The following is a 55,414-nucleotide window of genomic DNA, read 5'->3' on the forward strand; positions in this document are numbered from 1 at the left end:
GCCCCCCCCCCCCGGGGGGGGGGGGGGGGCCGGGGGGGGGGGGGGGGCCCCCCCCCCCCCCCCCCCACCCCTCGGGCGGTGCCCCGGACTACTCGACGGTGACGGACTTGGCCAGGTTGCGGGGCTTGTCGACGTCGCGGCCGAGAGCGACGGCGGCGTGGTAGGCCAGCAGCTGGAGGGGGATGTTGAGGAGCAGCGGGTCGAGTTCGGGCTCGCTCTTGGGGACGACGATGCAGTGGTCGGCGAGCTTGGTCTCGGGGGCGCGGTGGGCGATGGCGAGGACGCGGCCGGAGCGGGCCTTGATCTCGCCGAGGGTGGTGAGGTTCTTGTCGAGGAGCTCGTCGTCGGGGACGAGGGCGACGGTGGGGAGTTCGGGGCTGATCAGCGCGAGCGGGCCGTGCTTGAGCTCGCTGGCGGGGTACGCCTCGGCGTGGACGTAGCTGATCTCCTTGAGCTTCTGGGCGCCCTCGCGGGCGACCGGGTACCCGCGGACGCGGCCGATGAACATCATTCCGGAGTTGTCGGCGTACTCGGCGGCGAGCTTGGCGATCTCGTCCTGCTGGTCGAGGATCTGCCGGATGTGGTCGGGCAGGGCCTTGAGGGCGGCGACGATGCGGCGGCCGTCGGCGGGCGACAGGTCGTGGATGCGGCCGAAGTGCAGGGCGAGCAGGGCGAAGGCGATCACCGTGGAGGTGAAGGCCTTGGTGGAGGCGACCGAGATCTCCGGGCCGGCGTGCAGGTAGATGCCGCCGTCGCACTCGCGGGCGATGGCGCTGCCGACGGTGTTGACCACGCCGAGGACGCGGCCACCCTTGCGCTTGATCTCCTGGACGGCGGCGAGGGTGTCGTAGGTCTCGCCGGACTGGCTGACCGCGACGTAGAGGGTGTCGGCCTCGATGACGGGGTTGCGGTAGCGGAACTCGGAGGCGGGCTCGCTGTGAGCGGGGATGCGGGCGAGTTCCTCGATGAGCTGGGCGCCCATCTCGCCGGCGTAGTAGGCGGAACCGCAGCCGAGGATCTTGACCCGGCGGATCTCGCGGAGTTCGCGGGCGTCGAGGTTGAGGCCGCCGAGGTGGGCGGTGGCGAAGCGCTCGTCGAGGCGGCCGGAGAGGGTGCGCTCGACGGCGGCGGGCTGCTCGTGGATCTCCTTGAGCAGGTAGTGCTCGTAGCCGCCGGTGTCGTAGGAGGCGACCTCCCAGTCGACAGTGGACGGCTGGCGGGTAACGGTGCGGGCGTCCTCGGTGAAGGTGCGGAAGCCGTCGGCGCGCAGGACGGCGAGTTCGCCGTCCTCGAGGTGGACGACCTGGCGGGTGTAGCGGACGAGGGCGGCGACGTCGGAGGCGGCGAACATCTCCTTCTCGCCGAGGCCGAGGACGATCGGGCTGCCGTTGCGGGCCACGACGATGCGGTCGGGCTGGCGGGCGTCGACGACGGCGATGCCGTAGGTGCCGACGACGTGCTTGAGGGCGGCGCGGACGGCGTCCTCGAGCTCGGTGCCCTCGATGCGGTGGGCGGCGATCAGGTGGGCGAGGACCTCGGTGTCGGTCTCGGAGGAGAAGACGGCACCCTCGGCGGTGAGCTTGGCGCGCAGTTCGTCGGCGTTCTCGATGATGCCGTTGTGGACGACGGCGATGTTCTCGGCGTTGTCGACGTGCGGGTGGGCGTTGGCGTCGCTGGGCTCGCCGTGGGTGGCCCAGCGGGTGTGGCCGATGCCGGTGGTGCCCTTGAAGCGGGCGGGGACGGCGGCGGCGAGGTCGGCGACGCGGCCCTTCGCCTTGCAGACCTTCAGTGCGCCCTGCTTGCCGGTGACGGCGACGCCGGCCGAGTCGTAGCCGCGGTACTCCAGTCGCTGCAGGCCTTCCAGCAGGAAGGCGGTCGCGTCCTTGGGGCCGATGTAGGCCACGATTCCGCACATGGGTGGGACTCCTTCGGTTTCACAGCGGTCGGCGGCTCATCCGTACACCATGCGGCGCAGCTGCCGGGTGGACAGCTCGGGCGCCGCGACACGCCGGGACGCCAGTTCGGCGCCGAGGCGGGCGAAGATCCGCTCGTTGGTCAGGCCACGTGCCTGCAGCTCACCGTGGCGGCGGCGGACGTACTCCTCGGTGGTCTCGGAGAAGTACGCCAGCACTTCCGCCACGACTCGCGCGGCCTCTCCCGGCCCCAGCGGGCTGGTGCGGGTGAGGTGGGCGAGGAGGTCTTCGTGAGGGTGCGGTGAGGCGGGCACGGGCCAGGAGCCTATGCACCCGATCGCCGAATACCCAAGAATCCTGCCCGAAATCGGGCAGGCATTCCGACGTTCGACCCTGCCGAACACTCTTGCGGGCATCGAGCGCGACATCGTAGCGTAGTGGTCCGTATACGCAACGGCATCGGCGGAGGCGGGCATGTGCGGGATCGCGGGGTGGGTGGCGTTCGACCGGGACCTCACCGGGGAGCGGCCGGTGCTGGAGGCGATGGCGGCCACCATGGCCTGCCGCGGCCCGGACGGCGCCGGGCTGTACCTCGCCCGGCACGCCGCGCTCGGCCACCGCAGACTCGCCGTGATCGACCCGCCGGGCGGCGCCCAGCCGATGGCCGCCGAGGAGGACGGGCACATCCCGGCCGTCCTCACCTACGGCGGCGAGGTCTACAACCACCGCGAGCTCCGCGCCGAGCTGGAGCTGGCCGGCCACCGCTTCCGCACCCGCAGCGACACCGAGGTGGTGCTCCGCGCCTACCTGCAGTGGGGCCCGGCCTTCACCGACCGGCTGAACGGCATGTACGCCTTCGCCCTGTGGGACGCCCGCAGCGAGGAGCTGCTGCTGGTGCGCGACCGGATGGGCGTCAAGCCGCTGTACTACCACCGCACCGCCGACGGCGTGGTCTTCGGCTCCGAACCCAAGGCGCTCTTCGCCCACCCTGCGATCCGCCCGCAGACCGACCTGGCCGGGCTGCGCGAACTGCTGGGCGCCACCCGCACCCCGGGGCACACCGTCTACCGGGGGATCGCCGAGGTCGAGCCGGGCCAGCTGGTCACCGTCCGCCGGGCCGGCACGGTCGCCCGCCGCTACTGGGCGCTGGAGGCCCGCGAGCACACCGACGACCTGCCGGCCACCGTGGCGACCGTCCGCGGCCTGCTGGAGGACACCGTCCGCCGCCAGCTGATCTCCGACGTACCGCTGTGCGCGCTGCTCTCCGGCGGCCTCGACTCCAGCGCCGTCACCGCACTCGCCGCCCGGTCGCTGGACGCCGACGGCCGCGGCCCGATCCGCACCTTCGACGTCGACTTCACCGGGCAGAGCGAGGGATTCCGGCCCGACACCATGCGCGGCACCCCCGACGGCCCGTACGCACGGCTGCTCGCCGCCCACGTCGGCGCCGAGCACCGCACCGTCGAACTGGACAGCGCCGCGCTCAGCGACCCCGCCCACCGGGCCGCCGCGCTGCGCGCCCGCGACCTGCCCTTCGACTTCGGGGACATGGACACCTCGCTGCTGCTGCTCTTCCGCGAGGTGCGGCGGGAGTCCACGGTCGCCCTGTCCGGCGAGTCGGCGGACGAGCTGTTCGGCGGCTACCCGTGGTTCCACGACCCGGCGCTGATCGCCTCCGCGACCTTCCCCTGGGCCGCCCTGCTGGCCCGCACCGCCGGCCTCGGCGCCGGCCCCCGGGAGGGCCTGCTCGGCCCCGGCCTGCTCGCGGAGCTCGACCTGGAGGCCTACCGGGCCGACCGGTACCGGGAGGCGGTCGCCGCCGTCCCCCAGCTGCCCGGCACCGACCCGGTCGAGCGCCGGATGCGCGAACTCACCCATCTGAGCCTGACCCGGTTCGTCCGCATCCTGCTGGACCGCAAGGACCGCCTGTCGATGGCCTGCGGCCTCGAGGTGCGGGTGCCGTTCTGCGACCACCGCCTGGTGGAGTACGTCTTCAACGCGCCGTGGCAAACGAAGGTCTTCGACGGGCGGGAGAAGAGCCTGCTGCGGGCCGCCGTCCGCGACCTGCTGCCGGACGCGGTCGCCGACCGGCCCAAGAGCCCGTACCCGGCCATCCAGGACACCCGCTACCCGCGCGCCCTGCAGGCCGCGCTCGGCCGGCTCGCCGCCGACCCGGCCGCCCCCGCGGCCGCCCTGCTGGACCGCCGCGCCACCGCCGACGCGCTGGCGTCCGGCGCCGACCCGCAGTACGCCAGGGCCGCCACCGAGGTGGTGCTCGGCCTCGACGAGTGGCTGCGAACGTACAACCTGTCACTCGTGGTGTGAGACGGTGGGGATGACGTGTCGGCAGGGGGCCGTTCTGCCGTCCGGGGGAACTCCGTCGTCCGACGGTGCCGACACTTCACCGTTCGGCGGCAGCCGGTCCGTGCAATCGGCCCCGCCGCCGTCAGGATGGGTGTGCCGCCCGTCCGTCGTCGACCACCGGGGGAATCACCAGCATGCAGCCGCGGATCTTCGCGATCGTCACCGCCGTCCTGCTCGCCGTACTGGGGATCGGGGCGGTCACGGTCACCCGGTGGACGCCGGAGACCGCGCCCGCCGCGGCCGGCGCACCGGCCACCACCCAGGCCGCCCCCGGCGGCGGGGCCGCCCCCGCCGCCGCACCGACCGGCGACCCCGCGGTGTGGACCCGCAGCACCCTGCGCAACAAGCTGGTGGCGGAGATGGACGCCACCGACCCCGGCGTGGCGCTCGCCGACCTCGACAAGATCAGCAAGGAGAAGCCGTACACCGTGCGGTTCTGCCACCCGATCGCGCACGAGCTCGGCCACACGGCGGTGAAGCGGTACCACGAGGACTTCCAGAAGGTCATCTCCTTCCCGCACGAGACCTGCGCCGCCGGCTACCTGCACGGCGCGGTCGAGGAGATGCTCGCCGCCTCCAAGAACCCGCAGCAGGACATCCTCACGCTGTGCGCGCCCGCCAACACCGGGCCGTGCATCCACGGCGTCGGCCACGGGATCATGTTCGTCACCAAGCAGGACATCCCCTCCGCCCGCGACCTGTGCAACAAGTTCCCCACCACCAGCCGGCGGATCACCTGCTCCGAGGGCCTGTTCATGCAGCTCTTCGCCCCGGACGAGGAGGACGAGAAGGCCAAGGCGAACCTGCCGGCCGACAAGCTCGCCGCCGAACCGCTCTACCCCTGCCCCGAGCAGCCGGCCCTCTTCCAGTCCGCCTGCTTCTTCTACGCGCCGACCCTCTACCTCAGCTCGCACGACTACGCCAACCACCCCGAGGCCTTCGCCGGGGCGCTGAAGTGGTGCCTGAACGCGCAGGCCAGCGGCGGCGCCAACGACTGCAGCCGCGGGGTCGGCTCGCGGACCATGAAGTACAACCTGGACCGCGCGGACTGGGCGGCCAAGCAGTGCGCCACCGCCGCCGACGCCTGGCAGCGCAAGGCCTGCGCCCAGGGCATGCTCAGCTACTGGACGGTCAACTACACCGAGTCCGGTGCCGCCGCCAGGCTGTGCTCGCAGATCACCGACAAGGAGATCGCCGGCTACTGCCGCTCCGCGGGCGGGCTCTCCACCACCCTGGACTGAGGGGACACCACTCAGGGGCGGTACACCCGGGCGCTCCTGCTCACCGGCAGGTGTAAGGAGCGTACGATCTCCATGCAGGTGCGCCGAGGACGCCGCGCCGCGGCTTCCCCACCCACCGCTGGAGCGCACCGCCATGACGTCCGAGGAATTCCGCACCGCTGCCCGCGCCGCCGCCGACCTGGTCTCCGACTACCTGGAGGGCCTGCCCGGGCGGCCGGTCTGGCAGCCGATGGCCGACGCCGACCGCCGGGCCCTGCTCGACCTTCCGCTGCCCGACGCCGGCACCAACCTGGACGGGCTGCTCAAGACCATCGCCGAGCAGGTCATGCCCGCACCCATGGGCAACGGCAACCCGCGGTTCTTCGGCTGGGTGAACTCCGCCCCGCAGCCCGCCGGCATCCTCGCCACCCTGGCCGCCTCCGCGATGAACCCCAGCTCGGCCGGCGGCGACCACGCCGACGTCCACCTGGAGCGGGCGGCGGTGCGCTGGATCGCCGAGCTCGTCGGCTTCCCGCACCCGGCCGGCGGCGGCCTGCTGACCTCCGGCACCTCGATGGCCACCATCGTCTGCCTCGCCGCCGCCCGGAACCGGGCCGCCCTGAAGGCCGGCGTGGACGTCCGCGAGGAGGGCGTGGCCGCCCTGCCGCCGCTGGTCGGCTACGTCACCGGCGAGACGCACTCCTGCGTCCGCAAGGCCGCCGAGCTGCTCGGCCTGGGCAGCCGCCGCCTGCGCACCGTCGGCACCGACGCGGACGGCCGGCTGGACACCGCCGCCCTGGAGCGCGCGATCGCCGAGGACCGGGCGGCCGGCCGACTGCCGTTCCTGGTCGTCGCCTCGGCCGGCACGGTCGGCACCGGCGCCGTCGACCCGTTCCACCCGATCGCCGACATCGCCGAGCGCGAGGGCCTGTGGCTGCACGTCGACGGCGCGTACGGCGCCTTCGGCGTGCTCGACCCGGCGATCGCCCACCGCTACGCCGGCATGGACCGCGCGGACTCGCTCGCCCTGGACCCGCACAAGTGGCTCGGCGTGCCGGTGGACTGCGGCTGCGCACTCGTCCGCGACACCGACGGGCTGCGCGGCACCTTCAGCCTGGTCCCCTCCTACCTGCGCGACGAGGCGGCCGGCTCGCTCGGCTGGTTCTCCGAGTACGGCACCGAGCAGACCCGGCCGTTCCGCTCGCTGAAGGTCTGGGCGTCCATCGCCCACCGCGGACGCGACGGCGTGGCCGCGGACATCGCGCACACCACCGCCCTGGCCCGCCGGCTGGGCGAACTCGTCGAGGCCGAGCCGGAGCTCGAACTGCTCGCCCCGGTGGAGACCTCGATCGTCGCCTTCCGGCTGCGGCCCGCCGGGCTGGACGAGGAGGCCGTCGACCGGCTCAACCGCGAGCTGCCGGCCGCCGTCCAGCTGCGCGGCCGGGTGTTCGTGACCGGCGCGGTGCTGCGCGGCCGGGAGATGCTCCGCGCCTGCCTGCTCAACGCGACCACCACGGAGGCCGACATCCGGCTGCTCGTGGACGAAGTACTGGCCGCGGGAGCCGGGCTGACGGGCCGTCCGGGCACCGACCGCACCGCCTGACGTGCCCCGATCATGCCACCGGGCACATCCCGGAGACATTTACCGTCAGGTCACGGGGGATTCGTGATCGTGAAACACCGGCGCGACACGATAGCTGCATGGACACTCGTGAACCCATTGCGGCCACCGGCCCCTCGCGCGCCCAGCGGCGCGCCGCCCGTACCCACCGCTGGCGCAGAGAGACCGTCGAACTCGCGGCGGTCTTCCTCGCCGTCGCCACCGCCGACCTCGTCGCCAACGTCGTCGTGCACGGCCACGACGGCCCGGTGCTGCTCGTCGTGTCGGCCGTCGCCATGCTCGCCACGGCCGTGTTCCACGGCTGGTGGGCGCACCGGCGGCCGCACGGACCTCCGGCGCCCGACACCCATGCCCCGCCCGGGGGGGCCGCGGTGAGCGACCCCCTGGACGGGCTCGAGGCCACCGTGCTGTGGCGCATCCGGACGACCGTCGAGGACTCCCCCGGCAGCCTGGCCCGGGTGTGCACCGCGCTGGCCGTGCACCGGGTCAACATCATCTCGATGCAGTCCCACCCGCTGGCCGCCGGGACGGTCGACGAATTCTTCGTCCGCGCCCCGGAGACCCTGGACCGCACCGAACTCGCCGCCGCCGTCGCCACGGCCGGCGGCACCGACATCTGGACGGACCGCGCCGACGCGCACGACCTGGTGGACGCGCCCACCCACGTGCTGGCGCTCGCCACCCGCACCGCGCTGGACGCCGCCGAGCTGCCGGTCGCCCTGCGGCAGCTGTTCGGCCGCTGCACGATCCGGCAGTACCCCGACCGCGGACGGTCCACCCCGGCCGGCGTGGACGGGCACACCATGCGGCTGCCCGTCCCCGGCGGCGACCTCATCGAGCTGACCCGGCCGCACCTGCCGTTCACCCCGACCGAGTTCGCCCGCGGCCAGGCCCTCGTCGAGCTGGACAGCCTGCTCGGCCCGCGGGTGCCCAAGGTCGAGGCCCGGCTCGCCCGGCCCGCCGGCGACCTCACCGTCCGCCGCGCCGAGCCCGGCGACAAGGAGGCCGCGCTGGCCATGCACGGGCGCTGCTCCTCCGACACCCTGCGCAAGCGCTACCACGGCCCGGTGAAGGACGCCGACCGCTACCTGGACCACCTGCTCGACCCGCGGCACGGGCAGACCCTCGCGGTGGAGGACTCCGACGGCGGGATCGTCGCCCTCGCCCACCTGATGTGGGACGACGACGGCGCCGAGGTCGCCCTGCTCGTCGAGGACGCCTGGCAGCGGCAGGGCCTCGGCGTGGACCTGCTGCGCCGGATGTCGGCCCTCGCCCTGGAGGCCGGGGTGGCCACCGTGTACGCGGTCACCCAGTCCTCCAACACCGGGCTGATCTCCACCATGCGGAAGCTGGCGGCGCCGCTCGACTACCAGGTCGAGGACGGCACCCTGGTGATCACCGCCCACCTCGCGGAGGCGGCGGACAAGCTGCCGACCCCGTGGCCCACCCGCCCCCGCCGCTGAGGCGCAGGCACCCCGCTCCGAGAAGGGCCTCCGGTCCGACCGCCCCGCGGCCGGACCGGAGGCCCTTCTGCTGCGCCGAATGGATGGGCGCGTCCCGCGGCCCGCCGGGACCGCCGGGACCGCCGCCTGACGCCGCCTGACGCCGCCTGACGCCGCCTCAGCACAGATATACCCCTTTCCAGGTAATTGTCTCATTTTGCCGGGAAGGGAGATCGAACCGTGGCTGATGTCGATGCCGTGGTGACGGGCGCCGGAGGCTTCATCGGCGGGCACCTCACGGGCGCGCCGCTCGCCGAGGACCTCGCCGTACGGGCCGTGGACCGCAAGCCCCGGGAGGACTGGTACCAGGTCCACGCCGGGGCGCAGAACCTCGTCCGGGACCTCTCGCTCCGCGAGTTCGGCGGCCTCTCGCGGCGAAGGAAGCACCGATGCCCTTGCCCGGGTACCAGTGCTCGCGCGGCCGGTCGTCGAAGTGCAGGAACCGGCGCTGCTCCTGCTCGGACCATCGGGCCAGGGACGACCAGGCATGGCTCCTGCTGGACAGCGCCACCGCCTTTGCCGACGTGGCGGGCGCAGCGGACAGGGATGCCGCTCACTGCGCTGACGAACCAGCAGAGGTGGTCACGGTCGGTCGGTTCCAGCTCGTACGTGCAGGAGGAGCTCTCGCGGGAGCGGAGGAGCCAGGAGCCGGACCTCGCGAGATTCCGGGCGTTGTGCCGCGCAACCGCGGCGACCCGGGTCGGCAGGGCCGCTACCCGGGCCAGCGGGACGTAGCGACTCGCTGGGTGAGTGCATTGGGTTGCACGCAACTCACCCCAGGCGCCATATATGAGGACATATCGACCACCCGGCGGCCATGTCATCCGCGATTGCACTCGTCGGCCCACCGTCCCCGGCGGCGGACCGGAAGCGGCCGTCCGGACGGTCCCGGCAGGCTGCGCGGGGTCCAGGGCTCAAAGCCGACCGCCGGAGTGGGTAGGCTGGCCCCCGTCCCCGCCGTCCGACGGTCACCGCACGACCCGGGCGGTGCAGCAGCAAGGAGGAACCACTGAGCATGCCAGGCACCGATTCGGAAGCCACGGCCGCACGCGACGCCTCGCTGCCCGCCCGCGCCAAGATCGCTGTGACGGCCGGCAAGATGGCCGCTGCCCTCTCGCAGAAGGCCGGCCGCGGCAGTGGCTCGGTGATCGGCGGCAAGATCGCGCTCAAGCTCGACCCGGACCTGCTCGCCACGCTGTCCGAGCACCTCGACGTGGTCCTGGTCAGCGCGACCAACGGCAAGACCACCACCACCCGGCTGATCGCCGAGGCGCTGCGCGCCGCCGGCCCGGTGGTCTCCAACGCCCTTGGCGCCAACATGCCCGCCGGCATCACCGCCGCGCTGGCCGGCGGTTCGGACGCGCGCTTCGGCGTGATCGAGGTGGACGAGAAGTACCTGGCCACGGTCGCCCGGGACACCCGTCCCAAGGCCATAGCGCTGCTGAACCTCTCCCGCGACCAGCTGGACCGCGCCGCCGAGACCCGCATGATGGCGGAGAAGTGGCGCGAGGGCCTCAAGGACTCGGACGCGGTGATCATCGCCAACGCCGACGACCCGCTGGTGACCTGGGCCGCCTCCTCCTGCAAGAAGGTGGTCTGGGTGGCCGCCGGGCAGGCGTGGAAGGAGGACGCCTGGTCGTGCCCGTCCTGCGGCGGTGTGATGCAGCGCCCCGGCGACGACTGGTTCTGCTCGCAGTGCGGTTTCCGCCGCCCGAACCCGCACTGGGCGCTGCAGGGCACCCACGTGATCGACCCGCACCGCGGTGCCTGGCCGATCCAGCTCCAGTTGCCCGGCCGCGCCAACCTGGCGAACGCCACCAGCTCCGCCGCGGTCGCCGCGGTCTTCGGGGTCGCCCCGCAGGTCGCGCTGCAGCGGATGCAGACGGTCGCCGCGGTGGCCGGCCGCTACGACGTGGTGCAGTACCAGGGCCGGGACGTCCGGCTGCTGCTGGCGAAGAACCCGGCCGGCTGGCTGGAGACCTTCACGCTGATCGACCAGCCGCCGGCGCCGGTGGTGCTGTCGGTGAACGCGCTGGACGCGGACGGCACCGACACCTCCTGGCTGTGGGACGTCGACTACGAGCGCCTGGCCGGCCACCCGATCTTCGTGATGGGCCAGCGCAAGCTCGACCTCGCGGTGCGCCTGGAGGTCGCCGGGCTGCAGTTCCAGGTGGTGGACACCCTGGAGCAGGCCGTCCGGATGGCCCCGCCCGGCCGGATCGAGGCGATCGCCAACTACACCGCCTTCCAGCAGCTGCGCAAGGCGGTGGCGGCCTGATGTCGTACCCCGCCGACCCGCAGTTCCAGCAGCCTCAGCAGCAGTACGGAAGGCCTTCGAGGATGAGTGAGAGCAGCCTGCGCCTGGTGTGGGTCTACCCGGACCTGCTCAGCACGTACGGCGACCGCGGCAATGCGCTGGTCGTCGAGCGGCGGGCGCGGCAGCGCGGTCTCGGGGTGACCCGGATCGACGTCCGCTCGGACCAGGCGGTGCCGACCAGCGGTGACATCTACCTGATCGGCGGCGGCGAGGACCGTCCGCAGCGGCTGGCCGCGGAGCGGCTGCGCAACGACGGCGGCCTGGTCCGCGCCGCCGAGAACGGTGCGATCATCTTCTCGGTCTGCGCCGGCTACCAGATCCTCGGCCACGAGTTCATCAACGACCTGGGCGAGCGCGAGCCGGGCCTCGGCCTGCTCGACGTGTGGACGGCCCGCGGCGAGGGCGCCCGCTGCGTGGGCGACGTGCTCGCCGAGGTGAACCCGCAGCTGGGCCTGCCTCAGCTGACCGGTTTCGAGAACCACCAGGGCGTGACCCACCTCGGCGAGGGCGTGAAGCCCTTCGCCAGTGTGCAGGTGGGCCGCGGCAACGGCACCGGTGACGGGACGGAGGGCGCGTTCCGCGACACCGTCTTCGGCACCTACCTGCACGGCCCCGTGATGGCCCGCAACCCCGCCGTCGCCGACATGCTGATCAAGCTGGCGCTGGACGTCAGCGCCCTGCCGCCCGCCGACACCACGTGGTACGACGCACTGCGTGCGGAGCGGATCGCGGCCACGAGCCAGCCCGCCTGATCCTCCGAGAGGCACCGATTGACCGCATTTCGGTCAGTCGGTGCCGCACGGGCGGGATGCATAAGAGAATAGGAACGCTGGACGCACCACCCTCCTCGGCGTCCGGTCGCAGTTTTGCGCGGACGCGTCGACGATGCCGCTCCCGCTCGGCTCCTGCCCGGCCGGACGCAGGGACCGTATGCTGTGCCTCATGGTCGCCCCAGGCCGACGACGCCCGGGAGCGGCCGTTCCGCGGTGGCGACACCGAGGTGGTAGTCCGGCCTCCGGTTCTTCCCCCCAGCCTGGCGGCTGGGAGGTGCCCCCAGGGGAGTTGCAAAGCAATGCGTATTGGTGTCCTGACCAGCGGCGGTGACTGCCCCGGCCTGAACGCCGTGATCCGTTCCGTGGTCCACCGGGGGGTGGTCGACCACGGCGACGAGATCATCGGTTTCCAGGACGGCTGGCGCGGTCTCCTCGAAGGCGTCCACCGTCCCCTCACCCTCGAGTCGGTGAGCGGCATCCTCGCCCAGGGCGGCACGATCCTCGGTTCCTCCCGGGTGCAGCCCAGCCACCTGCGGGACGGCGTGGAGCGCGCCAAGCAGCACTGCAAGGACCTCGGCATCGACGCGGTCATCCCGATCGGCGGCGAGGGCACCCTCAAGGCCGCCAAGCTGATGAGCGACGCCGGCCTGCCGGTGGTCGGCGTCCCGAAGACCATCGACAACGACATCGCCTGCACCGACGTCACCTTCGGTTTCGACACCGCCGTCTCGGTGGCCACGGAGGCGCTGGACCGCCTGAAGACCACCGCCGAGTCGCACCAGCGGGTCATGGTCGTCGAGGTGATGGGCCGCCACACCGGCTGGATCGCCCTGAACGCGGGCATGGCGGCTGGCGCCCACGCCATTGTGGTGCCCGAGCGCCCCTTCCACATCGACAAGCTGACCGACGTGGTGCGCGAGCGCTTCGACCGGCACAAGAAGTTCGCCATCGTGGTCTGCGCCGAGGGTGCCAAGCCCGAGCCCGGCACCATGCCGTGGGAGGAGGGCACCAAGGACATGTACGGCCACGAGCGGTTCACCGGCATCGCCACCCAGCTCTCCCGCGAGCTGGAGCACCGCCTCGGCAAGGAGGCCCGTCCGGTGATCCTCGGCCACACCCAGCGCGGCGGCACCCCGACCGCGTACGACCGGGTGCTGGCCACCCGCTTCGGCTGGCACGCGGTGGAGGCGGCGCACAAGGGCGCCTTCGGCCACATCACCGCGCTGCAGGGCACCGACATCAGGCTGGTTCCGCTCGGCGAGGCGGTCGCCGAGCTGAAGACCGTTCCGCAGGAGCGCTACACCGAGGCCGAGACGGTCATCTGACCCGCGGTCCTTCCGGAGCCTTCCCGGGAGCCTCGTCCGCCGTCCGGCGGGCGGGGCTCTTTCTCGCCCAAATTTCTTGACCGATCGATCCAGATAGCGCTATGCTCTTCCCATGGCAAGGACCAAGGAGTTCGATCCGGACGCGGCGCTGCAGTCGGCGCTGGAGCTGTTCTGGGAGCGCGGGTACGAGGCGACCTCGATGGCCGACCTCACCGAGCGCCTGGGCATCGGCCGCGCCAGCCTGTACGCCACCTTCGGGGGCAAGCACGAACTGTTCCTGAAGGCGCTCGACCGGTACCGCGAGAACACCGACGCCAAGCTGCTCTCCGAGCTCTCGCAGCCCGGCGCGGCCCTGCCCACGGTCCGCGCCGTGGTGCAGCGCTTCGCCGACGAGGCGGTGCGCGAGCAGCGGCACCGCGGCTGCCTGATCACCAACACCGCCACCGAACTCGCCGCCCACGACCCGGAAGCCGCCCGCAGGGTCCGGGCCAGCTGGGACACCCTGGAGACGCTCACCGCCGGCGCGCTGGCCCGGGCACAGGCCCAGGGCGAACTGGCGCCGGAGAAGGACCCGCGGGCGATCGCCCGGCTGCTGCTCACCGTGATGCAGGGCATGCGGGTGGTCGGCAAGGCGGGCGAGGACCCGCAGCGGATCACCGACGCGGCCCGGCTCGCCCTGTCCCTGTTGGACTGAGCCCGGGTGCACCACCGCTCCACCGGCAGCACCCCGCTCCACTGCTCCACTGCTCCACCGCTCCATCGGCCGCATTGCGCGGCCGTCGCACGGCCTCATACTGGAACGAATGGTTCACTAAGAGGGGGAGACCATGGCATCGACCACCACCACCGCGGCGTCCACCGCCGCATCCGGACCGCGCACCGGCCCGGGCTTCGCACTGCTCGGCACCGTCCAGGCGACACTGATCTTCACACTGATGGCGATCTCCGTGCCGCTGCCCGACATCGGCCGCGAGTTCGGCGCCGACCACAGCCGGCTCGTCCTGCTGAACGCCGCCTACGGCCTCTCCTTCGCCGCACTGCTGCTGCTCGGCGGGCGGCTCACCGACCGCTACGGCGGCCGCCGCATCCTCACCGTCGGCCTGGTCGTCCTCGGCCTGGCCTCGGCCGCCGCCCCGATCGCCCCCGGCTACACCGCCCTGCTGCTGCTCCGCTTCGTCCAGGGTGCGGCCGCGGCCCTGGCCGCCCCCGCCGGCATGGCCGTGCTCAAGGCGCTGCTGCCCGGCCCGGAGGCGTACGGCAGGGCGATGGCCACCTGGGGCGGGCTCTCCGTCCTCGGCGCCACCACCGGCAACCTCGCCTCCGGTGCGGTCGCCAGCTGGCTGTCCTGGCGCTGGATGTTCGCCGTCCCGGTGATCGTCGCCGCCACCGTGCTCGCCCTCGCCCCCCGGCTGCTGCCCGCCGACCGGCCGCGCGAGCAGCGCCCCGCGCTCGACCTGCCCGGCGCCGTCCTCGCCACCGCCGGCACCGTCCTGGTCAGCTACGGCCTCGTCCTCACCGAGACCGGCGGCTGGGCCCTGCCGCTCGCCCTCGGCCTCCTGCTGCTCGCCGCCTTCGTGCTCCGCGAGCGGCGCGCCGCCCAGCCCCTGCTGCCGCTCGGCTTCCTCCGCGGCGGACGCCGCCTGCTCGGCCTCGCCGCCACCATGCTCAGCGCCGGCGGCACCGCCACCCTCTTCCTGCTGCTGACCCTGCACCTCCAGCAGGACCTCGGCTGGACCCCGCTCGCCACCTCCGGCGCCTTCCTCCCCTACGCCGCGGCGCTGCTGGTCGGCGGACGGGTGGCCGGCCCGCTGGTCGGCCGGTTCGGGCCCAAGGCGGTCACCGCGGCCGGTCTGGCCACCGGCGCGGCCGGCCTGCTCGCCCTGGCCCACCTCGACGCGGGGAGCACCTACCTGCCGCTCGTCCCGGGCCTGGTGCTGCTGCCCTTCGGCGCCGCGCTCGCCTTCGCCGGAGCCGCGGTGCTCGCCACCGACGGCGTCCCGGAGGAGCAGATCGGCCTGGCCGGCGGCGTCCTCAACACCGCGATGGAGCTCGGCCCGACCGTCCTGCTGACCGCACTGCTCACGGTCGGCGCCGACGGCGCAGCCCTGGCCGCGGCGGGCGCCCTCTTCGCCCTCACCGCCCTCGCCGGCACTCGCACCTGACCGGCAAGCCCCTGGGGGCGCGGGGGACACCTCTAGGTGTCCCCCGCGCCCCTTGTATCGCTGGTGCACCCGTCGAGGGGCGATCGGCCCATGGCCGGGCCCGGCGGCACGCCATAGGTTGGGAGGGCGGCCGAAGGGACGGCCGCCACCCGCGCGAGCTGGAGGGACAGCCCGATGGAGATCCTCGCCTACGGCGTGCAGACCGACGAACGGCCGCTGCTGAGCGCCGCGTTCGAGGGCAGGCACCCGCTGCGCATGCTGGACGTCTTCCTCACCCGGGACACCGCACCGCTCGCCGACGGGTTCCCGGTGGTCAGCAGCAGCGTCAACGACGTCCTGGACGGCGAGGTGCTGGCCCGGCTGGCGGCCGGCGGCACCAAGCTGATCACCCAGCGCTCCACCGGCTTCAACAACATCGACCTGTCGGCCGCCCGCGAACTCGGCCTCACCGTCGCCCGGGTCTCGTACTACTCGCCGTACGCGGTGGCCGAGCACGCCTGGGCGCTGGCCCTGGCGGTGAACCGGCGGCTGCTGCGCGCGGCGACCCGCACCCGGGAGTTCGACTTCCGGCTGGACGGCCTGCTCGGCCGCGACGTCCACGGGATGACGGTCGGCGTGGTCGGCACCGGTAAGATCGGCGAGTGCTTCGCCCGGATCGCGCACGGCTTCGGCACCGAGCTGCTCGGCTGGGACATCGCACCCAACCCGGCCTGCCTGGAGCTCGGCATGTCGTACGTGGACAAGGACGAACTGCTGGCTCGCAGCGACCTGGTGAGCCTGCACGTCCCGCTGCTGCCGGACACCCGGCACCTGATCGACGCGGCGGCCCTCGCCCGGATGAAGGACGACGCGATCCTGGTCAACTCCAGCCGCGGCGGCCTGCTCGACAGCGCCGCCCTGGTGGAGACCCTGCGGGCCGGCCGGCTCTCCGGCGTGGGGCTCGACGTGTACGAGGAGGAGACCGGGGTGTTCTTCACCGACCGGTCCGTGCACGGGGTGACCGACGACGTGCTGGCCCGGCTGATGACCTTCCCGCACGTCCTGGTGACGTCCCATCAGGCGTACTTCACGCACACCGCGGTCGGCCAGATCATCGCCGCCACCGTGCAGAACGTGGAGGACTTCGCGGCCGGGCACACCGGCGAGAACACCCTCGTCCCGGCGGCCGGCAGCGCCGGCCGATAAGGGCGCCGATCCCGGAGCGGCCGTCAGTCGGCGAGCGCCGGGAACGGGAACGCGATCACGGACCGCAGGCCGGCGGCGGTCATCGGCGGGATTCACAGAACCGATGTGCCGCCGGACAGGAAAGGCTTTCCTACGACCCCCGGAAACATCTTCGTGCGGGCGCGGCGGAGGCGCGCCCGGGGCCGGGGCCCGGGGGTCGGGTGCTGCGGCCGCGTAAGTGCGGCCTACTCTTGGCCGGAAGCAAAACGGACGAACCGGACCGGCCCTCGGCGGCTGCGGCCGGCACCAGCGAAGGCAGGACACGCCGATGGGCGACGGCACCGCAGGGATGCACCACCACGGAGGGATGGGGACGCTCGGCCCGTACAGCCCGTCCGCGGCACTGGGCTGGTCGCCGGACTGGCCGTTCCTGATCGGCGCCCTGCTGGCCCTCGGCCTGTACACCGCGGCCGCCGTCCGGCTCTGGCGCCGCGGTGACAAGTGGCCGGTCGGCCGCCTGGTCGCCTGGGCCGCGGGCATCGGCACCGTGCTCCTGGCCACCTGCACCGGGCTGAACGACTACGGCATGGTGCTGTTCAGCGCCCACATGATCCAGCACATGGTGCTGTCCATGCTCTCCCCCATCCTGCTGCTGCTCGGCGCCCCCATCACCCTCGCCCTGCGGGCCCTGCGGCCGGCCGGCAAGGGCAGCGGCCGCGGCCCGCGCGAACTGCTGGTGGCCCTGCTGCACAGCCGGTACATCCGGGTCGTCTCGCACCCCGGCTGCACCATCCCGCTGTTCATCGCCAGCCTGTACGCGCTGTACTTCACCCCGCTGTTCGACTTCCTGATGGAATACCGCCTCGGGCACATCGCGATGATGGTGCACTTCCTGGCGGTCGGCATGCTGTTCTTCTGGCCGATCATGGGCGTCGACCCGGGCCCGCACCGGCCGGGCTACGTGATGCGCATCCTGGAGCTGTTCATGGGGATGCCCTTCCACGCCTTCTTCGGCGTCGCCGTGATGATGGCGACGCACCCGCTGGTGTCGACCTTCACCGCGGCCGGCGCCCCGCCCGGCACCCGTCTGCTCGAGGACCAGAAGCTGGCCGGCGGCATCACCTGGGCGTTCGGCGAGATCCCGACCGCGATCGTGCTGATCGCCCTCACCCTGCAGTGGGCCCGCTCCGAGGAGCGGCAGGCCCGCCGCCGCGACCGTGCCGCCGACCGCGACGGCGACGCCGAGCTGGCCGCCTACAACGCCTACCTCGCCTCGCTGGACCGCCGCGGCCGCGCAGCCGACGCGAGCTGAACCCGCCGCTCCCCCGTACACCGACGAGCCCCGCCCGGCGCACTGCCGGGCGGGGCTCGCCGCATGCCGGGCCGGTCAGTCCTCCAGGAGGGCCAGGTCGAGGCGGGCCAGGCGGTCCGGGTCGGCGAGGATGTCGATCGCGACGATCAGGCCGTCCGCGACGATGAAGTCCATGACCGAAACGGGCCTGCCCTCGACCACGGTCACCGTGCCGGCGCCGCCGTTGACCAGCGCCGGCCGGGCGAACGGCGCCAGGTGCCGGAAGCGGAAGGCCTGCGAGGCCACCGCCTCGGCCCCGCGCACCACCACGAGCGGGGCGGCCGGCCCGTCGTCCGCCCGCAGCACCACCTCGGGGTGCAGCACGGCCACCAGCGCCTCGAAGTCACCGCCGCGGGAGGCCGCGAGGAAGGCGTCGACGACCTGCCGGCGGCGGGCCGGGTCCCGGTCCGGCACCGGCGAGGCCCCCTGGACGCGCCTGCGGGCCCGGCTGGCCAGCTGCCGGGCGGCGGCCGGGGTGCGGTCCACGATCGGCGCGATCTCGTCGAAGGGCAGGCCGAACATGTCGTGCAGCACGAACGCGAGCCGCTCCGCCGGGGCCAGCGTCTCCAGCACCACCAGCAGGGCGAGCCCGACCGAGTCGGCGAGCAGTGCCTGCTGCTCGGGGTCGGTGCCGTCGGCGGGCGACACCACCGGGTCGGGCAGCCGCTCCCCCACCGGCTCCTCCCGGCGGGCGCGGCGCGAGCGCAGCATGTCGAGGCAGACCCGGCCGACCACAGTGGTCAGCCAGCCGCCCAGGTTCTCGACGGTGGCGGTGTCGGTGCGGCTGAGCCGCAGCCAGGCCTCCTGCACCGCGTCCTCGGCCTCGCCGAGCGAGCCGAGCATCCGGTACGCCACTGCCCGCAGGTGGCTGCGGTGGCCCTCGAACTGTTCCGCCAGCCGGTCGTTCCCGTCCATCGGTGCCCTTCCTCCTCCGTACGCGCTTCCACCTGAATGACGTTCGGGGCGGCGCGAACGTGACGGCCCGGCGGGAGCTTCCCGCCGGTGACGCCCTCGCTCGTCAGCCGAGCAGGCGGCGCAGTGCGAGGGCGTCGGGGGCGAGTGCGGTGAGCAGGACGGCGGGCGGGTCGCCGGCCCCGCCGGGCAGGACGAGCAGAGCGGCGTCGGTGTCCGCGGGCGGCGTGGCGGGAGCGGGATGTCCGACGGTGAGCAGCTGTCCGCAGGTGCGGTGCGGGCCGAGGACGGCGGGGCCGTCCCAGCCGGGGGCGCCGGGGCCGAGGTCGGTCTGCTGGTCGAGCAGGGTGCGGCCGGCGCGGCGGACGGTGAGCCGGGCGGTGAGCCGGCCGGGGGCTGCGCCGCGGGCCCAGTCGTGGCGGCGGCCGAGGACCTGTTCCTCCCGGTAGCGCAGGCGGGCGCCGGTGGCGAGGGTGATCACGGTGGTGAGCAGGAGGTGGCTGCCGGCGGCCGCGACGACCGGTTCGGGCCGCCAGTCGAGTTCGGCGTCCTCGCCGACGGTCAGCCGCAGGTCGTAGTGGGCGGGGGCGGGGTCGGGCCCGGGGAGGCTGACGGTGGCGGCGGCGCTGGTGACGGTGAGGGCGGCGCCGGGCAGTACTTCGGCGTGCAGGGCGAGGCGGTCGCCGCCGAGCGGGGCGGCCATCGAGCCGATCACGCAGACGTGTGCGGTGCCGGGGGCGCCGCGGGTGCGGCGCAGGGCGAGCGGGCCGGCCCCGGCGAGGACGGGCAGGGCGGTGCCGCCCCGCCCGTCGGGTGCCGCGGTGATCCGGGCGGCGGCGGCGAGGGAGGCGCCGTCCCGGGCGGCAGGGCGCGGGTCGGCGGGTGACGGTGCTGCGGCGGCGAAGACGGCGGTCACCGTTCTGCGAGCCGTGCGCGGACCCAGGCGGCGACCGGGGCGATGCCGTCGGGCGCGGTGAGGGCGGTGAAGACGGTGGGCAGGTCGCCGCGCTGCGCCTCGGCGTCGCGGGCCATCACGGCGAGGTCGGCGCCGACCAGCGGGGCGAGGTCGGTCTTGTTGACGACGAGCAGGTCGGAGGTGGAGACGCCGGGGCCGCCCTTGCGGGGGATCTTGTCGCCGCCGGAGACGTCGATGACGAAGATCTGGTGGTCGACGAGGCCGCGGCTGAAGGTGGCGGTGAGGTTGTCGCCGCCGGACTCGACGAGCACCAGGTCGAGCGGGCCGACGCTCTCCTCGAGTTCCTCAACGGCCTCCAGGTTGGCCGAGATGTCGTCCCGGATGGCGGTGTGCGGGCAGCAGCCGGTCTCGACGGCGGTGATCCGCTCGGGCGGCAGGACGGCGTTGCGCAGCAGGAACTCGGCGTCCTCGGTGGTGTAGATGTCGTTGGTGACGACGGCGAGCGAGACCTCGTCGCGCAGGGCCCGGCAGAGGGCGGCGACGGTGGCGGTCTTGCCGGAGCCGACGGGGCCGCCGAGGCCGATCCGCAGGGCCCGGCGGTGGCGGGTGCGGGTCTGCTCGGTCCAGCTGTGGCGGGCGGGGGCGTCGTGGGGGTCGACGTGGTCACGATGCAAAGAGACGCACCTTCCAGGAGCTGTGCTGTTCGGCGTAGAGGTCGAGCAGCGGGGCGGAGGCGGCGGGCAGGGCGCCGCGGGCGGCGGCCGCCGTCGCTTCGGCGGCCACGGTGTCGAGGTCGGGGGCGAGCCGGGCGAGCACGGCGGCGACCCGGTAGGGGTCGAGGCCGAGCAGCCGGACGCAGGCGGTGGCGGGGCCGTTGACGCTCTCGTACGCGGCGAGGGCGGCTGCCTCGGCGGGGGTGAGGCCGGCGGCGAGGGCGGTGGTGCCCAGTGCGACGGGCTGGTGGGCGCCGCGGGGGTGGGCGGTGTGCAGGCGGTCGAGGGCGGGGTGCGGCCAGGCGGCGCGGGCGGCGCGCAGGAGTTGGCGGCCGAGGCGGCGGCTGGTGGTGCGCTGGGCGGGAGAGGGGGTGCGGGCGTCGGCGGCCTCGTCGAGGGCGGCGAGGTCGGCGCCGGGGGCGGCGGCGGCCGCGGCGAGTGCGGCGGCGGTGAGGCCGGTGGTGTGCAGCCGTCCGGTGAGGAAGGCGGCGAGGGTGTCGGTGTCGTGGATGCGGCCGGCCTTGACCGCGGCTTCGGCGCCGCCGGAGTGGGCGTGGCCGCCGGCCGGGAAGCGGCCGTCGGCGAGGAGCAGCAGGGCGGTGTGCACCTGGGGCGCCTCAGAAGAGGAAGTACCGCTGGGCGAGCGGGAGTTCGGTGGCAGGAGCGGGGGTGACGGTCTCGCCGTCGATGGTGACGGTGAAGGTGTCGGGGTCGACCCGGACGTCGGGGCGGGCGGTGTTGTTCACCATGTCGTCCTTGGTGACGCCACGGGTGGAGCGGATGGCGGTGAACTGCTTGCGGACGCCGAGCTGTTCGCCGAGGCGTTCGGGCAGGTGGTCGTCGATGGCCGCGGGGGCGGTGAAGTTGAGGGAGTTGGCGGCGGGGGCGCGGCCGGTGGCGCCGAACTGCGGGCGGGGCAGCACGGGTTGCGGGGTGGGGATGGAGGCGTTGGCGTCGCCCATTTGCGCCCACGCGATCTGGCCGCCCTTGATCACCAGGTCGGGTTTGACGCCGAAGAAGGCCGGGGTCCAGAGCACCAGGTCGGCGAGCTTGCCGGGTTCGACGGAGCCGATCTCGTGGTCGACGCCCTGCGCGGCGGCCGGGTTGATCGTGTACTTGGCGACGTAGCGGCGGGCCCGGTGGTTGTCGGCGCGGCCGTCGCCGGGCAGGGCGCCGCGGCGCCTCTTCATGACGTGGGCGGTCTGCCAGGTCCGCAGCACGACCTCGCCGATCCGGCCCATGGCCTGGGAGTCCGAGCTGATGATCGAGATGGCGCCCAGGTCGTGCAGGACGTCCTCGGCGGCGATGGTGGACGGCCGGATGCGGGACTCGGCGAAGGCCAGGTCCTCGGGGACGTGCGGGCTGAGGTGGTGGCAGACCATCAGCATGTCGAGATGCTCGTCGACGGTGTTGACGGTGTGCGGGCGGGTCGGATTGGTGGAGCTGGGCAGCACGTTGGGCTGGGAGACGACGGTGATGATGTCGGGGGCGTGGCCGCCGCCGGCGCCCTCGGTGTGGTAGGCGTGGATGCCGCGCCCTGCGATCGCGGCGAGGGTGTCGGCGACGAACCCGGCCTCGTTCAGGGTGTCGGTGTGGATGGCGAGCTGGGCGCCGGTCCGCTCGCAGACACCGAGGCAGGCGTCGATCGCGGCGGGGGTGGCGCCCCAGTCCTCGTGGATCTTGAAGCCGAGCGCGCCGGCCCTCAACTGGTCGTGCATGGCCGCGGTGTTGACGGTGTTGCCCTTGCCGAGCAGGCCGATGTTCAGCGGCAGGTCGTCCATCGCGGCGAACATCCGGGCGAGGTGCCAGCCGCCGGGAGTGATGGTGGTGGCCTTGGTGCCCTCGGCGGGGCCGGTGCCGCCGCCGATCAGCGTGGTGATGCCGGAGGCCAGGGCCTCGTCCGCGAGTTGGGGGCAGATGAAGTGGACGTGGGCGTCGATGGCGCCGGCGGTGAGGATCTTCCCGTTGCCGGAGATCACCTCGGTCTCCGGGCCGATCACCAGCCCGGGGTAGACACCGTCCATGGTCTCCGGGTTGCCGGCCTTGCCGAGGGCGGTGATCCGGCCGTCACGGATGCCGACGTCGGCCTTGACGACACCCCAGTGGTCGAGGACGACGGCGCCGGTGACCACCGTGTCGGGGGCGCCCTCGGCGCGGCTGGTCCGGGCCTGCCCCATCGACTCGCGGATGACCTTGCCGCCGCCGAAGACCGCCTCGTCGCCGCCGCGGCAGCGGTCCTCCTCTACCTCGATCAGCAGGTCGGTGTCGGCCAGGCGGATGCGGTCACCGGTGGTGGGCCCGTACAGGTCGGCGTAGCGCTCTCGGCTCAGCCACAGGGCGGCGCGTCGTTCAGTCATCGAGGGCTCCTCCGGTCTCGCCGCGCAGGCCGTGCACCTCGCGGCGGCCGCCGATCGGGACGACTTCGACTTCGGCCGGGATGCCCGGCTCGAAGCGGACGGCGGTGCCGGCCGGGACGTTGAGGCGCTGCCCGCGGGCCGCGGCACGGTCGAACTCCAGGCCGGGGTTGGCCTCGGCGAAGTGGTAGTGCGAGCCGACCTGGATCGGCCGGTCGGCGCCGTTCACCACGGTCAGCCGGGTGACGGGCCGCCCTGCGTTGAGACCGATCTCCCCGTCCCCGTACAGGACTTCGCCCGGCACCAGGGGCCCCGGCGCACTCACTGGATCGGCCCGTGGACGGTGACGAGCTTGGTGCCGTCGGGGAAGGTGCACTCCACCTGGACGTCCGGGATCATCTCGGCGATCCCCTCCATCACGTCCTCGCGGGTGAGCACCTGCCGCCCGGACTCCATCAGCTCGGCGACACTGCGGCCGTCCCGGGCGCCTTCCAGCACGTGCGAGGTGATCAGCGCGACCGCCTCCGGGTGGTTGAGCCGCAATCCGCGGGCCCGCCGCGAGCGGGCGACATCGGCAGCCACGTGGATGAGCAGGCGCTCCTGCTCGTGGGGGGTCAACTTCATCTGTTCGCACCTCGGGGTGGGAGGTCGGACACCAATGGGTAGGCCATTCGACCCGCCCTGTGTTGTGCCCCGGTTACACGGAACTTTCCGAGTCGTAACCGCCCTGCCCCCGGCCTGGTTACGCCCGGCCCGACCACTCGGGAAATTGAGTTGCCCGCGGGTCGCGGCCCCGACATGATCACCCGCATGTACATGTAACGGCTGCCACGTGGCAACGACCGACCTGTCGCGCGGTCGACCTCTGAGCCTGACCGCTCGGCCCCGAGGCGACGACCCGCGCCCTCGTGTGCACCCGTCATGTCCCAGGAGCCGCGGCTCGGCCTGCGAGAGCTCCTGCTGAGTCCTGAAAGCAACCACATCATGAATACCGACCGCAAGGCCCTGTGGGCCGTGCGTCAGTCCGCCCTGCCCGCTGTCGTCCGGCCCTGCCCGGACTGCTCCGGCACACGTCACCGCCCCTCGGGCAGGATCCGCGTCAACGCGAACGGCAAGCTCCTCGACGTCTGGCTGCTCCTGAGCTGTGCGGCGTGCGACCGGACCTCCAAGGTGCCCGTCCACGAACGCGCCCACGTCTCGTCGTTGGAGCCCGCCCGTCTGGTGGCCTACGAGAACAACGACCCGGCCGTGGTACGGGAGCTGACGATGAGCGCGTCGCTCGCCGCCAGGAACGGCTACCGCCTCGACTGGACCGGTACCTGGGCGCTGGAGACCCGCACGCCCCTCTACGCACTCGACGACCCGGCACCGCTCGAGGTGACGGTCGGCTTCGACCTGCCCGCGCCGATCCGCGTCGAACGACTGCTCATGCTCGGGCTCGGTCTCAGCCGCACCGCGGTACGACGCCTGGTCGGGGACGGGCGCATCCGCCTGCCGCTGGCTCTGGACGCCAAGGCGCATCGAGACTTCGAGCTCACCGTCCACGGACCCGGTTCCGTCGACGCCGCGAAGCACCCGAAGCCCCTCGGCACTCCGACCGACCTGGACCACGTCGAGCTGCCGCGCTTGGCGGCAGGAGCATAAGAAGGGCCAACCCGTAGGGGCGCGTGGGGGGGCACCTCCCGCGCCCCTGGGTGGTTGCTCAGAAGCGGATGCGGGCCGCCACCGGCAGGTGGTCGCTGCCGGTGGCGGCGAGGGTCCAGGTGTCGACCGGGGTGAGGCCGCGGCAGAGCACGTGGTCGATCCGGGCCAGCAGGAAGCCGGCCGGCCAGCTGAAGTCGAAGCCGGCGCGGGCCGGGGTCAACCGGGAGGTGACCGGTGCCAGGCCGCGGTCGTCCAGGGTGCCGTTGAAGTCCCCCATGAGCAGCAGGCGTTGCTGCGGCTCCGCCGCGATCGCGGCGGCCAGCTTCCCGGCGCTCTCGTCGCGCCGGGCCGAGGTGAAGCCGGATGCCGGGGAGATCCGCACCGAGGGCAGGTGCACCACGTACACGGCGAGATCCCCGTGCGGGGTACGGGCGGTGGCCCGTACCCCGCGTTTCCAGTACTCGTGCACGTCGGCGGGCTTGAGGTCCACCGGTCGGATGTCCGCCAGCGGGTACCGCGACCACAGGCCGACCGTTCCGGAGCGCGCCCGGTAGGGGTAGGCACCACCGAGGACGCGCTCGTACACCCCGGTCGCCGGTTCCATCAGCTCCTCGACCGCCAGCAGGTCCGCGCCGGTGGCGGCGAGCCTCGCGGCGGTGCCCTCCGGATCGGTGTTCTCCGCCGCGACGTTGTGCTGCACCACCGTCAGGTCGTACGGGCCGTCGCCGCCGGGGAGCAGCCGCCCGCCGAAGAGGGCCGCCCAGGCGACGGCCGGGAGCAGCACGGCGACCGCGGCCGTGCGCGAGCGCCTGATCAGCGCCGCGACCGCCAGGACGGGCACGGCGAGGCCGATCCACGGCAGGAAGGCCTCCAGCAGGCTGCCGAGCCGCCACACCCGGTTGGGCACCAGCCGGTGGCCGACCAGCAGCAGCGCAACGGTGCAGGCGAGCGCTGCGACGACCGTGCCGCGGCGCCGGAGCGACCGGGTCTTCCCGGCCTTCCCGGCGTTCCCGGCGTTCCCGGTCTTCCGGGCCGGCACCCGAAGCGCCCGAATCCGCGGCGCCCGAATCCGTACTGCCGTCCCCGCGCCCCGCGCCACTCGCCGCCCTTCCGCCGCACCAGTAACCGTCCGTCCGTCCGTCCGGAGGACGCCGCACCCCGGCCCGCGGGTTCCGGGCGCCGGAGCCTCCGGAACCGCGCGCTTCCAGGATCACCGCACCGGCCCCGCCCCGCCGCCCGGCCGCGGCCGACCACCGACCGCCCGAGGGGGGTCCTCCCCCTGCTCCGACCTGCGGTGACGGTCCGGTCGACGAGCCCTGCGCCCGGGGCGCGGCACGGACCTTCAGCGTCCACGTTCGCCCGCACCGGCTGTTCGTGCTGGGCGACAACCGGGACGACTCGATCGACTCCCGGATTCCGGATTCCTTCGGCGGCGTGGCGGACGGCACGACCGCCACGCCGCCGTGCGGCGCCGCGTGGTCCGGGCCTCCGACAGCACGGTGGACGCCCCGGAGGCCGGTTCCGTCCGCACCCTCGTCCGGGTCGCCGAGGCCGGGACCGCCCTCACCCTGCTGGGCCTCCTGGCACTCCCGATCACCCTCCTCGCCACCCGCCGCCGTCGCCTCGCCCTCTGACAGCAGCGGCCGCCCGCAGGGGGCGTTGGGCGGCGGTTGGGCGGTGGTTCGTCTGCGGTTCACCGTGCGGTGCGCGGCTGCGCCCTAGGGTGCCGTGGCAAAGACCGGACCCTTTGGCAGGGAGGCCATATGACGCAGCGTCCGATCGGTGAAGGTTCCTCGCGCCGCACGTTCCTCCGCAGGGCCGGTGCGGCCGGCCTCGGCGCGACCGCGCTGGGTACGGCGGCCACGGCAGCACCCGCGTACGCCGCCGACGAGCAGCGGGCGGCCGGGACGCGCCCGCCCGTCCGCACCGGCACCGCCATGGACCGCCTGCCGCACCCGCTGGTGGTCGCCCACCGCGGCGCCAGCGGCTACCGCCCCGAGCACACCCTGGGCAGCTACGAGCTGGCGCTGGAGCTCGGCGCCGACGTCATCGAGCAGGATCTCGTCCCGACCAGGGACGGCCACCTGGTGGTCCGCCACGAGAACAACATCGCCGAGACCACGGACGTCGCCGACCACCCCGAGTTCGCCGCCCGCCGGACGACGAAGACGGTCGACGGCACGCCGCTGGCCGGCTGGTTCACCGAGGACTTCACCCTCGCCGAGCTGCGCACCCTGCGCGCGAAGGAGCGTCTGCCGCAGCAGCGCCAGCGCAACACGCTCTACGACGGCCGCTGGCCGGTTCCGACCTTCCGCGAGGTGGTGGAGTTCGCCGAGAAGCGTTCCCGCAGCCTGGGCCGCCCGGTCTGGCTGTACGTGGAGACCAAGCACCCCAGCTACTTCCGGTCGATCGGACTGCCGCTGGAGGAGCGGCTGGCGGACGAGCTGCGCCGCGGCGGCCTGGCCGGGCGGAACGGCCGGGCGATCCTGCAGTCCTTCGAGCCGAGCAGTCTGCAGCGGCTGGCGAAGCTGGTGGGCAACCCGCGGGTGCAGCTGCTGAGCGGGCCGACCACGCAGCCGTACGACTTCGTGCTGGCCGGGGACCGGCGGACGGTCGCGGACCTGGTGACGCCGGCGGGTCTGCGCTGGCTGGCCTCGTTCGCGCAGGGCATCGGCCCGACCACCCAGCTGATCGCGCCGGTGGACACGGCGGGCAGGCTCCTGCCGCCCACCACGCTGGTCGCGGACGCGCACGCGGCCGGCCTGGTGCTACACCCGTGGACGGTCCGCAACGAGAACTCCTTCCTCCCCGTGGACTTCCGCCGCGGCACCGACCCGAACGCGTACGGCGATGCGATCGGCTGGGCCCGCCGCCTGTACGACCTGGGCGTGGACGGCTTCTTCACCGACAACACGGACACCTCGGTGCTCGCCCGCGGCGACTTCTGGACGGCCCGCGGGGTGAACTGACGAGCGGTCGGCCCTCCTGCGGCCGGGTCGGGCGCCGTGCCCCGACCCGGCCGCAGGCCATCCGACTACCGATCGGTAGCACTGTTTCGGACGAGTTCATCCGATGCTCGCCCGATGTCTTGCACGCCGTGCGGGCGCCGAAGTTGGATGCACAACATCCCGCAACTCGACGGGTTCACGACACACCCTCACGGAGCTTCGATGCCCCTGTCGTCCGTCCGCCGCGCCACCAGAACGGCCGCCGCAGCCTGCGCGGCGGCCGCCCTGCTCGGCACCCTCGCCGCCACCCCCGCGGTAGCCGCCGAAGGCGCCGCGGCCGAGAGCGCCCCGCTGACCGCGCCCGCGCTCGGCGTCCTCTCGTACAACGTGTTCCTGATGAGCAAGTCGCTCTACCCGAACTGGGGCCAGGACCACCGCGCCCAGGCGATCGCCTCGGCGGACTTCTTCCAGGGCCACGACGTGGTGGTCCTCCAGGAGGCCTTCGACAACGCCGCCTCCGACGCGCTCACCGCCCGGGCCTCGGCCGCGTACCCGTACCACACGCCGGTGGTCGGCCGCTCGACGAGCGGCTGGGACGCCACCTCGGGCAGCTACAGCTCCACCACCCCCGAGGACGGCGGGGTGACGCTGCTCAGCAAGTGGCCGATCCTGCGCAAGGAGCAGTACGTCTTCAAGGACGCCTGCGGCGCCGACTGGTGGTCCAACAAGGGCTTCGTCTACGCCGTGCTGAACGTCAACGGCCTGCGCACCCACGTGGTCGGCACCCACCTGCAGTCCACCGACCCGGGCTGCTCCGGCGGCGAGCCCGCGGCCGTCCGGGCCAAGCAGCTCATCGCCATGCGCGCCTTCCTGGACGCCAAGCGGATCCCGGCGGCCGAGCCCGTCGTGGTCGCCGGCGACCTCAACGTCGACTCGCACGGCTCCGAGTACCAGGCGCTGCTGGACAACGGGAACCTCGCGCCGGCCTCCGCCCGCCCCGGATGGCCGTACTCCTTCGACACCGCCGACAACTCGATCGCCGCCTACCGCTACCCGGGCGAGCCCAAGGAGGACCTGGACTACGTGCTGTACCGGGCCGACCACGCCCGGCCGCAGCAGTACACCAACCAGGTCGTGCGTTTCCACAGTGAGCCGTGGACGGTGACCAGCTGGGGTAGGAGCTACACGTACACCGACCTCTCCGACCACTACCCGCTCGCCGCGCGCTGATCCTGCCGCACGGTGAGCGTGCCGCGGCGGCACCGCCCGCACCCGGGCAGCCGCCGCGGCAAGCGCCCCGCCCCGATCGGGGGGAGGGTTGATCCGACCGGGGCCCGACCGGCACCCGCGTGCCCGAACCGAGGAGTGAGAAGCCATGGCCATCGCCACCGTCAACCCGGCCACCGGGGAGACCGTCGAGACCTTCACCCCGTACGACGCCGCCGCCCTCGAGCAGCGGCTCGGCCTGGCCACGGCGGCCTTCGCCTCCTGGCGGACGACCGGTTTCGACGAGCGGGCCGCCCTGCTGCGGCGGGCGGCCGACCTGCTGGACGCCGAGCGCGACGACCTCGCCCGCACCATGACCGTGGAGATGGGCAAGCCGGTCGCCGCGGCCCGCGCCGAGGTCGCCAAGTGCGCCAAGGCGATGCGCTGGTACGCCGACCGCGCGCCGGAACTGCTCGCCGACGAGCACCCGGCGGAGGCGGACGTGGCGGACTCGGGCGCCGGCTCGGTGCACGTCCGCTACCGGCCGATCGGCGTGGTGCTCGCCGTGATGCCGTGGAACTTCCCGCTCTGGCAGGTGGTGCGGTTCGCCGCCCCGGCCCTGATGGCGGGCAACGTCGGCCTGCTGAAGCACGCCTCGAACGTGCCGCGGACCGCCCTGGCACTGGAGCGGGTACTGCTGGAGGCGGGCTTCCCGCAGGGCTGTTTCCAGACCCTGCTGATCGAGTCCTCCGCCGTCGAGGGCGTCGTCCGTGACCCGCGGGTCGCGGCCGTCACCCTGACCGGCAGCGAGGGCGCCGGCCGCTCGGTCGGCTCGATCGCCGGCGACGAGGTGAAGAAGTCGGTGCTGGAACTCGGCGGCAGCGACCCCTTCCTGGTGATGCCCTCCGCCGACCTGGCCTCCGCCGTCCAGTGGGCGGTCACCGCCCGCACCCAGAACAACGGGCAGTCCTGCATCGCCGCCAAGCGCTTCATCGTGCACGCCGAGGTGTACGACGCCTTCACCACCGCGTTCACCGACCGGATGCGGACGCTGAAGGTCGGCGACCCGCTCGTCGAGGAGACCGAGATCGGCCCGCTGGCCACCCGCCAGGGCCGGGCCGACCTCGAGGAGCTGGTCGACGACGCGGTGGCCGCCGGCGCGGTCGCCGAGTGCGGCGGCGCCCGCCCGGACGGCCTGCCGGCGGAGCTGGACGGCGGCTGGTACTACCTGCCGACCGTGCTGACCGGCATCACCCCCAAGATGCGCATCCACCACGAGGAGGCCTTCGGCCCGGTCGCCACCGTCTACCGGGTGGACAGCCTGGACGAGGCGATCGAGCTGGCCAACGACACGCCGTTCGGCCTGAGCTCCAACGTGTGGACCACCGACGCCGCGGAGCAGGAGCGCTGCGCCCGCGACATCGAGGCCGGCGGGGTGTTCTTCAACGGGATGACCGCCTCGCACCCGGCCTTCCCGTTCGGCGGCGTCAAGCGCTCCGGCTACGGGCGGGAGCTCTCCGGCCACGGCATCCGCGAGTTCTGCAACATCACCACGGTCTGGCGCGCCCGCTGACCCCCGCGGGACGCCGCTGACGGCACACCGAACGCCACGGGGTACGCGGTCCGCGTACCCCGTGGCGCGGCGCCGGTCAGGCCGCCTGGACCCGGCCGACCGGGAGCTGATCGCCGCCGCGGTGGCCCATGTACCAGCCGATCATCGCGAAGAAGGTGATCGCCCAGACCAGCGAGCAGAACGCGGTCATCCAGTTGGAGTCCACCTGCACCTCGACCATCACCAGGCCGACGGTCAGCGAGAGCAGGAACACCACGGCCGAGGTGCTCACCCCCAGGAACATCTCCCGCATCCGGACCGACAGCTTCGGCTTCGGCCGGAAGTGCGGGTGCATCGGGTAGTGCGGTTCCTCCGGCACCGCCGCGGCCCCCGGCCGGACTGCGGGCTGCATGCTGCCGGGCATGGGTTGCTGGTCCATCGGCGTGCTCCTTCCAGCGGCCGCCCCCGGACTCCACTGTCCCACTGGGCCGTCCAAGCGGCAGGACGACCGGAACGGTTTTCGCCCGACCGACCCCCGGGTACCTGCGAGAACGTGCTGATCCGCCCCATGCTCGCCTCGCCCAGCGAGCGCCGCGCCTTCACCGCCGACTGGCTGCTGGAACGCAAACTGGACGGCGTCCGCGCCGTCGCCGAGCGGGACGGCGCCGCCGTCCGTCTGGTCTCCCGCACCGGCAAACCGATGGCCGAGGGGTACCCGGAACTGGTCGTCGCACTCGCCGCCCAGCCCGTGCCGCGGTTCACCGTGGACGGCGAGATCGTCGCCTTCGACGACGAGGGCCGCACCAGCTTCGCCCGCCTGCAGCGCCGGATGCAGCTGCGGGACCCGGTGCGGGCCGCCGCGGCCGGCGTCCGGGTCTACTACTTCCTGTTCGACCTGACCGCCCTGATGGGACACGACACCACCGGGCTCCCCCTCCTCCAGCGCAAGCAACTGCTGCGCGAATCCCTGGAGTTCACCGACCCGCTGTACTTCACCGAGCACGCCCGGGCGGACGGCCCGGTGCCGCTCGCCGAAGCCTGCGCCCGCGGCTGGGAGGGCCTGATCGCCAAACGCGCCGACAGCCGCTACGTACCGCGCCGCTCCCCGGACTGGCTGAAACTGCCCTGCACCGCCGGCCAGGAACTGGTGATCGGCGGCTTCACCGAACCCTCCGGACAGCGCACCGGCTTCGGGGCACTGCTCGTCGGCCACTACGAGGGCACCGAACTGCGCTACGCGGGCAAGGTGGGCACCGGCTTCGACACCGCCCTGCTGCAGCTGCTGCGGGCCCGACTGGACGCCCTCGCCCGCCCCGACCCGCCCTTCGCCGACCCGCCCACCACCGAACGCCGGGTGCACTGGGTCCACCCCCGGCTGGTCGCCAAGGTCGCCTTCACCGAATGGACCCGCGACGGCCGCCTGCGCGCCCCACGCTTCGAGGGCCTGCGCACCGACAAACGCCCCGAGGACGTGATCCGCGAACGGCCCGCCTAGGCGGCATCCCCCGTTGCGTGCGGAGAGTTGCCCGCCCTGCGGCCGCAGCCGTGGCAGGGTGGAGGCATGTGCGGTCGCTTCGTCTCCACCACCACTCCCGCCGACCTCGTCGACCTGCTCGGCGAGCTGAGCTGGGACCCGGCCGAGACCCTCGCCCCGAGCTGGAACGTCGCACCCACCAACCCGGTGCCCGCGGTGCTGGAGCGCGTCGACCGCGAGACCGGCGAGGTCGTGCGGCAGCTGCGCCCGCTGCGCTGGGGCCTGGTCCCTTCCTGGTCGAAGGACCCGTCCGCGGGGGCCCGGATGATCAACGCCAGGTCGGAGACCGTCCACGAGAAGCCGGCCTTCCGCAAGGCCTTCGCCGCACGGCGCTGCGTGATCCCGGCGGACGGGTACTTCGAGTGGCGGCCGGTCGAGGCCTCCGGCGACCGGAAGGCCTTCAAGCAGCCGTACTACCTCAGCACGGGTTCGGTGATGCTGATGGCCGGCCTGTACGAGTTCTGGCGCGACCGCTCCGTCCCGGACGACGACCCGGCCGCCTGGCTGACCACGACGACCGTCATCACCACCGACGCCACCGACAGCGCAGGCCGCATCCACGACCGGATGCCGCTGGCCATCTCCCTCGAGGACCTCGCCGGCTGGCTCGACCCGGGCAACTCCGACCCCGCCGACCTGCGGCGACTGCTGCACACCCCGGCCGAGGGCGACCTGGCCGTCCGGGCGGTGTCCACCGCGGTGAACAGCGTCCGGTCGAACGGCCCCGAACTCCTCGACGCGGTGCCGGACCCGCTCGGCCTCACCGCCTGACGGCAGCCCGGCGATCCGCCGGCACACGGTCGGCCCGGCCGGAGATGCGGCCCGGCACCGGGCGGCCCAGGCTTGGAGAGAGGCATTAGGTAAGCCTAACCAATCCGGCCGCAGCCCTCCGGCTGCCGCGCTCTCCCGGGAGGGGTTTCCACCATGTCCGGTCCGGAGATCGCCCTGCTCGGCGCCGTCGCGGGTTTCACGATCTTCCTCGGTCTGCCGATCGGCCGGCTCCGCAGCCCCGCGCCGCGGCTGCGGGCCGCACTGAACGCCACCGCCATCGGCATCCTGCTGTTCCTGTTCTGGGACGTCCTCGCCGAGGCCTGGGAACCGACCGACACCGCCCTGGCCGACCACGACTGGGGGGCCGCCGCGCGGGACGGCGGGGTGCTCGCCGCCGGGCTGGCGGTCGGCCTGGTCGGGCTCGTCCGCTACGACCGCTGGGTGGCCCGCCGCAGCGCACCGGCCCCGCCGCTCTCGCACGGCCCGGGCGCCGCCGCGGCCACCGAACTCGCCACCGGGCAGCGCTCGCACGCCGCGAGCCTCGCGCTGATGATCGCCGTCGGCATCGGCCTGCACAACCTCGCCGAGGGCCTGGCCATCGGCAGTTCGGCCGCGGCGGGCGACATCTCGCTCGCCGTCCTACTGGTCATCGGATTCGGCCTGCACAACGCCACCGAGGGCTTCGGCATCGTCGCCCCGCTAGCGGCCGACGGCGAGCGTCCTTCCTGGGGCTTCCTGGCCCTGCTCGGCCTGATCGGCGGCGGCCCCACCTTCGTCGGCACGCTGATCGGGCAACAGGTGACCAACGAGACCGTCAGCGTGGCGTTCCTGGGGCTGGCCGCCGGCTCGATCCTCTACGTGGTGATCGAGCTGCTGGCCGTCGCCCGGCGGGCGGCCATGAAGGAACTGACCACCTGGATGATCCTCGTCGGCCTGCTCCTCGGCTTCGCCACCGACGGCGTCCTGGTCGCCGCGGGCGTCTGAGCGCACCCCTTCCGCCCCGTCCCGGCACGCCCCGGAACGGGGCCTCACCGCCTTCCCCGGCGGTGATATGGATCACAGCGGGGCCCGGGCGGGCGACGGGGACGAACTTTCGCCCGCCGAGAACTCCCAGGTAGGAGGGCCCGTTCACAGGGAACCTTCAGTTCCGCGGCCGGCAACATCAACTGTCAACTTGAAGTCTGTTAATTTTTACAGAATTGCTATGCGTTGACTGGTATTCATATGAGCCAGCACGCTTCGGCGCCATGAAGAGACCCCTTCTGAGCGGCTCGCTCACCCTCGCGGTCAGCAGCCTCGTGATCGCCGGCGCCGGCGCCCCCGCCTCCGCCGCTCCCGGCCCCCAGCCCAAGGCCTCCCACAGCCAGGCCGTGCAGGACGCCGCCGCACAGGTCACCGCCCACCCGGGCGCGGTGAAGGCCGGCGCCCACGACGCGTTCCGCGCCACCAACGTGCAGGTCGACGCGGACGGCACCCGCCACGTCCACTTCGACCGCACCTACCAGGGCCTCCCCGTCCGCGGCGGCGACGTCGTCGTCCACTCCGCCCCGGACGGCCGGCTCGACTCCGCCGACCTGACCCTGGCCGCCCCGCTCTCGCTCTCGGTGACCCCCTCCGTCACCGATCAGCAGGCGATCGCCAAGGCCGCCGAGCTCTTCCGCGGCACCCGCAGCAGCAGCACCGCCACCCTGAAGGTGGACGTGACCGGTGCGACCCCCCGCCTGGTCTGGGAGGTCACGGTCAACGGCACCGCGCCGGACCAGTCCCCCAGCCACTTCCACGTCCTGGTGGACGCGAAGACCGGTGCCACGGGCGAGAGCTGGGACAGCTTCTCGGCGTTCCTGCCCGAGGGCGTGCAGCAGAAGAAGACCAAGGCGGCCCCCACCGCCCCGGTCGCTCCCGCCGCACTCGCCGCCGTCGCCGCGACCGGTACCGGCAAGGGGTACCAGGTCGGCAACGTGAGCGTCAGCACCACCCAGAACTCCGCCACCAGCTACACCCTCAAGGACTCCGCCCGCGGCAACGGCGAGACCCGCGACGCGCAGAACCAGACCGCCACCAACGACTCCCCGCCGGCCGGCTGGGGCGTCGCCTTCAACGACGCCGACAACACCTGGGGCGACAACACCCTGTCCGACCGCGCCACGGTCGCCGTCGACGCCCACTACGGCATCCAGGCCACCTGGGACTTCTACAAGAACGTCCTCGGCCGCACCGGCATCAAGAACGACGGCGTCGGCGCCCGTTCCTTCGTCCACTACGGCACCAACTACGGCAACGCCGGCTGGGACGACGCCAGCTTCGCGATGATCTACGGCGACGGCGCCGTGGGCTCCAAGCCGTTCACCGAGATCGACGTCGCCGGCCACGAGATGAGCCACGGTGTCACCGCCGCCACCGCCGGACTCGTCTACAGCGGCGACGCGGGCGGCCTCAACGAGGCCACCTCCGACATCATGGGCACGATGGTCGAGTTCAACGCCAACAGCCCGGCGGACGCGCCCGACTACCTCATCGGCGAGAAGATCGACATCAACGGCAACGGCACGCCGCTGCGCTGGATGGACGACCCGAGCAAGGACGGCAAGTCGGTCAAGTGCTGGACCACCAGCACCAAGAACCTGAACCCGCACTACTCCTCCGGCGTCGGCAACCACTTCTTCTACCTGCTCGCCGCCGGCTCCGGCCAGTCCCAGTGGGGCAACAGCCCGACCTGCGACGGCTCTTCGGTCGCCGGCATCGGCAACGACGCGTCCACCAAGATCTGGTACCGCGCCCTGTCGGTCTACATGACCTCCAACACCGACTACCCGGGTGCCCGCACCGCCACGATCAAGGCCGCCAAGGACCTGTACGGCGCGGGCAGCACCCAGTGCGCGGCCGTGGAGAAGGCGTGGGGCGCGGTCTCCGTCGCCCCGACCGCCACCACCTGCGGCGGCACCACCCCGCCCCCGTCGGGCACCAACCTGCTGCTCAACCCGGGCTTCGAGTCCGGCACCGCCTCGTGGACGTCGTCCACCGGCGTGATCACGACCGACACCGGCCAGACGCCGCGCAACGGCTCGTACTACGCCTGGCTGGACGGCTACGGCACCGCGCACACCGACACGCTCTCCCAGTCGGTCAGCATCCCGGCCACGGCCACCGCGCCGAAGCTCACCTTCTGGAACAAGATCACCACCGCCGAGACCGGCACCACGGCGTACGACACCCTCAAGGTCCAGGTCGTCAACGGCACCACCACGACCACCCTGGCCACCTACTCGAACGCCGACGCCGCCTCCGGCTACGTCCTGCGGACGCTCGACCTGTCGGCGTTCAAGGGCAAGACCGTCACGATCAAGTTCACCGGTACCGAGGACTCCTCCCTCCAGACCAGCTTCCTGATCGACGACACCTCGGTGACCGCCGGCTGACCCCGGCCCCCGACCGGTGGACCCGGGCGGTCGACCCACGACGTCCCGCCCGGGTCCATCGCACGAACGACCCCCGGCCCGCCGGGCGCACACGCTGCGCCCGGCGGGCCGGGACCGTTTGAGGCGGAGTGCCGGTCCGGGATCAGGGAAGCCCGGGCCAGTACGGGTTGACCGGCAGCGGATAGCCCGGGTCGACCCTGTCCGCGGCGATGTCGTAGCGCACGTACTCCGAACCGCGGAAGAAGTACGCCTTGCCGTTGTTCCAGACCACTCCGCCGGTCAGGTCCGCGGGCCACAGACCGGGCCAGTACGGGGAGATCGGCAGCGGATAGCCCGGGTCGACCCGGTCGGCCGCGATGTCGTACCGCATGTACTCCGAACCGCGGAAGAAGTACGCCTTGCCGTTGGGCCACACCACGGCCGCGTCGATGCCGTCCGGCCACAGGCCCGGCCAGTACGGGGAGATCGGCAGCGGATAGCCCGGGTCGACCCGGTCGGCCGCGATGTCGAAGCGCACGTACTCCGAACCGCGGAAGAAGTACGCCTTGCCGTTGGGCCACACCACCCCGGCGTCCACCCGGTCCGCGAACAGGCCGGTCCAGTTCGGCGTGATCGGCAGCGGGTAGCCCGGGTCGACCTTGTCGGTCGCGACGTCGTAGCGGTAGTACTTGCCGGCGACGAAGAAGTAGGCCTTGCCGTTGTTCCACAGCACGGGGGCCGTGACCACCAGTTCGGAGACTTCCTCCGCGAAGTACTCGTGGTTGTCGGCGTTCCGCACGGCGTCCGCCGGCTTCGTCGACGCGAGCGTGCGGGCGTTGGTCTGCCCGTAGGCGAGATCGTCGGTGCTGGAGACGGCGTGGCTCAACTCGTGCACCAGCGTGCCGAACTTGGAGTCCGTACCGGTCGCCCCGGCGCTCCAGAAGCTGGAGCAGAGCCAGACCTTGCGCGTCCCCTTGTAGGTGTAGGCGTACCAGCCCGGTTGGCAGCCCGAGCCGGTGAGGTCGTAGGTGATCGTCTGGCCGGCGATCACCGCGCAGATGTCGTTGAAGTGCGTGGAGACGGTCGAGTACCGCGTCGCGTCGTAGGCGCCGAACCACTCGGTGGACACGGTGTTGCCGGCGCCGGGCGTCCAGGCCAGGTGGTGCCTCGACTCCTCGCCGAAGGCGCCCGCGTTCTCGTGCGCGGCGCGGACCTCCGCCTGCTGCGCGGCCGTCCCGCCGATGAGGGTCGGCGGCAGGACGCTGATCTTGGCGGCCGCCAGGGCGGTCTTCGGTGCCTGCGGCGGCCCGAGTTCGCGGCGCACGTTCTCCGCGACGGTGTGGCGGGGCTCGCCGTCCTCGGCCACCTCGAACGTCGCCGAGAGCGGATCGAGTTGGAAGCCCTCGTGGTTGACGCTCAGCCGCAGCGCCGGCGCACCGGCCTCCTGCGGGATGGCGTCGAGGATCTCCGCGTCCAGCGTCACGGTGTACGTGCCGGGTTCGGAGATGGGGAACGACGTGGTGAGGTCGACCTGCTGGGTCACCGACTCGCCGGCGTGGACCAGCCGGTACGACGACTCCTCGGGCTCGCCGCGCTTGACGAAGCGGCCGTCGTAGGGGATGGTCACGCCGTCGCGGCGGACCTGGAAGTACTGGAACACCTCTTCGCCCTCGAGGGGCGTGTTCCAGACCAGGAGTCGGACGTCCTGGTTGCTGATGTTGGTCAGCTCGAAGGTCACGAGGATCGGCTCGCCCAGCCGATAGCGGGGCTCGGCTCGCAGGGAGACGCGGAAGTAGTCCTTCATGGGGCTCTTGCTCCTCCGGGTGCCGACGCCATCCGCAGTGCGGCACCGGTGCGCCCGGCCCATCGGCCGTGTCGACCCGCTCGGGTCCGGCACCGGTGCCGGGAGGATGTTCGTCCGGCACGGAGTGGAACGACCGAAGTGTTCCGTCGGATGTGCAGAAGTGATCCGGGAGCGGTGCGGAGGGCTCTGCGCGGTACCGCGTTGCCGCACCGTCTCGGGGGTGCCGGGACCGATTCGTTCTCCCCGGCACCATATGGGTGGTGATGTCCCGCGCAGGCCTCACCATCGTGGGCCTGCGAACAGTGCCGCGCAACCGCGGGCAGCCGGTAACTCCTTGTGTGCACGGCCACTTCGGATTCCCGGCTTGCACACCGTCACCGGCCCGCCGCCGTAGCCTGCCACGCTCCGTGGAACGACCACGGCGAAGGCTACGGCCGGGCCCGGCGGGGACCCCGGAGGGTGGCGGGCTGCCACTGCATGAGCCCCACCGCGACGCCGCCCGCACCCGCGAGCAGTTCCAGCACGGTGGCGGTGGGGACGCCGGCCACCGCGAGGGCGGAGGCGAGGATCAGGACGGCGACCACGACGACCTGGTCGGCGGGCCGGAACCTGCGGCCGGGCGGTGTCGGGACGGACGGCGGTACGGGGCGACGGCGCGAGCGGGTCATGACGGTCCTCGGGGGTCGGCGACGCGGGGTCGGTGGGCGTCCGGCCGGCGGCTTGCCGCCCAGGATGGTCGCCTGGCGGACCGGGTCCGCGCCGTGGCCGGTGGGCGAGTGGGCGAGGACGTCGGAGTCCAGGTCCTCGATCGTCACCGAGCCGCCGACCTGGATCGCGATCGCCTTGGCCAGCTCGTCCAGGTCGCCCAGCGGCACACCGGCGATGCCCGGCTCCCGCGTCACCGACAGTGCCGCGTGCAGCATCCCGATCGCGGTCGACCAGTCCGTCCACCAGCCGCGGAAGAGCACCGCCGTCCCGGCCTCGGCGGCGGCCTCCCGCAGCGCCTCGTTCCCGGTCTCCGTCCCTCCGGGGCGGAGCACCACTCCGGCCGCTCCGGCGCTCCCTGCCCGGCGCACCAGCGCGACGGCCTCCGGGGAGTGCGGGTCGACGCCGACCGCGACCAGCAGGTCGCCCGGCGACTCCTGCGGCTCCATCGGGTCGAGCACGACCACCCGCCGCACGACACCGCTCACCCCGTGCGGCGCGGCACACAACTCGACGAACCGCTCCCCCACCAGCGCCAGCAGCCCCTTCAGGGTCTGCTTCGGCTCCGGCCCGCCCCACCGCTCCGCGTCCGACACGGGCACCCCTCCCCTTGACACGTGCATTGTCTGACTGATCATCAACTCACGCTCGGCCAAACATGGTTAGCGCCAGCCTAGTGCCGCGCTCGCCAGGTCACCCGGCCGTACGGCGAAAGCCCCCGTGGCTCAGGAGCTGCGTCGCACAGTCGACACCGCCGCGAACAGGGCCGCAACCGACGAGATCACGGCAAGGACCCCGAACAAGCCGGGACAGCCGACGCCCAGGGCCGGAATGACCGCTGCTGTCGCCCATGGAGCCAGCGCACCGGCGATGGCGGCCGGTGCGCCGAGCCGGGCGGTGAGGTGCCCGTAGGCGGTGGTGCCCCAGCGGTCGGTGACGGCGGTGGCGTGGAGCAGGGTGAGGTTGCCGCGGATGGCGCCGGCGAGGACCGCGATGCCGACGAGCAGGGCGGTGGGGCCCGGCACGAGGGCCAGGAGGAGGGTGGTCGCGCCGCCTGCGGCGATGAGGAGCACCGTACGGGTGGTGACGGCGGTGTGCCGGGCGAGGGTGGCGTAGAGGGTGCGGCCGAGGGTCTGGCCGAGTCCGCCGAGGCCGAGGGCCCAGGCCGCGGTGGTGGGGCCGGCGCCGCGTTCGGTGAGGAGCGGGACGGTGTTGAAGACGACGCCGTGCATCGCGAAGCCGGACAGGGTGAATGCCGCGGTGAGCAGGAGGAACGGTCTCGTCCGCGCGGGGCTTTCCGTCCCACTGCGGCCGATGGGGTGTGCTGTCGCGCGGGGTGCCTGGGGCCATGGGTGGCGCAGGGCCAGCGCGTGCAGCGGGATCGTGAGGGCGGCGAGGGTGGCCGCGAGGAGGAGGTAGGTGGTCCGCCAGCCGAGGTGGGCGGCAAGGGCGGCGGTGACGGGGGCGAAGACGGTGGAGGCGAGGCCGCCGGCGAGGGTGACGGTGGTGAGGGCTCGGACGTGGTCGGGTTGGTGCCAGCGGGTGAGGGCGGTGAAGGCGGGCTGGTAGAAGGTCGCAGCCATGGCGGTGCCGGCGAGCGACCAACCTGCGTAGAACATCGGCAGGTCGGGGGCGAGCGCGATGCAGACGAGCGCGACGGCGCCGAGGGCGGAGCCCGCGGTCATCACCGTGCGGGGTCCGTGACGGTCGATGATGCGGCCGACGGGGATGCCGACCAGCGCCGACAGGAGAAGTGCGGCGGTGAACGCGGCGGTGGCTCGCGGGGTGCTCCAGCCGGTGTCGGCGGTGATGTGCGGGAGGAGCACGGGGAAGGCGTAGTAGAGGATGCCCCAGCCGGTGATCTGGGTGACACACAGGGCGGGCAGGGCGGCGCGGGGCCGCGACCGGTCGCGTGTTCCGGTCGCGGCCCCGCCGAGGTGAGTGGCGGTCACGAGGGAGGTCAGCAACCGCCGCCGGTGGAGCACGACGAGGATTCGGTGGCGGGAGCGCCGAGGGTGATGAGCTGCGGCGCGGCCGGGACCGAGCAGCAGCCCCCGCCGCCGCCGTTCTGTGCGGCGTTCGGCTCGTCGAAGAGGCCGGCGCCGCCGCAGACTCCGGTCTCGGGGAGGGTGAGTTCGACGCGGGCGGCAGCCTCGTGGTCGCCGGCGAGGGCTGCGGCGACGGACCGGACCTGCTCGTAGCCGGTCATGGCGAGGAACGTCGGCGCGCGGCCGTAGGACTTCATGCCGACCAGGTAGACGTCGCCCTCGGGGTGGGCGAGTTCGCCCGCGCCGTGCGGGTGGACAGTGCCGCAGGAGTGCTGGTTGGGGTCGATCAGCGGGGCGAGGGCGGTGGGGGCCTGGAGGCGCTCGTCGAGGCCGAGTCGGACCTCGGAGAGGAAGGACAGGTCCGGGCGCAGGCCGGTGAGGACGACGACCTGGTCGACGCCTTCGCTGCGGCGGCCGTCCTCGGCGACCAGGACCAGGCGGTCGCCGTCGGCCTCGACGGCGGCGGTGCGGAAGCCGGTGAGGGCGGTGGCGTGGCCGTCGTCGACGGCCTTCTTGGCGCGAAGGCCGAGGGCGCCGCGGGCGGGCAGCTGGTCGGCCTCGCCGCCTCCGTAGGTCGACCCGTTGATGCCGCGGCGCAGGACCCATACGGCGTGCGTGCCGGGCTCGGCCTCGGCGAGGTCGGCAAGGTGGGCGAGAGCGGTGAACGCGGAGGCGCCGGTGCCGACCACGGCGGTGCGCTTGCCCGCGAACCGCTCCCGAACGGCGGGGTCTGCGAGGTCGGGGACGCGGTAGGAGACGCGGCCGTCGGCAGCGCGTTCGCCGAGGGCGGGCAGGCCGTCGGCGCCGAGCGGGTTGGGGGTGGACCAGGTGCCGGAGGCGTCGACGACGGCGCGGGCGAGGATTCGCTCCTCACGGCCGTCGGCGTGCTCGACGTGGACGGTGAAGGGCTGCTCGTCGCGTCCGGAGTCGACGATCCGGTCGCGGCCGGCGCGGGCGATACCGGTCACCCGGGCGTTGTAGCGGACCTGGTCGCCGAGGACGTCGGCGAGGGGCTGCAGGTACTGCTCGGCCCAGTCGCCGCCGGAGGGGTAGGTCTTGCCGTCGGGCCGGGTCCAGCCGGTCGGGGCGAGGAGCTTCTCGGCGGCCGGGTCGATCAGCTCCGCCCACGGCGAGAAGAGCCTGACGTGGGCCCACTCGCGGACGGCGGTGCCGGCGGCGGGTCCGGCTTCCAGTACCAGGGGCTCGATGCCGCGCTCGATCAGGTGGGCTGCGGCGGCGAGGCCGATCGGTCCGGCGCCGATGACGGCGACGGGCAGGTCCTCGGGGGTGTTCTCGGTCATCTCGGGTCTCCGCGTCGGTAGGAGGGTGGCCGGCTGTGGACGGGCCGGGTCAGCAGCAACCGGCGCCGGCGGCGGTGGCCTCGCGCTCGGCGTCCGGGGCGCAGCAGGTTCCGGCGTCGGCGGCGTCCTGGGCGGTGCCGCAGCAGGGGGTGGCGGCCGCGGGCTGCTGGGTGCGGTGCGTCTCTGCCGGGCCGCTGGTGCAGCAGCTGGTGGCGCGGTCGTCGGTGGCGTGCTCGGTCATGGCTGCCTCCAGGGGTCTCTTGTTTCGAAGTTTGTCGATGTCCCGTTGTGCGGCCAGCATGGCACCTGATTCGATGAGCGTCAACATAGTCATTTGTCGAATCAGGAGGAGGTATGGAGACGGTGGACGTCGCGGCGATCGGGGGGCGGACAGTCCGGCCCGGCCGCCGCGCAGGCCTTGCGCCGAAAGGGCCTGCGGCCGGTGCTCCTGGAGACTCCCGAACGGCCGGCCGGGTCGCGGCCGCGCTGGACCGCCGCCCGGCCGGACTTCCGCTGTGATTCGGCAAGTGTCAACATAGATGCATGTCGAATCTTGAGGTGGTCAACCTTCCACTGCTCGAACCGGAGGCCGCCGCACCCTGCTGCCCGCCGCTGACCTCCGCGCCGCTGTCGGAGGAGGACTCGGCCAGGATGGCGGCGATGTTCAAGGCCCTGTCGGACCCGGTCCGCCTGCGGCTCTTCTCCCGCGTCGCCTCCCACGAGGGCGGCGAGGCGTGCGTGTGCGACATCCAGGACGTCGGCGTCTCCCAGCCCACCGTCTCCCACCACCTCAAGAAGCTCCGCGAGGCAGGCCTGCTCACCTCGGAGCGGCGCGGCACCTGGGTCTACTACCGCGTCGCCCCGAGCGCGCTCGCCGCCATGGCCGGCATGCTCACCGCCGCCACGGACTGAGTCGACGACGGGCGTTCCCACGGAGCATTCGATCGACTATCGTCGATTGTCGATGAACCAGTCGAACTGCACCAGTACCGTTGTCGACGCCGAAACCGCCGAGCTGTACGCATCGTTGTTCAAGGCGCTCGCCGACCCCACCCGCATCCAGCTGCTGCACCTGCTCGCGGCCGAAGGCCGGCCGATGAGCGTCGGCGAGATCGTCGGACGCTCGCCGGTGGGCCAGTCGACGGTCTCCCACCACCTGAAGGTCCTCGCAGAGGTGCGCTTCGTCCTCCCCGAGAAGCAGGGCACCTCCACCCGCTACCAGGTGAACCGCGCCTGCCTGACGGTCTTTCCGGCCGCCGTCGCGGCCATCCTCGCCGAGCCCCGCACCGAGCTGCCCCGGGAGGACGATCGTGGCCGCTGACATCCTGGTCGTGCCGATGACCGACGACCACGCCGACCAGGTCCTGGCGATCTACCAGGCCGGCATCGACGAGGGCAACGCCACCTTCGAGACCGCCGCACCCGCCTGGCAGACGTTCGACGCGGCCAGACTGGCCGAGCACCGCTTCGTGGCCGTCGACCGCACCGGCCGCGTCCTGGGCTGGGTCGCGGCGAGCCGGGTCTCCGACCGCTGCGCCTACGCGGGCGTGGTGGAGCACTCGGTGTACGTCCACCCCGACGCCCGCGGCCGTGGCGTCGCCGGCAGGCTGCTGCGGGCGCTGATCGCCTCCACGGAGGAGGCGGGTATCTGGACGATCCAGTCCGGCGTGTTCCCGGAGAACACCGCCAGCATCGCCGTCCACGCCCGGACCGGTTTCCGGGTGATCGGCACCCGCGAACGCATCGGCCGCCACCACGGAGCCTGGCGCGACGTCCTGTTGATCGAGCGTCGCAGCCCGATCGTCGACTGACCTCGTCAGGGCCGACCACCATGGGTCGGGACGTCAGCCTCGGTCGTCCAGGGTGAGCTGGCGGTGGTGGAAGTCGAAGTGCCGGGTGGGGTAGCGATAGATGTCCGCGAGGGTCATGTACTCCTCGAAGAACGGGTCCCAGCGCACCGGGTAGTGCATGCCGCGAGCGAGATCGGCGTCCGACTCGCGGTCCAGCCCGCGGTGCAGGGCGGCGATGACGCGGTCGAACTGCGCGCCCGTCCGCCGGGGACCGATGACCTTCACCGCCCCGCACGGCCCCAGATAGTTGACGAGGTCGAACGGAACGGTCGCCGCATCCAGTACGCGCGCGAATGCCCGGCTGACACCGCGCGGCAGGCGACCGAAGAGGCGAACGAGCACCAGCAGCGCCCGCACCACGATGAAGCCGAACAGCATGTGCCACAGCAGCTGCTCGTTCGTCCACCGCGTGCCGCGGGTGGGCCGGGCGAGATCGTCCGCACTCGCTGCCTCCAGCAGCCGGTGGAACTCCGAGCGTGCACGTTCCAGCTCGCCATGGACTTCCTGCCGGTTCAGCGGCCCGCTTCCGGCCATGGTCACCGGTCCTCTCCGTCGACCCGCATGCGCCTGGACGCCCCCGGGTTGCCAGGATGCCCCTCTCGCAGACTTCCAGTCGTCCGGCGTCGAGATCGGGGGGATCAGTGGCCGCAGAGCAGGTGCCGTCGACACCCACGCTGCCGATCATCGGGGCAGGGCCTGGGTGATGCGCCACAGGCGGCGCGGCAGGTCGCCTTCCTCGAAGGGGTGGACGTCGGTGAGGGTCCAACCTTCGGCGAGCTCGTCGACCAGGTGGCGGGGGAAGAAGTGGACGACGAAGCCGCCGTGTTCCCAGATGTCGTCGCCGTGTCCGGCGCCCGCACCGTAGTGGGCGTCGCCGGTGTGGCGGACGGTGTAGACGAAGACGCCGCCCGGCCGCAGGACTCGGCGGACCTCCGCGACCAAGGCATGGATCTCCTCGGTGGACAGCGCCATGCACAGCAGCATGTGTGCGAAGACGGCGCCCACCGAGGCGTCGGCGAGCGGCAGCGGCTCGCGCACATCATGCACTGCAGTGGTGACCTTCTCTGCCAGGCCCTCGGCGGTGGCCCGCGCGCGGAGCTGGTCCAGGCCCACCGGGCTGAAGTCGGTGGCCAGCACGGTGAACCCCGAGCGGGCGAAGAACAGCGCGTCACGGCCGTGGCCGGCACCCAGTTCCAGCACGTCGTGCGCATCTGCGGCCCGGAACACCTCGGCGGCGTGGACCGCCGGGTCCGAAGGCCGGTCGCCGTACATGCCGGGATGGGCCCCGTACGTCTGCTGCCAGTGCTCCTGCTGAGCCTCGGCAAGCTCCCGGCCCTCATGCATCGCAGCTCCTCGTGCCGTTCCGGCCCCCCGGGACTGTTGTCAGCCTAGATCGCTCCCGGACAGGAGATCCCGAACGCCTGCAGCGGGACCCTGTTGTCCCGACGGCTGACAGACCACCGAGGAAGACTGTCCCCATGCAGATCCGGATTGAGGCCTTCGACCTGCCCGGCCGCACCTGTGCCGCCGGGCCCGACTTCCCCGGTTACACGAACATCCACATCGCCGTTCAACGGCGCGAGGCATTGCTCGATCCGCAGCCCGGCGATGCCTCCGCGGCGACCTGGACACTGGACTGCACCGCTTCGAGCACCGACTTGAAAGGCCCGTACATCCAGGGCCGGCCCGGGCAGCGGTTCATCCACCTCTCGTGGGGCAGCGTCGACGGCACCGGCACGTTCACCATGTTCCGCCGCGCCAAGCTCATGCTCGACGCCATCGACCCGGCCGTCCTCACCGCTGCCGCACGTTCGGGGTGGTTGGTGGCCCGCCTGGGTGCAACCGATGCCAAGGGGCAGCCGCTGTGTGCGGCCGTCCGCCCGCCGCGCGTCGAATGGTCCGCCGGAGCCCCGATCTGATCCCTTGGGGCTTCCGGATCGACTCCGCACGATGGCACGCGCGCGAGGGCTCAGCTCAGCCGGTCTCTGATCTCCTGGACTGCGGTGCGGGCCGTCCGGCCGACGCCGATCAGGGTGGCGGAGGCCGGGCCGGTCCAGTCTCCGTAGCCGAGCAGGTGGATGCGCGGGTCCGTCTCCGCCCGGGTACCGACGGTGGCGATCCGGCCGCGTCCACCGGTACGCAGGCCGAGCGGGGCGAGGTGGTGCAGGGCGGGGCGGAAGCCGGTGCACCAGATCACGGCATCCGCGGGCCAGACGGTGCCGTCGGCCCACTGCGGGCCGTCCGCGGTGAAGGCCTGGAACATGCGGTGGTCGGTGAGGAGACCGGCGTCCCGTGCCTCGCGGACGGGCGGGGTGGCCACGATGTCGCCGAGGTCGGAGATCCGTTCGCCGCCGTGCCGGACGCGGCGGGTGGCGATCTCGAACAGGGCGCGGCCGTCGATGTGGTCGGGCAGGAGGCGGGCGGGTCGGCGGGTGACCCAGCGGACGGCGGCCGCAGGCCCGGTGAGGTCGGCCGCGATCTGGGCGCCGGAGTTGCCGCCGCCCACGACGACGACCCGTCGGCCGGCGAAGTCCTCGGCCCGGTGGTAGTCGCGGGTGTGGAGCTGGCGGCCGGTGAAGGATTCGCGGCCGGGGACGGCCGGGACGAAGGGCCGCCACCAGTTGCCGGTGGCGCTGACGAGGGCGCGGGTGTGCCAGGTGCCGTCGTCGGTACGGACGATCAGGCCACCGTCCGCGGCGTTCTCCACCGCGCGGACGTGCACGGGGCGGTGGACGGGCAGCTCGTACCGCTTCTCGTACTCGGTCAGGTACTGCACGACGTGGTCGGCGTCGGGCCACTCCGTCCCGGCCTGGCCCGGCATCGGTCGGCCGGGCAGGGAGGAGTAGGCGGCCGGGGAGAACAGATGGAGGCCGTCCCAGTAGTGCTGCCATGCGCCGCCGGGCGACGGCGAGGCGTCGAGGATCGCGAAGTCCAGTCCGGCGCGCCGCAGGTAGTACCCGGCGGCGAGGCCGGCCTGGCCCGCTCCGACGACCAGGACCCGGGCGCGCCGGACGGCGCTCACGAGGCGTCGGCCTTGCGGCCCGCGCGGTGGGTGAAGACCAGCGCGACCAGGACGAGGCCCACGACGCCACCGATGAGCTGCATGCCGATGAACCCGGACACCGAGGACGGCGCGATGCCGGCGAAGGTGTCGGTGAACGCCCGGCCGATGGTGACGGCCGGGTTGGCGAACGAGGTGGAGGAGGTGAACCAGTACGCGGCGCCGATGTAGGAGGCGACCGCGACGGGGGCGAACCGCAGCAGGTCGCTCTTGGCCAGGCCGAAGATCAGCAGGACGAGGCCGGCGGTGGCGACGACCTCGCCGAGCAGCAGGTGCCCGGCGGAGCGGTCGTGGGTGGACCACTCCACCAGGGCCTGGCCGAACATGGCGTCGGCGAGAACCGCTCCGCCGATCGCGCCGGCGATCTGCGCCGGGATGTAGGCGGCGACCTCCCGCGCTCCGAGGCCCTTCGGGTCGCGCCGCCCCGTCCACCACTCGGCGAGGGTGACGACCGGGTTGAAGTGCGCGCCGGAGACGGGGCCGAGCAGCAGGATCAGCACGCCGAGGCCGAACACGGTGGCCAGGGAGTTGGCCAGCAGCTGCAGGCCGACGTCCTGGGTCAGCTCGGTGGCCTGGATGCCGGAACCGACCACGACCGCGACCAGCGCGGCGGTGCCGACGAGCTCGGCGGCCACCCGGTTCAGCAGGGGCACCGCGGGCGGCTCGACCGCCAGAGGCTCCTCGGCGCCGTCCGCGTTCGCATGGTTCACGGGGTCAGTCTCGGATCTCGCCTCGTCCATGACGCTCAAGGACACTCCTCGTACAGGGCGGGACAGGCCGCCGGTGGGGGCTGTGGGGGTTTCAGCAGGAGCGTTTGCGGCCTGCTGCCTCGCGGGCGGTGGCGGCCAGCCCGGCGAACCCCGCCGCGACGGCCTCGAGGGCGTCGGGGCGGAGCGAGTAGTAGGTGAAGCGACCGCACGGCTCGGTGTCGACCAGCCCCGCGTCCCGGAGGATCTTGAGGTGGTTCGACAGGTTGGTCTGTCTGGCCCCGGTCTCCTCGACGAGGTGGGTCGTGCACAGCGCCTCCCGGGCGAGCAGCGCGAGGATCTGCATCCTCAGCGGGTCGGCCAGGGCCTTCAACACGTCACTGTCGACTGACATCACCATGGGCTGATACGTTAGCGGTCGCCGGGGGAAATCCCAAGCCACACGGCCCGCCCGGGCCTGCGATGCGCCGCGCCCCGCCATGGGCCGCGATGAAGGAAGAGCCATGCCCACCACCGCCTCCGCGTCCGTGCTGTTCGTCTGCATCCACAACGCCGGCCGCTCCCAGATGGCGGCCGGATTCCTGCGCCACCTCGCCGGTGACCGCGTCGAGGTCCGCTCGGCCGGCTCCATGCCCGGGGAGCAGATCAACCCGTCGGCGGTCGCCGCGATGGCCGAGCTCGGCATCGACATCTCGGACCAGAAGCCGAAGGTGCTGACCACCGAGGCCGTCCAGGCCTCCGACTACGTCATCACCATGGGCTGCGGCGACGCCTGCCCCTACTTCCCCGGCAAGAAGTACCTGGACTGGAAGCTCGACGACCCGGCGGGTCAGGGCGTCGAGGCGGTCCGCCCCATCCGTGACGAGATCAAGCGCCTGATCGAGAGCCTGATCGCCGAGATCGACGCCGAGCAGCAGGGGAGCTGACGCCCCACGGGCGAGAACACCGACGTGCGCGAGGGCATCGCCATCGGCCACGACCCGCGCACCGAGCCGTTCACCAGGCAGCCCGACCTCGACGACGAGGGTTGCCTGAAGGCGCAGGCACCCGCCACCCGCACCGACATCCCGGGCCTCTTCGGGGCGGGCGACGTGGTCGACCGCATCTACCGCCAGGCCATCACCGCCGCCGGCTCCGGCTGCGCCGCGGCCCTGGACGCCGAGCGGTACCCGGCCGCACCGGCCGGCGTACGGGCGGAGGAGCTCGCGCCCGTCGCACGACGGACGTCATGGGGCCGTGCTCTCCAGTACGGAGCGCCCGAACAGGCCGCGTGCCCGGTCCGTCGCGGCTTCCCCACGACGCCCCGGGTCCGGCCCTGCTTTGCCGTGGATCTCCGCGCCCTGCGCTCAGATCGTGCGAGACGAGGAAAACGGCCCGAAGAGGGCGTTGTCCAGGATGCCGCCGCCGAAGACCGAGCCGTCCGATGTCCACCCGAATGCCTCATCTGGCATGCAGCGCAAGGGGCTTGCTCCTACGGTGCCCGGAGAGGGGGGCCCCGATCGAGAGGTGAAATCCGTCATGGCAGGCAAGTTCGAGCTGTACGTCGACGAGTCGGGCAACCACCGCTTCCGCCTGAAGGCCAGCAACGGCTCGGTCGTCGTCACCGGCGACCCGGAGGAGTCGCGGGAGCAGTGCATGAAGAGCATCGAGTCGCTGCGCAAGCTGGCGCCGTACGCGCAGGTGCTGGAGGTCTCCGGCTCGTAGCGTCGACCCGGCCGAACAGCGCGCGGGCCGGCCGTCCTGTTGGGGCGGTCGGCCCGTTCGCGTGCGTGCCGAGCGGCCGGCGGACCGCATCGGATCTCCTCGAAAGCCTCACACGTGACACCTGTCGGCCGTTCGGGTGCCGTGCGTAGGGTCCAGTGGCAAGTACGCGCCAGCCGCGCGAGAACCGACCCCGGAAGATCCCATGGACTACTGCGCACCGTGCCGACGCCATCTGAACGGCGCACTGTCCTGCCCCGGCTGCGGAGGGCCCGGCGGCCCGGCGCCGATGGACGCGACGGCCGTGCTGCCCGCCTCGGCCCCGGAGCCGCCGCACTACGCCCCCGGCGGACAGCAGCCCGGCCCGCCCCCGTACCCCGCGGACGGCGAGCCGCAGGGCCGCCGGGCCCGGCGGCGGCCCGCGCCGCGCAGGCGCCGCGCCGCCCTGCTGACCGCGGCGGGACTGGCCCTGGGCGGCGCCGGCATGCTGGCACTGGCCGCCCCCGACGGCAACGGCGCGGCCCGCCCGATCACCGCCCCGGTGGACGAAGCGCAGCCGACGGCCGCCGCGACCGCCACCGCCGCTCCGGCCACCACTTCGGCCGCCCCCTCCCCCACGGTCTCGGTGAAGCCCTCGAGGTCCGCGAGTGCCAGGGCCAGCGGCTCCGCCACGGCCTCGACCGCGCCCACCGCCTCCGCCACGCAGGGCAGCACGGCGCCGACCGCCACGGCGACCTCGAAGCCCACACGCGACAAGCCCTCGCCGCGGCCCTCGAAGTCGTGCACGCCGATCCTGTTCTGGTGCACCTGAGCTGCGGCTGAGCGGTCAGGCTTCTGCGGAGAGCAGGTCCGCCAGGACCGCGGCGTGGCTGCGGTCCGCCTCGCGGGTCGCGGTGAGCAGCGTGAGCGGGCCGCGGCCGGCCAGCTCGCGCAGGTGGGCGAGGGCCCCGGCCTGCTCCGGCTCTTCCAGCTCGGCCAGGTAGCGGCTGCGGAACTCCGCCCACCGGTCCGGGTCGTGCCCGTACCACCGGCGCAGGTCGGTGCTGGGGGCGACGGCGCGCAGCCACTCGTCGAAGCCCGCCTCCTCCTCCTTGGCCAGGCCGCGCGGCCAGAGCCGGTCGACCAGTACGCGCACGCCCTCGTCGGGGCCCGGTGCGCCGTGGATCCTGCGGTAGGTGACGGCCATCCGGCCATGTTCGCCCGCCGGGCCCCCGACGGCGTGCGTACGCTCCGGAGTGTCCTGGATGCTGTCCGTGAGGACCGGCGGCGACGCGGGTGGCACACGGAGGGCGGCGGCATGGGGTGGGGCGGTGGCGGCGGCCCGTTTCCGCTGGCGGCGGCGGGAGTGCTGTTCCGGGACGGCGCGGGGCGGCTGATGGTCGTCCGGGCGGTGTACGAACACGAGCACCCGGTGGAGGTGCCCGGCGGCGGGTGGGAGCTGCAGGACGCGACGCTGCGGGAGACGGCCGTCCGCGAGCTGCTGGAGGAGATGGCGCTGCGTCCGCGGCTGCAGGGGCTGGCGAGCGTGGACTGGGCGATGGCGAGGTCCCGGCCGCCGATCGTGTCCTTCCTGTACTGGGCCCCGGCGCCGACCGCTGCGGAGCTGGCCGCGGTGCGGCTGCAGGAGGACGAGATCGGCGGGTACGCGTTCGTGACCCCGCGGCAGGCGATGTCGGCGCTGCCGCCGAAGCTGTCCCGCCGGGTCGCGGCCTGCCTGCGGGCCACGGCCGGGTCGGAGCCGGTGGAGCTGGAGGACAGCCGGCCGGTGGGGCCCGCGGCGGCCCTGCTGCCGCCCCTCCCGGCGCCGCCGTACACCCGGGCGGCCGGGCTGGCGCTCGCGGGCGGCGACCGGCCGCCGGTGACGCCGCCGCTGGACCGCCGGACGTACATCGCGACCCGGCCGCGTATCCGGGCGCTCGTCCAGGTGCTCGCCACCGACGGCGCCGGCCGGGCGGTCTCCGCGGAGGGCCCGGTGGCGGCGGACCGCGAGACGCCGCGCGGGGCCGCGGCCCGGCTGCTGCGGGAACGCCTCGGCCCGGTCCGGCCGCCCGGCCGGCTGCTCGGCCTGGACTGGCTGCCCGCCGACGCCGGGGCGATGCCGCAGCTGGTGTACGTCTTCGACGGCGGCCGACTGGGCGGCGGCGCCCGCCCGGACGCGGTGCCCGCCGCGGAGGCCGGGCCGCGGGTGGCGGCGTGCCTGGCCCGGCGGGGCGGGCCGGGTGGCGCGATCGAGCTGGTCAACGGCGTGCCGGCGGCCGGACCGGCATGACGCCGGCACCGGGCGGCGTCACAATGGAGCGGCCAGCGCCGCCCGTCCGAGGAGGTTCCGTGGTCCGCGAGATCGAATCCGTGCTGGACGGCCTGCGGGTGGAGGCGGTCGCGGCGGCCGGACGGCTGACGGTGACGCTGGCCGGCGGTGTGGTGCTGACGGTGGAGAACGACTTCCGGCTGCGGACGGCCGCCGAGGTGGAGCACTTCTACCCCGGCCTGACGCTGCGGCCGTCCGCCGCGCTCGCCGCACTGACCGGTGCGCGGGTGGCGGCGGCCTCGGTGACCCGCTCGGGCGGCCTGGAGCTGGCCTTCGACTCGGGCACCGTACTGTCGGTACCGCCCGACACGACGGGCTCGCGCCCCGCCCCCGCCTGGCGGGTGGCCGGCCCGGCCGGCCCCCTGTTCGCCGCCGAACCGGGCGGCTACCTGGCGGTCTGAAACCTGCACGGGCCCGTCCGCGGTGTGCGGCACCGCCTCAGCTCAGGTCGAACACCAGCCGGGCGGCGACCCTGCCCGCCAGGACCTCCTCGAAGCAGGCGTTGACCTCCTCCAGCCTGCGGGACTCGCGCATCACCCGGGTGCGGCCGAGTTCGTGCAGCCGGAACACCTCGGCGAGGTCCTGCCGGGTGCCGACGATCGAGCCGACCACCTTCGTCCCGTTGAGGACGGTGTCGAAGACCGGGATCTCCAGCGTGCCCTCGGGCGGCAGGGCGACCAGCACCAGCGTCCCGCCGCGGCGCAGCGCGCCGTACGCGGCCCGGAACGAGGCGTTGCTGACGGCGAGCGCGATGGCGGCGTCGGCGCCGCCGAGCTTCTGGACCTCGGCGGCGACGTCCTGCTTGCGGGCGTCGACGAGGTGGTCGGCGCCGAGTTCGCGGGCGAGGTCGAGCTTCTCGTCGGTGACGTCGACGGCGATCGTCTCGGCGCCGGCGAGCCGCGCGTACTGCAGGGCGAGGTGGCCGAGGCCGCCGATGCCGGAGACCAGCACCCGCGAGCCGGGGCGGGCGCCACCGACCTTGACGGCCTTGTAGGTGGTGACCCCGGCGCAGGACAGCGGTGCGGCGTCCAGCGGGTCGATGCCGTCCGGCACCGGCACCACGTAGTCGCCGTGGGCGACGGCGTACTCGGCGTACGCGCCGTCCACCGAGTAGCCGGAGTTGTGCTGCTGCAGGCAGAGCGTCTCCCAGCCGGAGACGCAGTGGTCGCAGCGGCCGCAGGCGTCGGCGAGCCAGGGGATGGCCACCCGCTGGCCGACCCGGACGTGCCGGACCTGTGCTCCGGTCCGCTCGACGATGCCGACGCCCTCGTGCCCGGGGACGAACGGCGGGGTGGGGCGGACGGGCCAGTCGCCGCGGGCCGCGTGGATGTCGGTGTGGCACAGGCCGGACGCCTCGATGCGGACCAGGACCTGGTGCGGGGCCGGCTCCGGGCGGGGGCGGTCCTCGATGGCGAGCGGTGCGGTGAAGTCGCGTACGACGGCGGCCTTCATGGCGGTGTCCTCCCGGGTCGAGCGGGTGCGGGTGCGGCGCCGGGGTCGGCGGGGCCTGCTGCCGCCAGTCCATCGCGGGCCGGCCCCGGGCGGGAGTGCCGGAAGTCCCCGGCCCGCCGGGCCGACCGCCCCTGCGGTGCCCCCTCGACCGTCTCCCGGACGGTCCGCCTCGGCAAGCCGGAGCCGGGCGGGGCTGTGGGGGTGTCCGGGGCGACCCCACAGGGCTCGTCTGACAATTCCCGCCCAGCGCGAATTGTCAGACAAGCCCTAGGATGACGGCCGTTCACCCGCGGTGTTGCAAGGCCGCGGACGGGGAGGGGGAACGGTGTTCGGAATCATCAGGCCGTGCCGGCACAGCCTGTCGGAGGCACTGCACAACTCGTGGACGGCGCACCTGTGCGGGCTGTGCCTGGCACTGCGCGACGACCACGGGCAGCTGGCCAGGACGGCCACCAACTACGACGGCCTGGTGATATCCGTCCTGGTCGAGGCGCAGGCCCCGCGGGTGGCCGACGGGCGGCGGACGGCGGGCCCCTGCCCGCTGCGCGGGATGCGTACCGCCGAGGTCGCCCGCGGCGAGGGTGCGCGGCTCGCCGCCGCGGTGTCGCTGGCGCTGGCCTCGGTCAAGGTCCGCGACCACGTGCTGGACGCGGACGGGGTGTTCGCGCGGCGGCCGGTCGCCGCCGGGGCCCGCGCGGTGGCCCGGCGCTGGGACAGGCAGAGCGCGGGCGGTGGTGCGGGTCTGGGCTTCGACACCGCGGTGCTGCTGGACGCGGCCGGCCGGCAGACGGAGCTGGAGCGGGCGGCCGGGCCCGGCTCCTCGGTGCTGCTGGTGACCGAGCCGACCGAGACGGCGACGGCGGCGGCGTTCGCGCACACCGCCGTGCTCGCCGGCCGACCGGGCAATGCGGCGGCACTGGCCGAGGCCGGGCGGCTGTTCGGGCGCCTCGCGCACCTGCTGGACGCCGCCGAGGACGAGCAGGCGGACGCGGCGGCCGGCCTGTGGAACCCGCTGACCGCCACCGGCACCGGCCGGGCCGAGGTCGAGCGGCTGTGCCGGGACGCGGTGCACGGCATCCGGCTGGCGCTGAAGGACGTCGAGTTCGCCGAGCGGGCGCTGGTGCACCGGCTGCTCGCCCACGAGACCGGGCTGGCCGTCGACCGGGTCTTCGGCCACGGCGCGGGCTGCTCGGTCACCGCACACGCCCCGCACCCGGGCGGCCCGCTGATCGGCGAGCCGCCGACGCCCCTCCCCCCGAAGAAGCCGCGCCGCTCCGGCCTCGCGGGCTGCGCGGTGTGGGCCACGATGGCCTGCACCTGCCAGCTGATGTGCTGCGAGCACGAGGACCCGTGGAGCCGGGAGAAGAAGGACGGCTGGTGCCAGCGGAACTGCGACTGCAATTGCGACTGCGACTGCTGCGACTCGTGCGACGGCTGTGACTGCTGCGACTGCGGCTGTGACTGCTGAGCACGCTGGAGGGGCGCCGGATCTCGGCCGTTCCCTGGACGACCTCGAGGGCGCCTGGCCCTCCCCGGGGCCGGACACCACGCGCCTGGTCGCCACCGCGCACGCCCTGCACCGGCTGCCGCTGCATGACCTGGGAACCGAGGGGCTGCGGCTGCTGATCGGCCAGAACGTCGGCCTGCCCTTCCTGGTGCCGGTGGCACTGGACCTGCTGGAGGCGGACCCGGCAGCCGAGGGCGATCTCGGCCCCGGCGACCTCCTGGCGGCACTGGCCGGGCGCCCCGCGGAGTTCTGGGCGGCCCGGCCCGAACTCGCGGCCCGGCTGGCGACCGTCTCGGCCACCGCCCGGCGGGCCACCGGCCCGGACGGTCTGTCATGACCGGCCGTTAGTCTGACTGCCGTGCCGATCTTCGTCCATCTCACCTCGGCGGCCCGTGCGCCGCGGATCAGGCGTACGGGCATCCGGGCCACCGGCCGCGGGTCGCGCGGCGTGCACTGCTTCCCGGTGCTGCCCTCGTACACGCTCACCCATCAGTGGCTGCGCGAGCTGGCCCGCTTCGGCACCCGGGGCGGGCTGGTCGCGGTGCACTTCCGGCTGGCGGACGCCGAGCCGGTGACGGTCCGGCACTTCGGGCAGACCGGCGAGGAGGTGACGGCGGCCGAGGCCGCCGGCCGGCTGGCGGCGATGGACGACCCGCGCGGCTGGGAGGTGTTCCTGCCGCGGTCGGTGTCCGCCGCGGAGATCCACCGCGTCCGGACGGCCCCGCAGGTGACCGGCTGGCGGTACTTCCCCGGTTCGCACGGCCGGCGGCCCTGCCAGTGCGACGGCTGCCGGGTCCGCGGCGAGTACGGCGGCCGGCGGCTGCGCGAACGCCTGCCGCACCCGCTGGACGGCCCGCCGGCCCCGACCCGGGTGCTGCTCGCCCGGCTGGAGGCCGCCGGCGAGGCGGGCGATCCGGCCGTGCTGCTCGACCTGCTGCACTGGTTCGGCCTGCGGCGGCGCCGCAAGGGGCCGGTGCAGCAGCTGGCGGTGCTCGCCGATCACCCCGACCCCGGGGTGCGGGCGGAGCTCGCCCACACCGTCTGGAACTGGTCCACTCCCGGCACCGTCGAGCTGCTGGAGCGGCTGGCCGCCGACCCGGTCGGCGTGGTCGAGGAGGCCGGGCGGGACGCCCTGGAGTGGCGCGCGGAGGCCCTGGAGCGGCGCGCCGGGGCCCGCTGATCCACGGCGGCCGTCCGTCGGGAGCGGTCGTCCGAGTACGGAGCTCCGGGCCCGACCGACTGCCCCCTCGGGGCCGGTGACCGGCAGTCAGGGGCCCCGGCAGGGCCTTTGACCGGCTCGGCTATGCTGCGCC

Annotated in this window: 55 protein-coding genes and 1 pseudogene; 33 read left to right on the forward strand and 23 right to left on the reverse strand. The window is 73.5% G+C overall.

The features are described from left to right. Positions 1 to 88 precede the first annotated feature (88 nt). Together glmS and AB0M03_RS15080 are read right to left on the reverse strand one after the other, a co-directional pair. Complete coding sequence (glmS, locus tag AB0M03_RS15075) at positions 89 to 1,915, reverse strand: glutamine--fructose-6-phosphate transaminase (isomerizing) (RefSeq protein WP_363491910.1); 1,827 nt, start codon at positions 1,913 to 1,915, stop codon at positions 89 to 91. 36 nt (positions 1,916 to 1,951) lie between these two features. Next, positions 1,952 to 2,227 (reverse strand): hypothetical protein, encoded by a 276-nt coding sequence (locus tag AB0M03_RS15080; RefSeq protein WP_363491911.1) that lies wholly within the window; start codon positions 2,225 to 2,227, stop codon positions 1,952 to 1,954. Between the two features lie 160 nt (positions 2,228 to 2,387). Between AB0M03_RS15080 and asnB the strand changes: the two genes are divergently transcribed. From asnB to AB0M03_RS15135, 11 genes are all read left to right on the forward strand, one after another. Continuing rightward, positions 2,388 to 4,238, forward strand: a complete 1,851-nt coding sequence (asnB, locus tag AB0M03_RS15085; RefSeq protein WP_363491912.1) for an asparagine synthase (glutamine-hydrolyzing) — start codon at positions 2,388 to 2,390, stop codon at positions 4,236 to 4,238. Positions 4,239 to 4,411: 173 nt separating this feature from the next. Continuing rightward, positions 4,412 to 5,518, forward strand: coding sequence for a hypothetical protein (locus AB0M03_RS15090; protein WP_363491913.1), 1,107 nt, complete (start codon positions 4,412 to 4,414; stop codon positions 5,516 to 5,518). Positions 5,519 to 5,651: 133 nt separating this feature from the next. Beyond that, the gene (locus AB0M03_RS15095) at positions 5,652 to 7,100 is read left to right on the forward strand and encodes a pyridoxal-dependent decarboxylase (protein WP_363491914.1); all 1,449 of its coding nucleotides are present in this window, start codon (positions 5,652 to 5,654) and stop codon (positions 7,098 to 7,100) included. A 98-nt stretch (positions 7,101 to 7,198) separates the two neighbouring features. Further along, positions 7,199 to 8,581 (forward strand): GNAT family N-acetyltransferase, encoded by a 1,383-nt coding sequence (locus tag AB0M03_RS15100; RefSeq protein ID WP_363491915.1) that lies wholly within the window; start codon positions 7,199 to 7,201, stop codon positions 8,579 to 8,581. Between the two features lie 1,054 nt (positions 8,582 to 9,635). Then, the gene (locus tag AB0M03_RS15105; protein WP_363491916.1) at positions 9,636 to 10,898 is read left to right on the forward strand and encodes a MurT ligase domain-containing protein; all 1,263 of its coding nucleotides are present in this window, start codon (positions 9,636 to 9,638) and stop codon (positions 10,896 to 10,898) included. 62 nt (positions 10,899 to 10,960) lie between these two features. After that, positions 10,961 to 11,689, forward strand: a complete 729-nt coding sequence (locus AB0M03_RS15110) for a glutamine amidotransferase (RefSeq protein ID WP_363491917.1) — start codon at positions 10,961 to 10,963, stop codon at positions 11,687 to 11,689. 320 nt (positions 11,690 to 12,009) lie between these two features. Continuing rightward, a complete protein-coding gene (locus tag AB0M03_RS15115) occupies positions 12,010 to 13,035 on the forward strand; it encodes a 6-phosphofructokinase (protein WP_363491918.1) in 1,026 nt (341 codons plus the stop codon). Positions 13,036 to 13,147: 112 nt separating this feature from the next. Beyond that, positions 13,148 to 13,729 carry a TetR family transcriptional regulator gene (locus AB0M03_RS15120; RefSeq protein WP_363491919.1) on the forward strand — a complete coding sequence of 194 codons (582 nt, stop codon included), beginning with the start codon at positions 13,148 to 13,150 and terminating at the stop codon, positions 13,727 to 13,729. Positions 13,730 to 13,862: 133 nt separating this feature from the next. Then, entirely contained in the window at positions 13,863 to 15,197 is a 1,335-nt protein-coding gene (locus tag AB0M03_RS15125) for an MFS transporter (protein WP_363491921.1), read from the forward strand. A 174-nt stretch (positions 15,198 to 15,371) separates the two neighbouring features. After that, entirely contained in the window at positions 15,372 to 16,382 is a 1,011-nt protein-coding gene (locus AB0M03_RS15130) for a 2-hydroxyacid dehydrogenase (protein WP_363491922.1), read from the forward strand. 328 nt (positions 16,383 to 16,710) lie between these two features. Then, a complete protein-coding gene (locus AB0M03_RS15135; RefSeq protein WP_363492030.1) occupies positions 16,711 to 17,673 on the forward strand; it encodes a cytochrome c oxidase assembly protein in 963 nt (320 codons plus the stop codon). Between the two features lie 75 nt (positions 17,674 to 17,748). Here AB0M03_RS15135 and sigJ read toward each other — a convergent pair whose 3' ends face one another. From sigJ to AB0M03_RS15170, 7 genes are all read right to left on the reverse strand, one after another. Next, positions 17,749 to 18,627 carry an RNA polymerase sigma factor SigJ gene (sigJ, locus tag AB0M03_RS15140; protein WP_363491923.1) on the reverse strand — a complete coding sequence of 293 codons (879 nt, stop codon included), beginning with the start codon at positions 18,625 to 18,627 and terminating at the stop codon, positions 17,749 to 17,751. A 103-nt stretch (positions 18,628 to 18,730) separates the two neighbouring features. Further along, positions 18,731 to 19,540 (reverse strand): urease accessory protein UreD, encoded by an 810-nt coding sequence (locus tag AB0M03_RS15145; RefSeq protein WP_363491924.1) that lies wholly within the window; start codon positions 19,538 to 19,540, stop codon positions 18,731 to 18,733. Beyond that, positions 19,537 to 20,214 (reverse strand): urease accessory protein UreG, encoded by a 678-nt coding sequence (ureG, locus tag AB0M03_RS15150; protein WP_363491925.1) that lies wholly within the window; start codon positions 20,212 to 20,214, stop codon positions 19,537 to 19,539. Before ureG ends, AB0M03_RS15145 begins: the two co-directional genes overlap by 4 nt. Continuing rightward, complete coding sequence (locus tag AB0M03_RS15155) at positions 20,204 to 20,860, reverse strand: urease accessory UreF family protein (RefSeq protein WP_363491926.1); 657 nt, start codon at positions 20,858 to 20,860, stop codon at positions 20,204 to 20,206. Before AB0M03_RS15155 ends, ureG begins: the two co-directional genes overlap by 11 nt. A 10-nt stretch (positions 20,861 to 20,870) precedes the next feature. Continuing rightward, positions 20,871 to 22,610, reverse strand: coding sequence for an urease subunit alpha (locus AB0M03_RS15160; protein WP_363491927.1), 1,740 nt, complete (start codon positions 22,608 to 22,610; stop codon positions 20,871 to 20,873). Continuing rightward, entirely contained in the window at positions 22,603 to 22,914 is a 312-nt protein-coding gene (locus AB0M03_RS15165) for an urease subunit beta (protein ID WP_363492031.1), read from the reverse strand. Before AB0M03_RS15165 ends, AB0M03_RS15160 begins: the two co-directional genes overlap by 8 nt. A gap of 14 nt (positions 22,915 to 22,928) precedes the next feature. After that, complete coding sequence (locus tag AB0M03_RS15170; RefSeq protein WP_363491928.1) at positions 22,929 to 23,231, reverse strand: urease subunit gamma; 303 nt, start codon at positions 23,229 to 23,231, stop codon at positions 22,929 to 22,931. Between the two features lie 360 nt (positions 23,232 to 23,591). Between AB0M03_RS15170 and AB0M03_RS15175 the strand changes: the two genes are divergently transcribed. Then, on the forward strand, positions 23,592 to 24,251 hold the full coding sequence (locus AB0M03_RS15175) for a DUF1062 domain-containing protein (protein WP_363491929.1): 660 nt from the start codon (positions 23,592 to 23,594) through the stop codon (positions 24,249 to 24,251). A gap of 58 nt (positions 24,252 to 24,309) precedes the next feature. Here the strand turns inward: AB0M03_RS15175 and AB0M03_RS15180 are convergent, their stop codons facing one another. Further along, the gene (locus tag AB0M03_RS15180) at positions 24,310 to 25,290 is read right to left on the reverse strand and encodes an endonuclease/exonuclease/phosphatase family protein (RefSeq protein WP_363491930.1); all 981 of its coding nucleotides are present in this window, start codon (positions 25,288 to 25,290) and stop codon (positions 24,310 to 24,312) included. A 170-nt stretch (positions 25,291 to 25,460) separates the two neighbouring features. Between AB0M03_RS15180 and AB0M03_RS15185 the strand changes: the two are divergent. The 5 genes and pseudogenes from AB0M03_RS15185 to AB0M03_RS15205 form a co-directional block, all read left to right on the forward strand. Continuing rightward, positions 25,461 to 25,676, forward strand: a pseudogene (locus AB0M03_RS15185) (S26 family signal peptidase); the annotation flags it as partial. A 38-nt stretch (positions 25,677 to 25,714) separates the two neighbouring features. After that, on the forward strand, positions 25,715 to 25,885 hold the full coding sequence (locus AB0M03_RS15190) for a hypothetical protein (RefSeq protein WP_363491931.1): 171 nt from the start codon (positions 25,715 to 25,717) through the stop codon (positions 25,883 to 25,885). A gap of 129 nt (positions 25,886 to 26,014) precedes the next feature. Continuing rightward, positions 26,015 to 27,220: a glycerophosphodiester phosphodiesterase gene (locus AB0M03_RS15195; RefSeq protein ID WP_363491933.1), complete on the forward strand. Its 1,206-nt coding sequence runs from the start codon at positions 26,015 to 26,017 to the stop codon at positions 27,218 to 27,220. A gap of 201 nt (positions 27,221 to 27,421) precedes the next feature. After that, positions 27,422 to 28,429 (forward strand): sphingomyelin phosphodiesterase, encoded by a 1,008-nt coding sequence (gene sph / locus AB0M03_RS15200; RefSeq protein ID WP_363491935.1) that lies wholly within the window; start codon positions 27,422 to 27,424, stop codon positions 28,427 to 28,429. A gap of 145 nt (positions 28,430 to 28,574) precedes the next feature. Next, on the forward strand, positions 28,575 to 29,978 hold the full coding sequence (locus AB0M03_RS15205) for an NADP-dependent succinic semialdehyde dehydrogenase (RefSeq protein WP_363491936.1): 1,404 nt from the start codon (positions 28,575 to 28,577) through the stop codon (positions 29,976 to 29,978). A 76-nt stretch (positions 29,979 to 30,054) separates the two neighbouring features. Here AB0M03_RS15205 and AB0M03_RS15210 read toward each other — a convergent pair whose 3' ends face one another. Further along, a complete protein-coding gene (locus tag AB0M03_RS15210; protein ID WP_363491937.1) occupies positions 30,055 to 30,396 on the reverse strand; it encodes a hypothetical protein in 342 nt (113 codons plus the stop codon). Between the two features lie 114 nt (positions 30,397 to 30,510). On the opposite strand from AB0M03_RS15210, the gene ligD reads away from it, so the two are divergent. The 4 genes from ligD (at position 30,511) to AB0M03_RS15230 (ending at position 35,678) form a co-directional block, all read left to right on the forward strand. Further along, positions 30,511 to 31,452, forward strand: coding sequence for a non-homologous end-joining DNA ligase (gene ligD / locus AB0M03_RS15215; RefSeq protein WP_363491938.1), 942 nt, complete (start codon positions 30,511 to 30,513; stop codon positions 31,450 to 31,452). Positions 31,453 to 31,518: 66 nt separating this feature from the next. Continuing rightward, positions 31,519 to 32,262: an SOS response-associated peptidase gene (locus tag AB0M03_RS15220; protein WP_363491939.1), complete on the forward strand. Its 744-nt coding sequence runs from the start codon at positions 31,519 to 31,521 to the stop codon at positions 32,260 to 32,262. A gap of 153 nt (positions 32,263 to 32,415) precedes the next feature. Then, entirely contained in the window at positions 32,416 to 33,246 is an 831-nt protein-coding gene (locus tag AB0M03_RS15225) for a ZIP family metal transporter (protein ID WP_363491940.1), read from the forward strand. Positions 33,247 to 33,509: 263 nt separating this feature from the next. Next, complete coding sequence (locus AB0M03_RS15230; protein ID WP_363491941.1) at positions 33,510 to 35,678, forward strand: M4 family metallopeptidase; 2,169 nt, start codon at positions 33,510 to 33,512, stop codon at positions 35,676 to 35,678. Positions 35,679 to 35,820: 142 nt separating this feature from the next. On the opposite strand, the gene AB0M03_RS15235 is transcribed toward AB0M03_RS15230, so the two are convergent. The 5 genes from AB0M03_RS15235 to AB0M03_RS15255 form a co-directional block, all read right to left on the reverse strand. Further along, positions 35,821 to 37,461: a hemopexin repeat-containing protein gene (locus tag AB0M03_RS15235; RefSeq protein WP_363491942.1), complete on the reverse strand. Its 1,641-nt coding sequence runs from the start codon at positions 37,459 to 37,461 to the stop codon at positions 35,821 to 35,823. Positions 37,462 to 37,889: 428 nt separating this feature from the next. After that, positions 37,890 to 38,762, reverse strand: a complete 873-nt coding sequence (locus AB0M03_RS15240; protein WP_363491943.1) for a hypothetical protein — start codon at positions 38,760 to 38,762, stop codon at positions 37,890 to 37,892. 129 nt (positions 38,763 to 38,891) lie between these two features. Continuing rightward, positions 38,892 to 40,118: an MFS transporter gene (locus tag AB0M03_RS15245; protein WP_363491944.1), complete on the reverse strand. Its 1,227-nt coding sequence runs from the start codon at positions 40,116 to 40,118 to the stop codon at positions 38,892 to 38,894. An 8-nt stretch (positions 40,119 to 40,126) separates the two neighbouring features. Next, positions 40,127 to 41,515 carry an FAD-dependent oxidoreductase gene (locus AB0M03_RS15250; protein WP_363491945.1) on the reverse strand — a complete coding sequence of 463 codons (1,389 nt, stop codon included), beginning with the start codon at positions 41,513 to 41,515 and terminating at the stop codon, positions 40,127 to 40,129. A gap of 49 nt (positions 41,516 to 41,564) precedes the next feature. Further along, complete coding sequence (locus AB0M03_RS15255; RefSeq protein WP_363491946.1) at positions 41,565 to 41,756, reverse strand: hypothetical protein; 192 nt, start codon at positions 41,754 to 41,756, stop codon at positions 41,565 to 41,567. Positions 41,757 to 42,058: 302 nt separating this feature from the next. On the opposite strand from AB0M03_RS15255, the gene AB0M03_RS15260 reads away from it, so the two are divergent. The 3 genes from AB0M03_RS15260 to AB0M03_RS15270 are packed head-to-tail and all read left to right on the forward strand — an operon-like array spanning position 42,059 to position 43,326. Next, a complete protein-coding gene (locus AB0M03_RS15260) occupies positions 42,059 to 42,427 on the forward strand; it encodes a metalloregulator ArsR/SmtB family transcription factor (protein WP_363491947.1) in 369 nt (122 codons plus the stop codon). Positions 42,428 to 42,479: 52 nt separating this feature from the next. Then, a complete protein-coding gene (locus tag AB0M03_RS15265) occupies positions 42,480 to 42,836 on the forward strand; it encodes a metalloregulator ArsR/SmtB family transcription factor (RefSeq protein ID WP_363491948.1) in 357 nt (118 codons plus the stop codon). 16 nt (positions 42,837 to 42,852) lie between these two features. Continuing rightward, positions 42,853 to 43,326 (forward strand): N-acetyltransferase family protein, encoded by a 474-nt coding sequence (locus AB0M03_RS15270; RefSeq protein ID WP_363492032.1) that lies wholly within the window; start codon positions 42,853 to 42,855, stop codon positions 43,324 to 43,326. Positions 43,327 to 43,359: 33 nt separating this feature from the next. Here AB0M03_RS15270 and AB0M03_RS15275 read toward each other — a convergent pair whose 3' ends face one another. Beyond that, positions 43,360 to 43,899, reverse strand: a complete 540-nt coding sequence (locus tag AB0M03_RS15275) for a DinB family protein (protein WP_363492033.1) — start codon at positions 43,897 to 43,899, stop codon at positions 43,360 to 43,362. A 147-nt stretch (positions 43,900 to 44,046) separates the two neighbouring features. Continuing rightward, a complete protein-coding gene (locus AB0M03_RS15280) occupies positions 44,047 to 44,709 on the reverse strand; it encodes a class I SAM-dependent methyltransferase (RefSeq protein ID WP_363491949.1) in 663 nt (220 codons plus the stop codon). Positions 44,710 to 44,843: 134 nt separating this feature from the next. Here AB0M03_RS15280 and AB0M03_RS15285 point away from each other — a divergent pair, with 134 nt between their 5' ends. After that, a complete protein-coding gene (locus AB0M03_RS15285) occupies positions 44,844 to 45,284 on the forward strand; it encodes a DUF5990 family protein (protein ID WP_363491950.1) in 441 nt (146 codons plus the stop codon). A 50-nt stretch (positions 45,285 to 45,334) separates the two neighbouring features. Here the strand turns inward: AB0M03_RS15285 and AB0M03_RS15290 are convergent, their stop codons facing one another. The 3 genes from AB0M03_RS15290 to AB0M03_RS15300 all read right to left on the reverse strand — a co-directional run bounded on the left by AB0M03_RS15290 (position 45,335) and on the right by AB0M03_RS15300 (position 47,533). After that, positions 45,335 to 46,387 carry an ArsO family NAD(P)H-dependent flavin-containing monooxygenase gene (locus tag AB0M03_RS15290; RefSeq protein WP_363491951.1) on the reverse strand — a complete coding sequence of 351 codons (1,053 nt, stop codon included), beginning with the start codon at positions 46,385 to 46,387 and terminating at the stop codon, positions 45,335 to 45,337. Then, positions 46,384 to 47,136, reverse strand: a complete 753-nt coding sequence (locus tag AB0M03_RS15295) for an MIP/aquaporin family protein (RefSeq protein ID WP_363491952.1) — start codon at positions 47,134 to 47,136, stop codon at positions 46,384 to 46,386. The genes AB0M03_RS15290 and AB0M03_RS15295 overlap by 4 nt, the downstream gene beginning before the upstream one ends. A gap of 91 nt (positions 47,137 to 47,227) precedes the next feature. Further along, positions 47,228 to 47,533 carry a metalloregulator ArsR/SmtB family transcription factor gene (locus tag AB0M03_RS15300; protein WP_363491953.1) on the reverse strand — a complete coding sequence of 102 codons (306 nt, stop codon included), beginning with the start codon at positions 47,531 to 47,533 and terminating at the stop codon, positions 47,228 to 47,230. A 103-nt stretch (positions 47,534 to 47,636) separates the two neighbouring features. On the opposite strand from AB0M03_RS15300, the gene AB0M03_RS15305 reads away from it, so the two are divergent. The 3 genes from AB0M03_RS15305 (at position 47,637) to AB0M03_RS15315 (ending at position 49,645) form a co-directional block, all read left to right on the forward strand. Further along, the gene (locus tag AB0M03_RS15305) at positions 47,637 to 48,059 is read left to right on the forward strand and encodes an arsenate reductase ArsC (protein WP_363491954.1); all 423 of its coding nucleotides are present in this window, start codon (positions 47,637 to 47,639) and stop codon (positions 48,057 to 48,059) included. A gap of 592 nt (positions 48,060 to 48,651) precedes the next feature. Then, complete coding sequence (locus AB0M03_RS15310) at positions 48,652 to 48,837, forward strand: DUF1508 domain-containing protein (RefSeq protein WP_363491955.1); 186 nt, start codon at positions 48,652 to 48,654, stop codon at positions 48,835 to 48,837. A 202-nt stretch (positions 48,838 to 49,039) separates the two neighbouring features. Continuing rightward, positions 49,040 to 49,645, forward strand: a complete 606-nt coding sequence (locus AB0M03_RS15315) for a hypothetical protein (protein ID WP_363491956.1) — start codon at positions 49,040 to 49,042, stop codon at positions 49,643 to 49,645. Positions 49,646 to 49,660: 15 nt separating this feature from the next. Here the strand turns inward: AB0M03_RS15315 and AB0M03_RS15320 are convergent, their stop codons facing one another. Then, on the reverse strand, positions 49,661 to 50,020 hold the full coding sequence (locus AB0M03_RS15320) for a DUF488 family protein (protein WP_363491957.1): 360 nt from the start codon (positions 50,018 to 50,020) through the stop codon (positions 49,661 to 49,663). Positions 50,021 to 50,131: 111 nt separating this feature from the next. Between AB0M03_RS15320 and AB0M03_RS15325 the strand changes: the two genes are divergently transcribed. Together AB0M03_RS15325 and AB0M03_RS15330 are read left to right on the forward strand one after the other, a co-directional pair. Further along, complete coding sequence (locus AB0M03_RS15325; RefSeq protein ID WP_363491958.1) at positions 50,132 to 51,103, forward strand: NUDIX hydrolase; 972 nt, start codon at positions 50,132 to 50,134, stop codon at positions 51,101 to 51,103. 59 nt (positions 51,104 to 51,162) lie between these two features. Beyond that, a complete protein-coding gene (locus AB0M03_RS15330; protein WP_363491959.1) occupies positions 51,163 to 51,543 on the forward strand; it encodes a DUF6188 family protein in 381 nt (126 codons plus the stop codon). Between the two features lie 37 nt (positions 51,544 to 51,580). Here AB0M03_RS15330 and AB0M03_RS15335 read toward each other — a convergent pair whose 3' ends face one another. After that, the gene (locus AB0M03_RS15335) at positions 51,581 to 52,594 is read right to left on the reverse strand and encodes a zinc-dependent alcohol dehydrogenase (protein ID WP_363491960.1); all 1,014 of its coding nucleotides are present in this window, start codon (positions 52,592 to 52,594) and stop codon (positions 51,581 to 51,583) included. A gap of 325 nt (positions 52,595 to 52,919) precedes the next feature. Between AB0M03_RS15335 and AB0M03_RS15340 the strand changes: the two genes are divergently transcribed. From AB0M03_RS15340 to AB0M03_RS15350, 3 genes are read left to right on the forward strand one after another with little or no spacing between them, the layout of a single operon-like run. After that, positions 52,920 to 54,062 (forward strand): DUF5685 family protein, encoded by a 1,143-nt coding sequence (locus AB0M03_RS15340; RefSeq protein WP_363491961.1) that lies wholly within the window; start codon positions 52,920 to 52,922, stop codon positions 54,060 to 54,062. Continuing rightward, on the forward strand, positions 54,052 to 54,438 hold the full coding sequence (locus AB0M03_RS15345; protein WP_363491962.1) for a contact-dependent growth inhibition system immunity protein: 387 nt from the start codon (positions 54,052 to 54,054) through the stop codon (positions 54,436 to 54,438). Before AB0M03_RS15340 ends, AB0M03_RS15345 begins: the two co-directional genes overlap by 11 nt. 21 nt (positions 54,439 to 54,459) lie before the next feature. Beyond that, a complete protein-coding gene (locus AB0M03_RS15350; RefSeq protein WP_363491963.1) occupies positions 54,460 to 55,281 on the forward strand; it encodes a HEAT repeat domain-containing protein in 822 nt (273 codons plus the stop codon). The last annotated feature ends 133 nt before the right edge of the window (positions 55,282 to 55,414 follow it).

Source organism: Kitasatospora sp. NPDC051914, assembly GCF_040680995.1.
In the GTDB taxonomy this organism is placed as follows: domain Bacteria; phylum Actinomycetota; class Actinomycetes; order Streptomycetales; family Streptomycetaceae; genus Kitasatospora.

Coding starts and splice junctions, on each gene's coding strand:
- glmS (WP_363491910.1), bottom strand. CDS start 1,915: ATGTGCGGAATCGTGGCCTACATCGGCCCCAAGGACGCGACCGCCTTC.
- asnB (WP_363491912.1), top strand. CDS start 2,388: ATGTGCGGGATCGCGGGGTGGGTGGCGTTCGACCGGGACCTCACCGGG.
- AB0M03_RS15090 (WP_363491913.1), top strand. CDS start 4,412: ATGCAGCCGCGGATCTTCGCGATCGTCACCGCCGTCCTGCTCGCCGTA.
- AB0M03_RS15095 (WP_363491914.1), top strand. CDS start 5,652: ATGACGTCCGAGGAATTCCGCACCGCTGCCCGCGCCGCCGCCGACCTG.
- AB0M03_RS15100 (WP_363491915.1), top strand. CDS start 7,199: ATGGACACTCGTGAACCCATTGCGGCCACCGGCCCCTCGCGCGCCCAG.
- AB0M03_RS15105 (WP_363491916.1), top strand. CDS start 9,636: ATGCCAGGCACCGATTCGGAAGCCACGGCCGCACGCGACGCCTCGCTG.
- AB0M03_RS15110 (WP_363491917.1), top strand. CDS start 10,961: ATGAGTGAGAGCAGCCTGCGCCTGGTGTGGGTCTACCCGGACCTGCTC.
- AB0M03_RS15115 (WP_363491918.1), top strand. CDS start 12,010: ATGCGTATTGGTGTCCTGACCAGCGGCGGTGACTGCCCCGGCCTGAAC.
- AB0M03_RS15120 (WP_363491919.1), top strand. CDS start 13,148: ATGGCAAGGACCAAGGAGTTCGATCCGGACGCGGCGCTGCAGTCGGCG.
- AB0M03_RS15125 (WP_363491921.1), top strand. CDS start 13,863: ATGGCATCGACCACCACCACCGCGGCGTCCACCGCCGCATCCGGACCG.
- AB0M03_RS15130 (WP_363491922.1), top strand. CDS start 15,372: ATGGAGATCCTCGCCTACGGCGTGCAGACCGACGAACGGCCGCTGCTG.
- AB0M03_RS15135 (WP_363492030.1), top strand. CDS start 16,711: ATGCACCACCACGGAGGGATGGGGACGCTCGGCCCGTACAGCCCGTCC.
- sigJ (WP_363491923.1), bottom strand. CDS start 18,627: ATGGACGGGAACGACCGGCTGGCGGAACAGTTCGAGGGCCACCGCAGC.
- AB0M03_RS15160 (WP_363491927.1), bottom strand. CDS start 22,610: ATGACTGAACGACGCGCCGCCCTGTGGCTGAGCCGAGAGCGCTACGCC.
- AB0M03_RS15170 (WP_363491928.1), bottom strand. CDS start 23,231: ATGAAGTTGACCCCCCACGAGCAGGAGCGCCTGCTCATCCACGTGGCT.
- AB0M03_RS15175 (WP_363491929.1), top strand. CDS start 23,592: ATGAATACCGACCGCAAGGCCCTGTGGGCCGTGCGTCAGTCCGCCCTG.
- AB0M03_RS15195 (WP_363491933.1), top strand. CDS start 26,015: ATGACGCAGCGTCCGATCGGTGAAGGTTCCTCGCGCCGCACGTTCCTC.
- sph (WP_363491935.1), top strand. CDS start 27,422: ATGCCCCTGTCGTCCGTCCGCCGCGCCACCAGAACGGCCGCCGCAGCC.
- AB0M03_RS15205 (WP_363491936.1), top strand. CDS start 28,575: ATGGCCATCGCCACCGTCAACCCGGCCACCGGGGAGACCGTCGAGACC.
- AB0M03_RS15210 (WP_363491937.1), bottom strand. CDS start 30,396: ATGGACCAGCAACCCATGCCCGGCAGCATGCAGCCCGCAGTCCGGCCG.
- AB0M03_RS15220 (WP_363491939.1), top strand. CDS start 31,519: ATGTGCGGTCGCTTCGTCTCCACCACCACTCCCGCCGACCTCGTCGAC.
- AB0M03_RS15225 (WP_363491940.1), top strand. CDS start 32,416: ATGTCCGGTCCGGAGATCGCCCTGCTCGGCGCCGTCGCGGGTTTCACG.
- AB0M03_RS15230 (WP_363491941.1), top strand. CDS start 33,510: ATGAAGAGACCCCTTCTGAGCGGCTCGCTCACCCTCGCGGTCAGCAGC.
- AB0M03_RS15235 (WP_363491942.1), bottom strand. CDS start 37,461: ATGAAGGACTACTTCCGCGTCTCCCTGCGAGCCGAGCCCCGCTATCGG.
- AB0M03_RS15250 (WP_363491945.1), bottom strand. CDS start 41,515: ATGACCGAGAACACCCCCGAGGACCTGCCCGTCGCCGTCATCGGCGCC.
- AB0M03_RS15255 (WP_363491946.1), bottom strand. CDS start 41,756: ATGACCGAGCACGCCACCGACGACCGCGCCACCAGCTGCTGCACCAGC.
- AB0M03_RS15260 (WP_363491947.1), top strand. CDS start 42,059: ATGTCGAATCTTGAGGTGGTCAACCTTCCACTGCTCGAACCGGAGGCC.
- AB0M03_RS15265 (WP_363491948.1), top strand. CDS start 42,480: ATGAACCAGTCGAACTGCACCAGTACCGTTGTCGACGCCGAAACCGCC.
- AB0M03_RS15270 (WP_363492032.1), top strand. CDS start 42,853: ATGACCGACGACCACGCCGACCAGGTCCTGGCGATCTACCAGGCCGGC.
- AB0M03_RS15275 (WP_363492033.1), bottom strand. CDS start 43,899: ATGGCCGGAAGCGGGCCGCTGAACCGGCAGGAAGTCCATGGCGAGCTG.
- AB0M03_RS15280 (WP_363491949.1), bottom strand. CDS start 44,709: ATGCATGAGGGCCGGGAGCTTGCCGAGGCTCAGCAGGAGCACTGGCAG.
- AB0M03_RS15285 (WP_363491950.1), top strand. CDS start 44,844: ATGCAGATCCGGATTGAGGCCTTCGACCTGCCCGGCCGCACCTGTGCC.
- AB0M03_RS15300 (WP_363491953.1), bottom strand. CDS start 47,533: ATGGTGATGTCAGTCGACAGTGACGTGTTGAAGGCCCTGGCCGACCCG.
- AB0M03_RS15305 (WP_363491954.1), top strand. CDS start 47,637: ATGCCCACCACCGCCTCCGCGTCCGTGCTGTTCGTCTGCATCCACAAC.
- AB0M03_RS15310 (WP_363491955.1), top strand. CDS start 48,652: ATGGCAGGCAAGTTCGAGCTGTACGTCGACGAGTCGGGCAACCACCGC.
- AB0M03_RS15315 (WP_363491956.1), top strand. CDS start 49,040: ATGGACTACTGCGCACCGTGCCGACGCCATCTGAACGGCGCACTGTCC.
- AB0M03_RS15320 (WP_363491957.1), bottom strand. CDS start 50,020: ATGGCCGTCACCTACCGCAGGATCCACGGCGCACCGGGCCCCGACGAG.
- AB0M03_RS15325 (WP_363491958.1), top strand. CDS start 50,132: ATGGGGTGGGGCGGTGGCGGCGGCCCGTTTCCGCTGGCGGCGGCGGGA.
- AB0M03_RS15335 (WP_363491960.1), bottom strand. CDS start 52,594: ATGAAGGCCGCCGTCGTACGCGACTTCACCGCACCGCTCGCCATCGAG.